Below are 57,671 nucleotides of genomic sequence, written 5' to 3'. Positions count from 1 at the left end.
CGTACGCCACGGCTGCCGCCGGTCGAGAAGCTGCCCCACACGCGCTTGCGCGCCAAGTTCTGCCCCGGCGTCGGATATTCGGTGCTGACCCTGGACCAGTCGGCGTCCAGCTCTTCGGCCACCAGCTGCGCCAGCCCGGTCAGCGTGCCCTGGCCCATTTCGGAACGGGCGATGCGGATCACGATGCTGTCGTCCGGCCTGACCACCACCCAGGCATTGACCTCGGGCGCGGCGCCGCCCTCCTGCGCCTGGGCCTCGAACGGAATATGGAAGGCCACCACCAGGCCGCCCATGGCGGCGGCCGAACCCTTGAGGAAAGCGCGCCGCGACAGCGGCAGGCCGGCGCTCATGCCTGGCTCCCCGGCAGGTGCTCGATATCCAGCCCGGCCGACTTGGGATCGGCCCCGCGCGCCACCACCTTGATGGCGGCGCGCACCCGGTTATAGGTGCCGCAGCGGCAGATATTGGTCATGGCCGTGTCGATGTCGGCGTCGCTGGCTTTCGGCTTTTCCTTGAGCAGGGCGGCGGCGGCCATGATCATGCCGGACTGGCAGAAGCCGCACTGCGGCACGTCCAGCGCCACCCAGGCCTTCTGCAGCGGATGGGAACCATCCCTGGACAGGCCCTCGATGGTGGTGATCTTCTGCTGCGCCGTCACGGTGGACAGCGGCCGCACGCAGCTGCGCGTGGCTTCGCCGTCGATATGCACGGTGCAGGCGCCGCACTGCGCCACGCCGCAGCCGTACTTGGTGCCCGTCAGTCCCAGCTGCTCGCGCAGCACCCACAGCAGTGGCGTGTCGTCCTCCGCCTCGAATTCCCGCACCACGCCGTTGACGTTCAACTTGGCCATGCCGCCTCCCCAGGTTATCGACCGCAGGTGATACTACACCCGCCACCGGGACTTTGCACCTGGTATTCAGCGGCCCTGCAGCGCCGCCAGCACGCGGGCGATATCGGCCCGGTAGAACGCCGTGCGCGGCTGGTAGGGCCGGGCGCAGGGGACGGCCAGGGTGGCGCCATCCTTCAACCCCAGAAGCACTTCGTGGCGCGCCGTGCAGGCCGCCGCCATGGCCTGGCCGGTGGCGGCGTGGCCAAACACCGGCAAGCCCTCGATGCTGCGCACGTCGATGTCGCGCACGAAGGTCTTGCAGGCCTTCATCCCGTCCAGCAGCACGCCGTCCGCCATGGGCGTGGTGCCGCTGCGGCCGCCGCAGTCATCCTTCATCAGCTGGACCAGGGCGCGCAGCACCATGGCGTCGCGCTGGGCCTGGGTAGGCGGCTGCGGCGTGGCCAGGCCGGTGGCGGCAAACAGGGCTTCCCACTGTCGCTCCATGGGACCTTCATTGCCCAGCAGGGCCGGGATCCAGCGTGGATGGCAGTCCGTGGCGGGGCCGCATTCCATGGCCTGGGCGAAGTCCGGTTTGGCGCCGCCGCGCAGGTCGCGGTAGAAGGCGTTCAGGCGCGCCACCGCACCATCCTGGGTCCGGCCCTGGCGCGCCGCCAGCGCGTAGGCGTAGACAGCCAGCCCGCAGCGGTATTCCAGCCGGTTGCCGGCGATAACCCTGGGCGACAGCGCGCGCCAGCTTTGTCCGTCGGCGTACAGCACGCAATCGGTGAGAGCGCGGTCCAGGTCCTCGGCCGCCTGGGCCGGCGTCAGCCAGCCATTGTGCAGGGACGCCATCCAGCGCAGGAATTCGCCGCCGCCCTCGTGGATCAGGCGCGCGTCCGGATAGGCATCGGCGGCGTCGCGCAGCTGGAAGCGGTGGCTGTATTCATGCGAGACCAGCAGCGCCAGTTCGCGCCGTTCGGCCGGTCCCGGCGCGGCCGGCCAGTTGTACAGCGACAGGCGCAGGACGTCGCTGGCGTCGCCGCCTATGGTGGGGCCGCCGGGCGCCTCGGCCCACACGGCGGCCACCGCCGGCGCCTTGTAGACGGCGTCCGGCATGGCCAGTCGCAGGTAGTCCACGGTGCCGGCCGCCACTTCCCTGATCTGTGCGACGGCGGCGGACGGCAGGCGCGGATCGAACCAGGCCAGCGGCTGGCCCGGCTGCCACGCCAGCGGCGCCTGCAGCAGCAGGGCCGCGCTGTCCGCGCTGGCGGCCGTGGCGTGACCGCGCACGGCGGCGCCGTCGGCCACCACACCGGGCGCCGCAAAGCGGTAGGTGGCGGGGCCGCAGCTGTCCGCCAGCGCGTAGTTGGACAGGTGGGCGTACAAGCCCTGCCCGAGCGGGAAGGCGGCCGGGTAACCGGGCTGGCGCACCTGCGCCGGCACCCGGAAGCGCAGCGCGGGGCACTGGGCCGGGCCGCGCTCCAGGCGGTCGGCGCCGGCGCTGCCGCAGCCGGGGTCCAGCGCCTGCCAGCCGGCGCGGGTCTCGCGGCCATCCCTGCCATTCTTGAGGAAATCCACTTGCGCACACTGTGGGGGCAGGCGGTAGGACACTTCCAGCGCATCGGGTCCTGCCAGCGTCAGTTGCACGTCCACCCCGGCCTGGTCCGGCGCGGCCAAGGCGCCCAGCGGCCACAAGGCCGCCAGCAGTCTTAAGTAATTTTTCATGTCCCAAGGATATCACCAAGTGATAACATTATTTTCTTTACAATCACGAGAGACCTTATGCGCCCGCTTCCCCTGCTGCTGCTTGCCCTTGCCGCCCACGCCGTGGCCGCGGAACCCGCCTACACCGGTCCGGCCGACTGCCGCATTGCCGATCCGCGTCCGGCCGCCGGGCGTAGCGCCAGCTGGAACGGCGCCTGCAAGGATGGCTATGCGGACGGCCCCGGCGCGCTGCAATGGACGCTGAACGGCAAGGACACGGAACGCTACGAAGGCCCGCTGCAGCGCGGCCTGCCGAATGGCGACGGGGTCTACCAGCGCGCCGACGGCAGCCTGGCCCAGGGCGACTACAAGGATGGGCAGCTGGATGGCAAGGGCATCATCGTGCGGCCCAATGGCGACAAGCTGGTGGGCAGCTTCCAGCAGGGCCGGGTCACGGGCCAGGTCAAGTTCTACAGCCACAATGGCGACGTCTACGAAGGCGGCTGGAACGCCGGTCCGGATGGCGTCGGCACGATACGCTATGCCCTGGGCGGCAGCTACAGCGGCCACTGGCGCAACGGCAAGCCGTGGGGCGAAGGCGCCATCACCTATTCCAATGGCCAGGTGCTCAAGGGCCAGTTCGCCGGCAGCTTCCAGCTGGGCGGGCCGGCGCTGGAGGGCAAGCCGCAGCCGGGCAACTACGACATCAAGGAAGACAGCCCCCGCACCGGCAGCAACCTGCGCAGCGACGCCGCCCGGGGCTACCAGGTGCCGCCCGATAAATCCTATGCCGACCTGACGCCTGAACAGCAGCAGCTGGTCAGGCAGCCCTACGCCATCCTGCAGGCCGGCGACGCGCCGCCCTATCCGGTGGGCGGCATGGTGGAGCTGTCGCGCGCGCTGTCGCGCCTGGGCGGCCAGATGCGCGGACGCGGCATGCTGCAGGCCCAGGTCTGGGTCGACGAAAACGGCGCGCCGCAGCGCACCGCCATCCTGGAAGCGCCCGACAAGGAGTTCGGCGACATGGTGGCCAGGGTGCTGTTGCTGGTCAAGTATACGCCGGGCCGCTGCGCCGGCCAGCCCTGCGCCATGGCGGTGCCGTTCAAGTACATGTTCACCCTCAGCCCATGAGCTGGCAATGCAGCGGCGCCGTGACGGTACCGTAAAACTACGAGGGCACGGCGTATCGGTGAGCTTTTGATGTGCATCAAAGTTTTTGCTGAGCAGCATCAATACACTTCTTTCCGTTACTTAGACGAAAGAGAAGGAAGTGAAAATGAAGAAGCCTGTTGCAGCCATCCTGTTTGCCTCCCTGGGTTTGATCGCGGGCCACGCGGCCGCCGAGGAATCGCCGTGGCTGGTGCGTGCGCGCGCTGTGCATCTGGATCCGGCCGACAAGTCTGATCCCGTGGGCGGCGCCGGCGCCTCCGACCGCATCGGCGTGAGCAGCAAGACCATCCCCGAAGTCGACATCTCGTATTTCTTCACCCCGAACTTCGCGGCCGAGCTGATCCTGACCTATCCGCAGAAGCACGACGTGAGCCTGGACGGCGCCAAGATCGGCACCTTCAAGCACCTGCCGCCCACGCTGCTGGCCCAGTACCATTTCGTGTCGAACTCGCCGCTCACGCCCTACCTGGGCGCCGGTGTGAACTACACCAACATCTCCGATGTGAACCTGCTGGGCGGTAAGGGCGGACTGGAACACAAGAGCTGGGGCCTGGCCGTGCAGGCCGGCGTCGACTACAAGATCGACGAGCACTGGTCGCTCAACTTCGACGTGAAGAAAGTGCAGATCCGCAGCGACGTGTATATCAGCGGCGCCAAGGCCAGCGCGGTCAAGGTGGATCCGCTGCTGGTGGGCGTGGGCGTCGGCTACCGCTTCTAAGAACCCGTTTAAAAATGACCATGGCGTCGTTACGGCTCCTCGCCGTGCTGGCGCACTGTCTTCGTAGCCGCGCCTAGCCCTGCTCATTTTTGGAACGGGTTCTAATGGAGGCGCAGGTCGCGCTGCAGTTCCAGCGCGACCTGGCGCCGGCGCGCGGGCGGCGCCAGCCGTCCCAGCGCCAACCGGCGGCCGCCGGCTTCCAGCGCGATCAGGTCGCGCTGGCGGCGCGGCGGCGTGACGCGGGTGCGGCGTGCATCGAGCTCGATGCGGGTGACCCGCTCGGCCGAGCAGCGCTCCACCAGCAAACGGCCGCCGGCCAGCTCGATGCGCTCATGGTCGGTGGCGTGGCGCGCGTGATACACGAAGGCCGCCGCCACCGCCGCCATCTCCAGCGCCGTAAAGAACAGGATCTGCCACACCCCGGCCACGATGAAACCGGTGGCCACGCCGAACGAGGCCAGGCACAGCACGCCGTAGGCGGCCACGAACTGGCGCGGCGTCAGCGCGCACTGGCGGCGCAGCAGCCATTCCCGCCTGCTTTCCGAGCTATCGCGTGGCATGTCATCCTCCCGCCGCCATTATTTCACGATTCCCGCCTGCCGCTATAATGCGGGCATACCGGCCACCGATGGATGCCTCATGCGCAAGTCCCTGATACTCCTGCTGCCCCTGCTGCTGACCGCCTGCGTGGACGATTCCGCCAGCTATTACGCGGACGGCAAGGGCGGCCAGCACAGCCTGACGGTGCGGCGCGTGCAGCCGTATTTCTGGAAGGATGAAGTGGAAGTGCAGCTGACCATGGCGCGCCAGCCGGAATGCCAGCGTCGGGTGGACCTGCAGCTGTCCGGCGCGGACGAGGTCGAAATCGAGCTGTACGCCAAGGGCGACAACATGTGGGTGCTGCGCTCCGGCCAGGAAGCGTGGGCGGCCGACACCCAGACCTGTGTGCTGTACACCGACATCAAGACCGACCCGGGCGAACTGGTCGGCATGTACCACGTGGACGGCGACCAGCTGATCTTCGAAGCGGCCGTGGCCGTGGGACCGGACGGCAAACCGCTGCCGCAGTAACCCCGGTAACCCCGGTAACCCCGGGGTCAGATCTGACATTAGTACATGAGTCTGCCTTCAGGCTAGCTCATGATCAGGCCAGCTCATGTCTGAACGAGACCTGACCCCGCAGTTTGAAGCGGGCGACCAGCCGCGCCAGCGCCGCCGCCTGTTCCTGCAAGCTGGCGGCCGCTGCCGCTGCCTGCTCCACCAGCGCGGCGTTTTGCTGGGTGGCCGCGTCCATCTCGCTGATGGCCTGGTTGACGTGGCCTATGCCCGTGCTCTGCTCGCCCGACGCGGCCGCGATCGCCGCCATCAGCCGCGTCACCCGCTCCACGCTGGCCACCACCTGCTCCATGGTCGCGCCGGCCGTGGCGGCCAGCCCGCTGCCCTGTTCTATGGTCTGCACCGAGCTGCCGATCAAACCCTTGATCTCGTGCGCGGCCGCCGCCGAGCGCTGCGCCAGCGCCCTCACTTCGGACGCCACCACCGCGAAGCCGCGCCCCTGTTCTCCCGCCCGCGCCGCTTCCACCGCCGCGTTCAGCGCCAGGATATTGGTCTGGAAAGCGATGCCGTCGATCACGGTAATAATCTCCACGATGCGCCTGGACGCATCCTGGATGCCATCCATGGTGCGCACCAGCTGCGTCACCGCCAAGCCGCCGTCGCGCGCCACGGCCGCCGCCTCCTGCACCAGGCGGTTGGCCTGGCTGGCATTACCGGCGTTCTGCTGCACCGTGGTGGTCAGCTGCTCCATCGCGGCCGCCGTCTGCTGCAGGGCGCTGGCCTGGGACTCGGTGCGCGCCGACAGATCCAGGTTGCCGCTGGCGATCTGGCTCGAAGCGCTGGCGATGGTCTCGGCGCTGGCGCGGATCTGGCCTATGGTCCGGGCCAGCTGCTCCTGCATGGCGCGCATGCCGTGCAGGATGCTGTCCTTGTCGCTCTCGCGCAGCAGGATCGCCCCATCCAGCTCCCCCCCGGCAATACGTTCCGCCACCTGTCCCACGTAGACGGGATCGCCGCCTATCGAAGCGCGCACGCTGCGGTTGACGGCGCCCACCACCACCCACAGCCCGGCGCACAGCAGCGCCAGCACCGCCAGCGACTGGTACAGCGTGGCGTGGAAATCGGCCTCGATGTCGTCCAGGTACACCCCGGTGGTCAGGGCCCAGCCCCAGGGCGCATAGGCTACGACCCGGCTCAGCTTGGGCACCGGTTCGCTGCCGCCGGGCCGCGTCCACCAGTAGCGCACATAGCCTGCTCCTTCCGGCGTGCGGCTGGCGGCATAAATGTCCCGGTACAGATAGCGTCCTTTCGCATCCTGGACATCAGCCATGTCCTTGCCATCGTTTTCCGGCTTGAACGGGTTCATCAGCGACACCGTTCCGGCCGTGACGGTGATGTAGCCATCCTTGCCGTAGCGCAGATTGCGTATCATGGCCAGCGCCTGGCGCTGGGCCTCATCCCGGCCCAGCAGGCCGGCGGCGGCGCGCTCGCCGTACTGCTGGACGATGCTGAGGCCAGCGTCATCGATATGGCGCAGGTCCGTGCTGCGCTCCTCGATGCGGATGGCGCGCGTCTCGAAGGCGTCAAGGATGACAATCGCGGTGATGCACAACAGGCTGCAGATCAGAGGTACCCACAGCTTCTGCTGAAAAGACAGTTTGTTCACGGAGAGCTCCCTATAGTCATGCAAGCGAGATTACCGTCGGTGCCGGCGTCCAACCGGGCTTGATGTGCACAAAAAACAACATTTATAGTCATGCCAACAAAAGAAACGGACGCGGCGATCTGCATCGCTGGCGTCCGTGTGATGTGGCGGTGGGCGGGCAGGGTCCCGCCGGTAATCAGTGCTGCTGGGCGGCGCCGGATTTGGCGGCCAGTTGGGCGTCCACCTTGGCGGCCTTGGCGCGGTTCCAGCCGGTCACGTAGTCGGCCTCGCTGGTGTCCAGGGTGCCGGCGGCGCGGGCAGCCACCACTTCGGCGCGCACTTGCGCGCGGGTCAGGCCGGCAGTTTGGACCACGGGCGGATTGAGGGTGGCTTCGGTCTGGTCCAGGGCGCCGGCGGCGCGCGCCTGCTGCACTTCGGCCTGCACCTCGGCGCGGGTTTTGACGGGTTCGGCCAACGCGGCGCCAGCGGCCAGCAGCATGGCGGCGGAGGCGATGAGGGTCTGGATGGTTTTCATGATGAACTCCTGATGGCTAATTGGATGAGTCCATCTTAATATCAACAATACCGATAAAAAAGCGCAATATTCCGGACAAAATGATCTGATTTTCGGATGAGTCATGGTGGACGGCAACTGTGTCAGAATAATGTCTTTGCGCAACCCCGCTCCCCGATGAAATCTCTGCTGTTACCCGCCCTCCTGGCATGCGCGGCCGCCCATGGCGCCGAGAACATCTCGCCTGCGCGCCTGCTCGACCACATCAAGGTATTGGCGTCAGACGAGTACGAGGGCCGGGCCCCGGCCACCAAGGGCGAGAGCATGACGGTCGAGTACCTGACCACCCAGCTGCGCCAGCTCGGCCTGGAGCCGGGCAATCCGGACGGCAGCTATGTGCAGGCGGTGCCGCTGCTGGGCATCTCCAGCCATCCGACCCTGGCCTGGCACGCGGGCGGCGCCAGCACGACGCTGCGCTATGGCGACGACTACGTGGCCTGGACCGGGCAGCCGGAAAAACAGATCGAGCTGAAAAAGTCGGAGCTGGTGTTCGTCGGCTACGGCGTGCGCGCACCGGAATTCCAGTGGGACGATTTCAAGGGCGTGGACCTGCGCGGCAAGACCCTGGTCATGCTGGTCAACGATCCGCCGGTGCCGGACCCGAAAAAGCGCGGCCAACTGCACCCGGCCGTCTTCGGCGGCAAGGCCATGAGCTATTACGGGCGCTGGAGCTACAAGTTCGAGATCGCCGCCAAACTGGGCGCGGCCGGCGCGCTGATCATCCACGACACCAAGCCGGCCGGCTATCCCTGGGACGTGGTGCGCGGCACCTGGAGCCGCGAGAATTTCACCCTGCGCGACCAGGGTTCCAACCCGTCCTATCCCAGGGTGGCGGGCTGGCTGCGCCAGGACAGCGCGCAGCAGCTGTTCAAGGCCGCCGGCCAGGACCTGGAGATGCTGAAGAAGGCCGCGCAATCGCGCGACTTCAAGCCGGTGGCGCTGGGCGCCCAGCTGGACGTGCAGATGCTCAACGCCTGGCGCGACCAGCCTTCGCACAATGTGGTGGCGAAGATCACCGGCGCCGATCCGCAGCTCAAGGACGAATATGTGATCTACAGCGCGCACTGGGACCACTTCGGCGTGGACGACAGCCTGCCCGGCCCGCGCAGCCAGCAGATCTTCCACGGCGCGCGCGACAACGCCTCGGGCGTGGCGGCGCTGCTGGAGATCGCGCGCGCCTACAAGGCCCTGCCGGCGCCGCCCAGGCGCAGCATCGTGTTCCTGCTGACCACGGCGCAGGAGCGCGGCCAGCTGGGCGCGCAGTACTACACGCGCCATCCCCTGTATCCGCTGGCGCGCACGCTGGTGGACATCAACATCGACGGCATGAATGTATGGGGCCGCACGCGCGACGTGGCGCAGTCGGGCCTGGGCTTGTCCGGCGTGGACGAGGTGGCGGCGGCGGCGGCCCGGCAGCAGCGCCGCGTGGTGCATGCGGACGGCACGGGCGAATTCACCAGCTTCCAGCGCGGCGACCAGCTGGAATTCGCCAAGGTGGGCGTGCCTGCCCTGTACCTGCGCAGCGGCGCGGACTTCATCGGCAAGCCGGCCGGCTATGGCGGGGCCACACTGGGCGCCTACACCCGGCTGCAGTACCACACGGTGGCCGACACCGTGCAGCCCGATTGGGACTTGCGCGGCGCGGCCGAGGATGCGGCGCTGCTGTTCCAGGCCGGCTACCAGATCGCCCAGGGCAAGGCCGGACCGGCGTGGAAGCCCGGCAGCGAATACAAGGGCGCGCGCTGATGGCGGGCGAGTTTGCAGAGCATGCCGTGCGTGCCGAATCGCCGCTGTCGGCCGACGCCGCGCTGCTGATGGAGGAACTGTCGGCCACCCTGGCGCGCATTACCGGCGACAGCGGCCAGTCCTCCTTCGATGCGCAGGATGTGACGGGCCCAGGCGCCTGCTTCGCCATCGCCCGCGATGCGGAGGGCGCGGCGCTGGGCTGCGGCGCGCTGCGTCCCCTGCAGGCAGGGGTGGCCGAGATCAAGCGCATGTACGCCCGCCCGGGCACGCGCGGCGTGGGCAGCGCGGTGCTGGCCTTCCTGGAGCAGGAAGCGCGCCGCCTGGGCTACCGCGCCGTCTGGCTCTCGACCCGCCGCGTGAATAGCGCCGCCGTCGCCTTCTACCACAAGCGCGGCTACCAGGTCACGCAAGGCTACGGCAAATACCTCGGCAACCCGGTCTCGGTCTGCCTTGCCAAGGCATTGGATTGAGGAGGACAGCCTTGGAGCTCCTGCGTCTCACCGCCTTGTTCGCCATCACGGCAATTGCCGAAATCGTGGGCTGCTATTTGCCATGGCTGGTGATCAAACAGGGTAGGCCGCTGTGGCTGCTGGCGCCGGCGGCCCTGTCGCTGGCGCTGTTTGCCTGGCTGCTCACGCTGCATCCGGCCGCCGCCGGCCGTACCTATGCGGCCTATGGCGGCATGTATATCGCGGTCGCCTTGCTGTGGCTGCGTTTTGTGGACGGCGTCGCGCTGACGCGCTGGGATGCGGCCGGGGCCGCCCTGGCGCTGGCCGGCATGGCGCTGATCGCCTTGCAGCCGCGCTGACTCAGCGCGTCCCCGGATGCGCGGCCAGGCCGATGTTGTGCTCGGCCGCGGCGTCGAACTCGTTAACTCTTCACGCTACAACCGCGCTTGTTCAGGTAGTTCATCGAATAGCAATAGCCGTTCCGGTGCGCTTGCGCGCGTTGCGCACGGCTGGGCGCGGCGCTGGTGCGGCGGCGGTCGATTCGCGCAGCACCAGTTCGCTGGGGAATTCGATCTTGTCCTGGTAGCCGCCGGTGCCGGACACGCGCATCAGCAGCTCGCGCACGGCCGCCTCGCTGATGGCGCCCAGCGGCTGGCGCACCGTGGTCAGGCCCGGCTTGACCTGGGCCGCCGAAGCGATATCGTCGAAGCCCACCACCGACACGTCCTGCGGCATGCGCAGGTTGTGGGCGCGCACGGCGTCCATCGCGCCCATGGCCATTTCATCGTTGGCGGCGAAGATGGCGGTGGGAGCGTCGGCCTGCAGCAGCAAGGCGTGGGCCGCCTCGTAGCCGGAGCTGCGGCCGAAATCGCCCTGCGCCACCAGCTGCGGATCGGGCGCGATGCCGGCCGCGCGCAGGGCGTCCTGGTAGCCCTGCTGGCGCTCGCGGCTTTGTCCCGTGTAGGGCGAGCCGGCAATGAAGGCGATGCGGGTATGGCCCAGCTGCAGCAGGTGGCGGGTGGCGGCGGCGGCGCCGTCCACGTTGCCGCCGCGGACCACGGGCAGGCTGGTGTTGTCGCGGCAGTAGTTGACCAGCACCACGGGCAGCTTGCTTTGCTCCAGCAGCTTGATGTGGCTGTCGCTGATGCGCGGCAGTATCAGCAGCAGGCCGTCGCACAGGCCGTGCAGCATATTGTTGAGGCCCTTGTGCTGGCCGTTTTCCGGTTCGCTGATGGAGTTGTAGATGATAAGGTCCATGTTCAGCTTGCGCACCGCCTCGCTGGCGGCGCCGATGATCTCGTTGATCACCGACGATTGCAAATCGTTGACCATGATGCCGATGACGTTGGTGCGGCTGCCCTTCATCATCTTGGCCGACAGATTGGGCGAGTAGCCCAGTTCGGCGGCGATGGCCAAGACCTTGGCGCGGGTTTTCTTGGCCACGGCCACCTCGCCGTTCAGCGCGCGCGACACCGTCATGACGGAGACGCCGGCCTTCTCGGCCACGGTGATCAGGGTTACCTGCTTGGTTTTCATGGGAGTCCTTGTCTGCCGCTCTCTTAGCACGTAGACATATGTTGCACGATGTTAGCTGAAGCGTCATTTTCGTTAACGTTACCATTACCCGGAAATGATGACCAAGCTTGTCTGCGAATTTGTGGATGAGGTGCACATTTTGCAGCGGACCGGTTGCGCGACGCGCGGCGCCTACAGCCCGGCAAGAAAGACTTTGGCCATTTGCTGTACTTCAAAACGGGGCATGCCCAGCTGCGCCGCCCGTTCCTGCCATCCCCGGACCACGTCCGCCACTTGTTTCTCGATCGTATCGGCCTGTTTGCGGGTGAGACGATAGAAGTCTTGCGCAGTGTCGCGCACGGCTTTCAGGCTGGGAACGGCCACATTGCCGTCCAGGGTTAAGGCGTGCTCCTGCTTGTACGGATTGGGATTCATGTCAAACGCGGGGGCAAGGCGCCAGCCAGTCTTGTCCCGCAGGCAGCCGTGGTTACGCAGATGGTCATCCCGATTCCCTACCAGGACGTTAAACACGACCCTGCGGTAGAGTTGATCCAGGTCGCTGTTAATGTGGTTACGGCTCCCCTGATCGGAGATGAGTTCGACCAGGTCGATGTAGCTTGCACCGCCCTGCCCGTCCTGGCGTTCGAGCAGCGTCATGGCCGAAACAAACATGCGGCGGCTCTCATGGACGCGGTCAAAGCGCTCCACGCAGAACGTGCGGTGCCCATCGCCGAACTTCTCCAGCCGGGCATCAGGCACCCAGATACCTGCGTCCCGCGCCATCTGGTGCACCATGAATTCCCAGCCGCCCACGTCATATCGGTCTTCCTTCGAGGGAAACTTCGCGAACCACAGCTTTCCCGTCAGGTCGGTGAAGTTGGCCTTGGGGCGCGCGCCACCGAGGGATGTACCCGGCGCGATAAGCATGGACAACCAGCGCACATATTCCGGCAGTTTCTCGACCCCCGGCTCCTCCAGCTTGCGGCTGATGTCAGCAAGCTGTCCCAGGCTGGTGACGGGCGGCGCCGCTTTTTCGCGGTCGTCGAGAAAGTTGACGCCGTCTGTTTTGCGAAAGCGCAGTGCGCCCATGCGGGTGATATCGTGCACCCCGAGCAGAAAATCCACTTCGCGCAGTATTCTTATTGAACGGCCTTCACGGTCGGCTTCGGCGGCCTCACGCCGCTCCATCAGCATCCTTCCCCACCTGTCCGGTGCTGAATCGAGAAAAATGCCAAAGCCTGGTGCTCCGGCCTCAGGGTATTGCTCCCCGGAATGGAGGTCCAGGCGCGGGTCCAGCATGAACCTGCCAGGATGCTGCTCCCAGCTTGGAACGTATTGGAACGATGCCGGCAGGTCTTCCTTGCGCAGATTGCGGTGAAGTACGCCTACCTGTTCCTGAATACCGAGCTCAGCCGCGTCCAGGTAGACCAGATAGGTTTCCCGGTCCAGCAATGCTTTGGCCTTTTTCATCAATTGGTACACCGCTCATCCGCGAGGAGTTCGAACCAGAAGCTTCGCATCCTGGAGCTTGCGGCCGAGCTCGTCGTTGCTGGCGACCATCTCCAAATCCTTGTCCATGCCAAGAATACGTAGTGCTCGCAAGTAGGTGCCTATGGCAATGGAAGCATCCCCTTTTTCCATACGGTTCAAGGTGTCGCGGGATACATTCATCCGTTCGCAGAACAGCACCGTTGAAATGTCCCGACGCAAACGGGCTTCCCTCAGCCGCTGGCCCAAGGCTTTGAGCTGCCGGTCAATAGAGGGAAAAGGACGGGGGATTTTGGCTTTCATGTCCGATATGTTGGACATATTACCCTGGATTGTCAATCTAATCGGACACTACGTGTGTAGCGGGATTGCCGTCCGTCGAAAGACAGCGCACCATCTCAGGCGATGGCGGCGCGCAGGGCTACGGCCGCTGGACCTGTGCGGCCCTCAAGCGCGGCGGCAAGCTTGCGCAGCTGGGTGAGGTTGCGTTGCTGGCGCGCGTCCGGGGTGCGCTGGATGTCGGCCAGCACGGCCTCGGCCGCTTGGGCCAGGCGGGCCTCGTCGTGCGGGGCCAAGTCGGCCACGGCGGCCAGCCAGGTGGCGCCCCATTGCAGGCGGGTGGCGCTGCCCACCGCCGCTGCGGCGGCGCGCTGGTACCAGTCCAGCACGGCGGCGGTGTCGCCACGGCGCTTGGCTGCGGAGGCCAGGCTCAGCATGAAGTAATAGGGCGAGTGCGAGCGCGGCAGCTCGTCCAGGAGGACTTGTTCGGCCTGCGCGGCGAGGCCAGCGTCGTTCAGGGCGCTGACCACGGTGTTGACCAGACTATGGCGCTCGTACGGATCGGTGCAGGCAGCCAGCATCTCCCGCACGGCGGACTGCACCTGGGCGGCGAGGTCAGCGGCCGGTGCGCCGTAGCGGGCCATGCGCAGTTGCAGGCGCAGGGCCATCAGGCGATCGACCGGGCCCAGCCAGAAATCCTCCACCCAGGGCCGGGCCGCTTGCGCGACGGCGACGGCGGCTGGGGTCACGCCTTCGCCGGCATGGCGCAGCAGCGCGGCGCCGTGGTTGGTCAGCAGGTCCATGTTGGCGCGCGCGGTGGCGGGGTCGGCGCACACGGCCAGCAGGGCGTCGGCCACGCCGGGGACGGTGTTGCGGCCGGCCAGGACCTGGGCCAGCAGCGTGTAGCGGGCGGCGAGTCCGGCAGGCGCAGCGCCGGCCAGCGCCAGCAGGGTGGCGGCGGGATCGCGTCCGGCCAGCAGGCGCTGCTCGTCGGTATCCCAGGCATACCAGGCCAACAGTTGCCACTCGGCGGCGGCCAGGGCGCGGCTGCCGGACAAGGCGGCTTGCAGCGCGGCGGCCGCGCCGGAGCCGGCGCGCCACACGGCCAGGGCGTTATCGAAGGCGGCGGTGAATTGTTCGGCGTCCAGCTCACAGGGCAAGCGGGTAATCTCGGCGCCGTCCGGCGTGAACAGCACCAGGGTGGGATAGCTGCGCAAGCCCAATTGCGCGGCCAGGGCCTGTGCCCCGGCGGCGTCGCCATCGAGATGATAGGCCAGCACCTGCGCCGTGCGCGCGCCGAATTCGCTGTTGGCGAAGATTTCGGCCTTGAGCCGGTTGCACGGCGGGCACCAGAGCGCGCCCCAGTACAGGAACAGCGGGCGCCCGAGCGAGCGCGCCTGCGTGTATGCGGCGTCCAGGCTGCCGCCCAGCCATGCGATGGCCGCCATGCCGCTCAGTCGCGCGCCAGCGACAGGAACTCGGTGCGCATCGCCAGGTTGGGCTGCAGCTCGCCCAGCATGGCCGAGGTGACGGTTTCCTCGCCCGGGGTGCGGATGCCGCGGCTCTCCATGCACAGGTGGCGGCACTTGACGATCACGCCCACGGCCTTGGGTTCCAGTACTTCCAGCAGCGCATTGGCGATCTGCATGGTCATGCGCTCCTGCACCTGCAGGCGCTTGGCAAAGCAATCGACCAGGCGGGTCAGCTTGGACAGGCCGACGATCTTGCCGTTCGGGATGTAACCGATGGTGGCCTTGCCGAAGAACGGCGCCAGGTGGTGTTCGCAATGGCTGTAGACCGGGATGTTGCGCACGATGATGAATTCGTTGTACTGCTCGGCGCCATCCTCGAAGGCTTTCAGCAGCTCGACCGGGTTCTGCTGGTAGCCGGAAGTCCAGTGCTTCCAGGCCTTGGCCACGCGGTGCGGGGTTTCCAGCAGGCCGGGACGGTCAGGGTCCTCGCCTATGCTGGCGATCAGCCGGCGCCAGTCGTTTTCAGTGAATTCTTCGTGAGACATGTTGTAAGCCATCATTACGGGTGGCCGGACAGTATACACCTGTGTCTATACAGCGGTGTCTACAGCGGTGTCAGGTCTGCCATTGGTACATGAGCTCGCTTTGCAAGCGAGCTCATGTACCAATGGCAGACCTGACACCCGGTTTGATGGCAGACCTGACACCCGGTTTGAAAATACTGTGTGTTCACCGGGGCCGGTGGGCGTTGACCAGTTGGGCCGCGATCGAGACGCCCACCGGCAGCTCCGGCCATGCGTCGCCGGGACCGAACCAGCGCGCCTCGGCGATCTCGTTGTGGTCGATGCGGATCTCGCCGTCCAGGTAGTCGGCCGTGAAGGCGATCATCAGCGAATGCGGGAAGGGCCAGGACTGGCTGCCGAAGTACTGCAGGTTGTGCACCCGCAGCCCGACCTCCTCGTATACCTCGCGGTGCACCGCTTCCTCGATGGATTCGCCGGCCTCCAGGAAACCGGCCAGCGCCGTGTAGCGCTTGTAGGGCGACTGGGTGTGCAGGGCCAGCAGCACGGCGTCGCCCTTGCGCACCAGCACCATCATGGCCGGCGAGATGCGCGGATAGGCCGTCATGCCGCAGGCCGGGCACTGGTAGCAGCGCTCGCCCGCCTTGTGCACCATGGGCGTGGCGCATACGCCGCAGTAGCGGTGCGTGCGCGCCCATTCGGCCAGCTGCACGGCCCGGCTGGCAATGCCGAGGAAGCCGTCGTCCAGGGCGCCGAACAGGGAACGCAGCCCGTGCCAGGCGTAACCGTCCACTTCCCCCTGCTCGCTCCACGCCACCTGGTAATAACGCCCGTCCATCCGCCCCAGCGGATGGAGGCGTTCCGGTCCCAGGCCCAGTGCCGCCAGCTGCGCGGCGCCGGCCAGCGCCAGATCGCCGTTGCGCAAAAGCAACTGCCCTCGGTGGACGATAAAGCTGAGTGCTTCGTCATCATTATCGGGATTAATCAAGGGAGTGAATGCGGCGGGCGTATGTAACATATTTGTGATATCCGTAGGAAGGCCCTCAATGGCGGGCAGACATCATCTTACCGTGTTTCCGGCATATTCATTCCGGCATGAATCTTTCGCCATTTTTGCCCTTTTCGCACAACTACTTAGCGCAATCGACCGCCATGTCGCCTTATTAAGAATTGGCACACTTTTATCCCGTTTATTCTCAATCTGGACCGGTTTGACGGTACTATATATTTCCGCAAGGAGATTTTTTTCATGACTTCCATCGTACCCAGCCTGTCCACCGCCCAGATTGTGAACCTGTCGACCGTGCAGATCGCCGCGTTCACGACCGCCGATATCGCCCTGCTGACCACCTTGCAGGTCTCGGTGCTGTCGTCGACCCAGCTCGGTGCGCTGAGCAGCAGGCAGGTACGCGCCCTGTCCACCCAGGACGTGCAAGCCCTGGCCACCAGCCAGTTGGCCGGCGGCTTGGGCAGCGCCCAGGTGCAAGCCCTGTCCACGGCCCAGCTCAACAGCCTCACCAGCGACCAGCTGTCCGCCTTGGGCACCGCCCAGTTCGCCGCGCTGACGACGGCGCAGCTGGTGTCGCTGGGGACCGCCAAGGTGGCGGCATTGGGAACGGAAGACATCGCCGCCCTGTCCACCAACCAGGTCCGTTCGCTGGGCACCAGCCAGGTCGCGGCCCTGACCACGGCCCAGATCGTTGCCCTGGGCACGCAGCAGGCCGCCGCCCTGCAGACGCGCCAGGTCGCCGCGCTGGACAGCGAGCAGCTGGCCGCCTTCGAAACAGCCGACTTCGCCGCCCTGGGCACGGCCCAGCTGAACGCCATCGCCAGCGCCGGCCTGGCCCTGCTGGGCACGGCGCAGATCGCCGCCCTGACCACCGCCCAGGCCAGTTCGCTCAGCACCCGCCAGATCGCCGCCCTAGGCTCAAACCAGGTGACGGCCCTGGGCACGGACGGGATTGCGGCCCTGAAAGCGGCCCAGGCCGGCGCCCTGCGCGGCGACCAGCTGGCCGCCCTGGACACCAACCAGATCGTGGCCCTGACCACGGCCCAGCTGCAAGCCCTGTCGACCGCCGCTTTGGCCCAGCTGGGCAGCGCCCAGCTGGCCGCCATGGAAACGCGTGACCTGGCGGCCCTGAAAACGGCCCAGGTCGCCGCCCTGGCCAGCGACAGCTTCGGTGGCCTGGGCACGGCCCAGCTGCAAGCCCTGGCGACGGCCCAGATTGCCGCCCTGCGCGCCAGCCAGCTGGCGGCGCTGGACAGCGCCCAGATCATCGCCCTGACGACGGCCCAGGCCGCCGCCATCAGCACCGCCAATATCGCCCTGCTGTCCACCGCCCAGGTCGCCGCGCTGGAAACCGTGGACCTGGCCAACCTGAAAACGCAGCAGATCGCCGCCCTGACCGGCAGCCAGGTGGCGGCCTTGTCCAGCGACCAGGTCGCCGCCCTGAAAACCCAGCAGGCCGCCGCCCTGACGTCCGGCCAGCTGGCCTCGCTGGGCACGGCCCAGGTGGCCGCGCTGCAGACCGCCGACCTGGCCGCCATCCGCACCAGCCAGCTGGGCGGCCTGTCCACGGCCGCCATTGCCGTGCTGGGCAGCGAACAACTGAACGCCCTCACCACGGCCCAGCTGGTCGCGCTGGGCACGCGCGGCGTGGCCGCGCTGGACAGCAGCCAGATTGCCGCCCTGGGCACCCGCCAGGTGGCGTCCCTGAGCGCGGCCCAGCTGCAAGCCCTGGACACCGACCAGCTCAACGCCCTGGAAACGCTGGACTTCGCCAGCCTGAGGACGGCCCAGCTGGCCAGCCTGACGACGCGCCAGATCGCCGCGCTGGACACCGGCCTGATCGTGGCCCTGACCACCCAGCAGGCCGCCGCCCTGACGGTCGGCCAGCTCAGCGCCCTGACCACGGCCCAGCTGGCCGCCATGGAAACGGCCGACTTCGCCGCCCTGCGCACCTCGCAGCTGGGCGCGCTCGGCACCGGCGCCATTGCCGCCATGACCACCAACCAGGTGGCGGCCCTGAAAACGGCGCAGCTGGTGCAGATGACGCCGGGCCAGATCCAGACCTTCAGCACGGCCCAGCTGCAAGCCCTGGGCACCGGCCAGATCGCCTCGCTGACCAGCGCCCAGTTCAGCTGGCTGCTGACCAGCCAGCTGGCGGCCATCACCACGGCCGGCTTCGCGGCCCTGAAATCCAGCCAGCTCAACGCCCTGGACGCCAGCCAACTGGCCTCGCTCACCACCGACCAGATCGCGGCCCTGACCAGCAGCCAGGCTGCGTCGCTGAGCGCCGCCGCCCTGGGCGCGCTGACCACGCTACAGGTGGCGGCGCTGCAGACGGCCGACCTGGCGGCCTTGCGGACCAGCCAGATCGGCTACCTGGGTACCAACGCCATTGCCGCCCTGTCCACCGAACAAATCCAGGCCCTGAAAACGCAGCAAACCAGCGCGCTCAGCCTGGCGCAGCTGGCGGCCCTGGGCACGGCCGCCATCGCCGCCCTCAGCACCCAGCAGGCCGCCGGTCTCACGACCACGCAGATCGCCAACCTGGGTACGGCCCAGCTGGCCGCGCTGGAAACCGCCGACCTGGCGGCCTTGCGCACGGTCCAGGTCAACGCCCTGACCACGGCCCAGGCCGCGCTGCTGAGCGCGGACCAGATCGCCGCCCTGACCACCACCCAGGCCGCCAGCCTGGCCACCAGGCTGCTGGCGGCGCTGACCACGTCCCAAATCCAGGCGCTGGAAACGGCCGACTTGGCGGCGCTGAAGACGGCGCAGATCGCCGCGCTGGGCGCCGACGCCCTCAACGCGCTCGGCAGCAACCAGCTGGCCTCGCTCAGCACCACCCAGCTGGCGGCGCTGAGCAGCGCCCAGCTGCAAGCCCTGGCCACGGCCCAGGTCGCGGCCCTGAGCACCAAACAGGCCAGCAGCCTGACCACGGCCCAGGTCGCGCTGCTGAGCGCCGGCCAGCTGGCCGCCCTGGGCGCCGACACCCTGGCCCTGCTGCGCACGGCCCAGATCGCCGCACTCACCACCACCCAGCTGAACGGATTCAGCGCGGACATGCTGGCGGCCCTGTCCACCGCCCAGGCCGCCAGCCTGACGACGGCCCAGCTGGCCGCCTTCGGCAGCGCCCAGTTGGCCGCCCTGGAGACGGCGGACTTCGCCAGCCTGCGTACGGCCCAGCTGGCCGCGCTGGGCAGCACCGCCTTTGCCAGCCTGGACGCCGCCCACATCGCCGCCCTGACCTTGCAGCAAACCGCCAGCCTGCTGACCAGCCAGTTGGCGGCCCTGACCACTGCCCAGGTGCGGGCCCTGCAGACGGCTGACCTGGCTGCCCTGCGCACGGCCCAGATCGCCGTGCTGGGCGCCGACGCCCTCAACGCCCTGGACAATGACCAGCTGGCGGCGCTCAGCACCACCCAGCTGGCAGCCATCGGCAGCGCCCAGCTGCAAGCCCTGGCCACGGCCCAGGTCGCGGCCCTGAGCACCAAACAGGCCAGCAGCCTGACCACGGCCCAGGTCGCGCTGCTGAGCGCCGGCCAGCTGGCCGCCCTGGGCACCGACACCCTGGCCCTGCTGCGCACGGCCCAGATCGCGGCACTCACCACCACCCAGCTGAACGGATTCAGCGCGGACATGCTGGCGGCCCTCTCTACCGCCCAGGCCGCCAGCCTGACGACGGCCCAGCTGGCCGGATTCGGCAGCACGCAGCTGACGGCCCTGGAGACGGCGGACTTCGCCGCCCTGCGCACGGTCCAGCTGGCCGCGCTGGGCACGGCCGCCTTTGCCAGCCTGGACGCCGCCCACATCGCCGCCCTGACTTCGCAGCAAACCGCCAGCCTGCTGACCAGCCAGTTGGCGGCCCTGACCAGCACCCAGGTCCAGGCCCTGGAGACGGCCGACCTGGCCGCCCTGAAAACGGCCCAGCTCAACGTGCTGGACGGCAGCCTGCTGAACGCCCTGTCCACCGACCAGCTGCGCGCCCTGACGGCGGCCCAGCTGGCCTCGCTGGCGACGGCCCAGCTCGGTGCGCTGGACAGCGAGCACATCGCGGCCCTGGCCAGCGCCCAGGTGGCGGGCCTCACCACCACCCAGGTGGCCAGCCTGGGCACGTCCCAGGTGCGAGCCCTGGTGGCCGGCGAGATCGCGGCGCTGAAAACGGCCCAGCTCAACGCCCTGGGCAGCAGCCAGGTGGGCGCCCTGTCCACCGGCCAGATCCAGGCCCTGACCACGGCCCAGGTGGCGGCGCTCGGCACCCGCATCCTGGCCGCCTTGAGCTCCGACCAGGTGGCGGCGCTGGAGACGGCCGACTTCGCCGTGCTCAGCGTCAGCCAGCTGGCCGCGCTGGGCAGCGATGCCCTGTCGCGCCTGTCCACCGACCAGATCCAGGCCCTGTCCACGGCCCAGATCGCGAACCTGGGCACGGCACAGGTGGCCGGCCTCAACAGCGAGCAGCTGCGGGCGCTGACCACGCGCCAGATCGGTGCCCTGAGCACCGACGCCGTCGCCACCCTGAACAGTGACCAGATCGCCGTGCTGGAGCTGGTAGACTTCGCCGCCCTGAAAGCCACCCAGGTGGCGGTGCTGTCCACCGCCCAGATCGCCCTGCTGGGCACGGACCAGATCGCCGCCCTGAGCGCCGCCGTCACCGCCGCGCTGACCACGGCCCAGGTGGCCGCACTGGGCACCCAGCAAGTGCAGGCGCTGGGCACCGACGATGTGGCGGCCCTGAAGACGGCCCAGATCGCCGTCCTCGGCAGCGACCAGCTGGCGGCGCTGGACAGCGACCAATTCCAGGCCCTGGGCGCGGCCCAGCTCAATGCCCTGACCAGCAGCCAGCTGCAAAGCCTGTCCACCGGGCGAATCGCGCAGCTGACCACGCGCCAGGCCAGCCAGCTGGCCACGGCCCAGATCGCGCTGCTGACCAGCACCCAGCTGGCGGCGCTGGAACTGGAGGACCTGGCCGCGCTGAGCGCCACCCAGGTGGCGTCCATAGGCACGGCCCAGATCGGCTACTTGGGCACGGCCCAGATAGCCGCCCTGGCCACCCAGCAGGTGGCGGCGCTCACCTCGCGCCAGCTGGCCGCACTCGGCAGCAACCAGGTGCAGGCGCTGGAAACGGCGGACCTGGTGCTGCTGAAGACGGCCCAGCTGGCGGGGCTCTCCAGCGCCCAGGTGGCGGCGCTCACCGTGGACCAGGCCGCCTCGTTGACGACGGCGCAGTTGAACGCCCTGAACTCCAGCCAGATCGCGGCGCTGGGCACGGACCAGATCGTGGCCCTGACCACGGCCCAGGTGGCGGGCCTGGCGACGGCGCAAATCGCCAGCCTGTGCACGGCCCAGGTGGCCGCCATCGAGCTCGAGGACGTCGCCGTCCTGCGCAGCCAGCAGCTGGCGGCCTTGTCCACCGCCCAGTACGCGGCCCTGACCAGCGACCAGCTCAACGCCCTCACCAGCGCCCAGCTGGCCGGGCTGGGCGGCGCCATGCTGGCCGCCCTGAGCACGACCCAGATCCAGGCCCTGTCGCTGGCGCAAGTGGCGCAACTGAGCGCCAGCCAGTTGCCGCTGCTGAGCGGCGACCAGCTGGCCGCCTTCAGCACCGAACAATTCGCCGCGATTGCGACGGCGGCCCTGGGCGGCCTGACCGGCGCCCAGTTCGCCCTGCTGAGTACCGACCAGATCGTGGCGCTGACCACGGCCCAGGCGCGCGCGCTGGCGACGGCGCAAGTTGCCGCCCTGACCAGCGCCCAGGCCGGCGCCATGCAAACCGAGGATCTGGCCGCGCTCAGCACCGTGCAGCTGGCCGCCCTGGGCGCAGCCCAGCTGGCCGGGCTGGGCACGGATCAGCTGTCCAGCCTGGCGACGGCCCAGCTGTCCTCGCTGTCCACCGACCAGATCGCCGCGCTGGATACCCTGCAGATCGCCGGCCTGGTCACTGCCCAGGTGGCCTCGCTGGCGACGCGCCAGCTGGCCTCGCTGTCGGCCGAGCAAATCGCCGCCGTGGAAGCGGAAGACCTGGCGGTGCTGAGCACGCGCCAGCTCGGCGTCCTGAACAACGACCAGCTGGCGGCCCTGGGCAGTGACCAGCTCAACAGCCTGACCACGGCCCAGCTGGCTTCGCTGAGCACCACCCAGCTGGTCAACGGCCTGCAGGCGGCCCAGCTGGCGACGCTGGACACGGCCCACGTGGCGGCCCTGGCCACGCGCCAGGTCGCCAGTCTGTCCAACGACCAGCTGGCGGCGCTGGGCAGCGGCCAGCTCAACGCCCTCACCCTCACGCAGCTGGCCGCCCTGGGCACCAGCCAGCTCTACAACGGGCTGCAGGCGGCCCAGGTGGCGGCGCTGGACACGGCCCACATCGCGGCCCTGAGCACGGCCCAGGTGGCCTACGGCCTGAACGCGGACGCACTGGCCGCCCTCACCGCCGGCCAGATGCAGGCGCTCACCACCAGCCAGATCAAGGCCCTGCGCACGGCACAGGTGGCGGCCATTGCCGCCGGCCAGATCAGCGTGCTGTCCACCGACCAGGTGGCCACCCTGAGCACGGCCCAGACCGCCGCACTGTCGGTGGATGCGCTGACGGCCCTGTCCAACGACCAGCTGGCGGCGTTTGCCACCGGCGACATCGCGGCCCTGAATGCGGTGCAGATAGCGAGCCTGCTGAACAGCCAGCTGGCCAGCCTCAACACCTCCCAGGTGCAGGCATTGGGCAGCCTGCAGATTGGCGCCCTGACCGTGGACCAGATAACGGCCATGGGCACGGAACAGGTGGCGGCCCTGCGCACGGCCCAGGTCGGCTACCTGAACACCCTGCAGCTGTCCACCCTGTCCAACAGCCAGGTGCAGGCCTTCAGCACGGCCCAGGTGGCCGCCATCAAGCTGAGCCAGATCACCGCCTTCACGGTCGACCAGGTGGCCGCGCTGGCCACCAGCCAGCTGCAGGCCATCACCACGACCCAGCTGCAAGCCCTCAGCGCGACCCAGATCGGCGCCCTGACCGCGACCCAGGCCTCGGCCTTGAGCGTGACCCAGGTGGCGGCCCTGAAGAACACCCAGATGGCGGTGCTCAGCGTGGACCAGCTGGGCGCCCTGTCCACGGCGCAGCTGCTGGCCCTGTCCACCAGCCAGCTGGGCGCGCTCTCCGCCACCCAGATCGGCTACCTGTCGGCGACCCAGATCGCGGCCCTGTCCAGCGCCCAGATCGCCGGCCTCAAGGCCAGCCAGCTGCAAGGCTTCTCGGCCGAGCAGATCGCCGCCCTGACCACGGCCCAGATGCCGGCCCTGCCCACGGCCGGCATCGCGGCCCTGTCCACGCCGCAGATCCAGGCCCTGGAAACGGCCGACCTGGCCATGCTGAGCACGGCCCAGATCAGCGCCTTCACCAATGCCCAGGTGGCGGCCATGAGCACCGACCAGACCATGGCGCTGGACCCCAATTCCTCGCGCTACGCGACGCCGCTGGTGCTGGACCTGGACGGCAACGGCGTGCGCACCTTGAGCGTTGCCGCCAGCGTACAGTTCGATATCTACGGCAACGGCCAGGCGGTCCACACCGGCTGGGTCGATGCGCACGACGGCCTGCTGGCCCTGGACCGCGACGGTGATGGCGCCATCACCAGCGGCGCCGAGCTGTTCGGCAGCGCCACCACCCTGGCCGATGGCAGCAAGGCAGCCGACGGCTACGCCGCCCTGCGCGAGCTGGACAGCAATGGCGACGGCGCCATCACCAGCGCCGACGCCGCCTATGGCGCGCTGCGGGTGTGGGTGGATGGCAACAGCGACGGCGTCAGCCAGGGCGATGAACTCCATACCCTGGCCTCGCTGGGCATCACGTCCATCGCCACCCAGGCCCAGCAGGCTTCCGAGCTGCAAAACAGCAACCGCATCGGCCTGACTTCCAGCTACCAGACGGCAGACGGCGCCACCCACGCCAGCGCCGACGTCTGGTTCCTGACCAACAAGGTCAGCGCCCTGAGCCAGGCCATCGCCAGCTATGCGGAGACGGCCACGACAGCGGCTGCCACGCCGTCCGCCACGCTGCCGGCCACCGCATCTGCGGCAAGCGCGCAACAGTCGGCGCCGGGCCAGGCGAGGCCCGGACTGGCGGCCCCGGCCCAGGCGTTGGCAGATGCGCTCAAGCAAGGCCTGGAGCAGCAGCGCGCGCGCGGCCTGCAAGGCCTGTCGGCCAGCCTGGATGAACAGGCGCGCCACGGCCTGGGCGGCTCCCAGCCGTCCTGGTTCGCCGTGCCGCAGCGCTGACACCCGGCGCTGGACGTTTCAGCTCTGGAGCAGAGCGGATTTCACACTCTTGCTCCAGAGCCAAAAGTCTCCCCTCTCCAGGGGCATAGCGGGTATGATAGGGCCTGCCTCGTCGGACTCAGCGTTCCGCCGGCCGCCGACGGGCAGGACCGATACCAACCTACCTACGCCATGACCGCAAACGCCTCTGTCCCGTTCGTATCCGACAACCCCGCACTGACCAACATCCTGGCGCTGGCCGCACGCGGCGAGCTCACCATCACCGACCTGTTCGGGGCCGCCGCGGTACTGCAGGAAAGCGGGCAGAATCCGGCCGCCATCGCCCTGTACCGGGCCTGGATAGACGGCGCCAACTCGCCGCTGGTGTACGCGGCCTGCTTCAACCTGGCCGTGCTGCTGTCCAACCAGGGCGACGAGGCCGGCGCCGAACAGACCTACCGCAAGGCCATCGCCCTCAATCCCGGCTTTGTCGAGGCCCGCCTCAACCTGGGCACCCTGCTGGAGCGCACCAACCGCCCGGACGAGGCGCTGGACACCTGGCGCGCCATCCTGACCCCGGCGGTGCAGCCCGACGTGCGCACCAACCAGGCGCTGTACGTGCAAACCCTGAACAACCTGGGCCGGTTGCTGGAAATCCGCAAGCGCTACCCGGAAGCCGAGGAAATGCTGGCGCTCAGCCTGCGCGTCGATCCCAAGCAGGCCAACGTCATGACCCATTGGGTGCACCTGCGCCAGAAGCAGTGCGAGTGGCCGGTCTACAGCGGCCTGGAACACATCTCGCAAGCCACCATGATGGAAGGCACCTCGGCGCTGGCCATGCTGAGCGCCTCCGACGATCCGGCCCAGCAGCTGGCTGCCGCCAAGCGCTTCGTGGCCGAGAAGGTCAACGCCGCCGTGGCGCCGCTGACCGGGGCCTGGGGCTACGGCCATACGCGGCTGCGCATCGGCTACCTGTCGTCCGACTTCTGCTCGCACGCGGTGTCCATCCTGACCGCCGAGCTGTACGAGCTGCACGACCGCAGCAAGGTCGAGGTGTACGCCTTCAGCTGGAGCCGCGAGGACAATTCGCCCATCCGCGCGCGCGTGGTCAAGGCCATGGACCACTACATCCGCATCGACGCCATGAGCGACGAGCAGGCCGCGCGCTGCATCCGCGACCATGAAATCGACATCCTGATCGACCTGCATGGCCTGACCCTGGGCGCCCGTCCCAACATCATCGCCTACCGCCCGGCGCCGGTGCAGCTGACCTACCTGGGCTTCCCCGGCAGCACCGGCCTGCCCGGCATCGACTACGTGCTGTCCGACGAATTCCTGATCACGCCGGAGATGGAGCCGCACTTCAGCGAAAAGCCGCTGCACCTGCCGGACACCTTCCAGATCAACGACCGCCAGCGCGAGATCGGCCCCCGGCCCACGCGCGCCAGCCTGGGCCTGCCGGAAGATGCCTTTGTCTTCTGCTCGTTCAACAACAACTTCAAGTTCACGCCCGAGGTGTTCGGGGTCTGGATGCGCATCCTGCAGCGCGTGCCCGGCAGCGTACTGTGGCTGGTGGCCGACTACGAGGAAGTGCGCACCAACCTGCTGAACTTCGCCGAGCAGCACGGTGTGGCGCGCGAACGCCTGATCTTCGCCAACCGCGCCGCGCCGGCCGACTACCTGGCGCGCTACCAGGTGGCCGACCTGTTCCTGGACACCTATCCGTTCAACGCCGGCACCACCGCCAGCGACGCCCTGTGGGCCGGCCTGCCGCTCCTGACCTGCGCCGGCCACACCTTCGCCGCGCGCATGGCAGGCAGCCTGCTGCGCGCGGTGGACCTGCCGGAACTGGTCACCTTCAACTTCGCCGACTACGAGGAAAAGGCCGTGGCCCTGGCCAACGACCGCCCGCGCATCGCCGCCATGAAGCGCCAGCTGGTGGACAACCGCATGACCTGCGCCCTGTTCGACAGCCCGCGCTTCGTACGCAACCTGGAAGCCCTGCTGCAGAAGGTGGCCAAGCCGGCCGCGCCGCGCCTGGCGCCGCCGGCCCCGGCGCCGCTGGTGCGCCACGCCCAGCCGCAGCCGGCCGGCCAGGTGCCCATCGTCACCGTGTCCTACAACGCGCCCGACCTGATCGCGGCCCTGCTGTCCACCCTGCGCAAGTTCTACGGCAACCGGGTGTACATCATCGACGGTTCCAACCCGGACGTGTCGGAGAAGATACGCGCCATCGCCGAGGGTTACGACAACGTCGAATTCATCGCCTTCGGCTACAACATCCACCACGGCCCCGGCCTGTCCTGGGCCATCAACAACCTGGGCCTGACCGGCCAGGTGCTGTTCCTCGATTCCGACGTGGAAATCGTCAACGGCGGCTTCATCGAATCCATGCAGGCCCACCTCAAGCCCGGCATGTACGGCGTGGGCGGCATACAGCTGGTCAACGAGCAGGGCTACGACCGTCCCGAGGACGGCCCGGTGCGCTACCTGCATCCGGCCTGCATGCTGACCAATATCGAGGTGGTGCGCCAGTGGCCGCTGCCAATCAAGCACGGCGCCCCGCTGGTGCAGACCATGCTGGCCATCCACCGCGCCGGCGCCCATGACCTGATCGGCAATATCGACTGGGTCAAGAACGACTTCGGCAAGAACCCGCAGCGCATCCACATCAAGCACGACTGGCAGGGCACGGTGATACGCACCGGCGGCTACCACTACGACCTGCCCACCGCCACCATCCAGATCAACCAGGACTTGCTGGCCTTCGTGCCGGTGGAGGCGCAAAAGCTGGTGGAGCTGGGCTGCCACGACGGCGCCTTCGCCAAGGCCTACCGCCAGCGCAACCCGATCTGCAACTACACCGGGGTGGAACGCAACCTGGCGCCGGCCCATGCGGCGCGGCCGCACTGCGACTTCGTGTTCGACATCGACATCGAGGAAGCCGGCCCGCAATTCTGGTCGCACGTGGCCGGCGCCGACTGCTGGATCATGGGCGAGGTGCTGGAATACGTGCGCGACCCGTGGGCCCTGCTGTCGCGCGTGCGCGCCAACATGAAGCGCGGCGGCCGCATCGTCATGGCCATCAAGAACTTCCAGCACTGGAGCATGCAGGCGCGCCTGAACGCGGGCGACATGCGCTACACCGGCATGCTGGAACGCGACCAGGTGCGGGTCTACACCCGTGGCGCCATGCTGGAAATGCTGACCCAGGCCGGCTTCCAGATCAGCGGCGGCAGCGCCCGCATCCCGGACGAACCGGCGCGTGAAAAATACCTGCCCTCCCTGCGCCTGATGGCCCAGGCCAGCGGCATCGACCCCGACGTGGCGGTGGAGGACGCGCTGCCGCTGCAGTACGTGATCGTCGCCGTGGCCGGCTAACCCTGGAGTTCCGCATGAGCCTGCCCAAAGTCAGCATCGTCATCCCCTCGTACAAGGCCAGCCACTTCGAGATGTGCCTGAAGTCGGCCATCGGCCAGACCTACCTGAACACCGAGATCCTGGTCAGCGACAACTGCCCCACCGATGACATCCGCGACATCTGCGCCCGCTATCCGGGCGTGATCTACCAGCGCAACAGCGTGATCCGCGAGGACAACGTGCTGTCGGCCTTCTATTCCGGCAAGGGCCACCTGATCAAGCCGCTGTTCGACGACGACATCCTGCACCCCTTCTGCGTGGAGCGCATGGTGGCCGTGATGAACATGGACCCCAAGGTGCAGCTGGTGTTCTCGGCCTCGCAGGTGATCAATTCCGACAACGAGCGCACCGAAACCCGCCGCCCCTACGAAGCCAGCGGCAGCATGCCGGGGCGCGACATGCACCGCTCGATGGCGCTGGGCATGCGCAACTTCGTGGGTGAGTTCACCACCATCATGTTCCGCCGCGAGCAGCTGTGGAACATAGGCTGGAAGGACCTGTTCCGCATCGGCAGCCACGACTTCACCAAGGGCCTGGCCGATGTGGCCGCGTATTGCAACCTGGTGGGGGACGGCAATGCCTTCTACATCGACGAGGAACTGAGCTACTTCCGCCGCGACCAGCGCCTGCAGTCCAACTCCAACATCAATTCCAATCCCAACTTCGGCAACTGCTTCTCGGACTACATCGATCTGCTCAAGGTGACCCATGAAATCGGCCTGATCACGCGCGCCGAGCTGCTGGAGCAGGCGCCCCAGGTGGAAGCCGTCACCATCCGGCTGGGCGGGGTGTTCGAGCAGATGGCGCCATCGCGCCAGCGTTACATAGACTATATCTCGGCTTTACCGCCCCAGTAAGGAGTGTCCATGTCCACCCTGGAAGACTGCCGCCTGATCGACCTGCCCAAGCACCACGACCCGCGCGGCAACCTGTCCGTGATCGAGGGCGGCATCCATGTACCCTTCGATATCAAGCGCGTCTACTACCTGTACGACGTGCCGGGCGGCTCCTCGCGCGCCGGCCACGGCCACATCGAGCTGCAGCAGCTGTTCATCGCCATGTCCGGCAGCTTCGACGTCATTGTCGACGACGGCAGGAACCGCAAGAAGGTGTCGCTCAACCGTTCCTACTACGGCCTGTACGTGCCGGGCATGATGTGGCGCGAGGTGGAAAATTTCTCCTCGGGCGCCGTGTGCCTGGTGCTGGCCTCCACCCTGTACGACCCCAAGGACTACTACCACGACTACGACGACTTTGTCGCCGCCGCCGCCCAGCATAGAAAGTAAGACCATGAGCATCCCCTTTCTCGACCTGAAATCCGTCAACCTGCGCCAGGCCGAGGAGCTGCAGGCCGCCTTCCAGCGCGTGCTGGACTCGGGCTGGTACATCCTGGGCGGCGAGACGGCCGCCTTCGAGGCCAGCTTCGCGGCCTACAGCGGCGCCGCGCACGGCATCGGCGTGGCCAACGGCCTGGACGCCATCTTCCTGGCCCTGAAAGGCTATGGCATCGGCCCCGGCGACGAAGTCATCGTACCGTCCAACACCTTCATCGCCACCTGGCTGGCGGTCAGCCACTGCGGCGCCACGCCGGTGCCGGTGGAGCCGGTGGAAGCCACCTACAACATTGATCCCGCGCTGATCGAGGCGGCCATCACGCCGCGCACGCGCGCCATCATCGCAGTCCACCTGTACGGCCAGCCGGCCGACATGGAAGGCATCAACGCGGTGGCCCGCCAGCATGGCCTGAAGGTGATCGAGGATGCGGCCCAGGCCCACGGCGCGCGCTGCCATGGCGGCGTGACCGGCCAGTTGGGCGACGCCGCCGCCTTCAGCTTCTACCCGGGCAAGAACCTGGGCGCCCTGGGCGACGGCGGCGCCGTCACCACCAACGACGCGGCCCTGGCCGAGACCATACGCACCTACCGCAACTACGGCTCCAAGGTGAAGTACTACAACGAGGTGGAGGGGTATAACTCCCGTCTGGACGAGCTGCAGGCGGCCCTGCTGAGCGTCAAGCTCAAGACCTTGGATGCGGACAACGTCCACCGGCGCGCCATTGCCGCCGTCTACCAGCGCGAACTGGCCGGCATTCCCGGCCTGGTGCTGCCGGTGGTGCCGGCGTGGGCCGAACCGGTGTGGCACTTGTACGTGGTGCGCCATGCGCGCCGCGACGAACTGGCCAAAGCGCTGGCGGCGCAGGGCATAGGCACCATCGTGCACTACCCGGTGCCGCCGCATCTGCAGCCGGCCTACGCCCACATGGGCTACCAGGAAGGCGACTTCCCCATTGCCGAAGCCATCCACCGCGAGGTGCTGAGCCTGCCGATGGGCCCGACCCTGACGGAAGCAGAGGCGGTGCAGGTGGCGGCCGCCGTGCGCGCCTTCGCCACCGCTTGAGGGCGCGGCCATGATACATCCCAGCGCCATCGTCTCGCCGCGCGCGCGGCTGGGCGAGAACGTCAGCATAGGCCCGTTCACCATCGTGCACGACAACGTGGAGATAGGCGCGGGCAGCGTGATCGACGGCTATTGCGAGATCGGCTATCCGACCCCGCTGGCCGAGGGCCGCCCGCTGGTGCTGGGCGCGGGTTCGCGCATCCGTTCCCATTCCGTGTTCTACGAAGGATCGACCTTCGGCGAGCGGCTGGTCACCGGCCACCGCGTGGTGGTGCGCGAAAAGACCACGGCCGGCGTGGCTTTCCAGATCGGCACCATGAACGATATCCAGGGCGATTGCAGCATCGGCGACTACGTGCGCTGCCAATCGAATGTCTTCATCGGCAAGGCCGCCAAGGTCGGCAACTTCGTCTGGCTGCTGCCCTACACGGTGCTGACCAACGACCCGCACCCGCCCAGCAACCTGCTGGTCGGCGTGGAGATCGAGGATTACGTGGCGGTTGCCGCCATGTCGGTGATACTGCCGGGCGTGAAGCTGGGCACGCGCTCGCTGGTGGCGGCGCACAGCAAGGTGCACCGCGACGTGGAGCCGGACACCGTGGTGGCCGGCAATCCGGCGCGCTTCCTGTGCCACGCCAGCAAGATCAAGCTCAAGGACGGCACGGGGGCCCCGGCCTATCCCTGGACCACCCACTTCCGGCGCGGCTATCCGGCCGAGGTCACGGCGGGCTGGGACTTGCCGCCCGGCGCAGATCCCGCTCCGGCAACCTGACGCCGCCGCCGCCATGTCCCAGCAGCTCAATGCCGCACTGGCGGCAGGCAACCTGGCCGAGGCGGCGACCCTGGCGTTTGCCGAGGCAGGCCTGGGCGTGCTGCCGGTGACGGAACTGGTGGGCACCGCCGGCCTGCTGGGCGCGCAGGGCAAGGCGGAACAGGCCATCGCCCTGTACCGCCTGTGGATAGAACGCAGCGACCATCCGCTACGCTACGCGGCCTGGTACAACATGGCCGTGCTGCAGATGCAGAACGGCGCCGAGCGCGAGGCCGAGCAGGGCTACCGGCGCGCGCTGGAACTCCATCCCAATTTTTTGCCGGCCATGCTGGGCCTGGGCCTGCTGCAGGAACGCCGGCGCCAGCCCGAGGCCGCGCTGGCCACCTGGCGCGCCGCCCTGGCCCACCTGGCCACCCTGGACCCGAAAGAAGCCGACAGCAACCCGCTGCAGGTACAGCTGCTGAACCACCTGGCGCGCGTGTGCGAAAGCCAGCAGCACGGCGCCGAGGCCGAGCAAGCCTATACCCGCAGCCTGCAGCTGGCGCCGCAGCAGACCGAGGTGGCCGCCGCCTGGATCGCGCTGCGCCAGCGCCTGTGCGCCTGGCCCGTGCTGGACGGCCCTGGCCACCTCACAATGCCAGGCTTGGACCAAGGCGCCGTGCCCGGTCAGGATCGGACGGCCCCGCCCGGCGTGAATCCAGGCACAGCGCCAGTCCTGGAGCACGGCGCCGTGCCGGGACTGGACCAGGCCGCCCTGCTGGCGCTGGCGGCGCCCCACACCTTGTTGCAGCTTGCCGACGATCCGCCCCTGCACCTGGCGGCCGCGCGGCGCCCCGGCGCCCACCTGCCGGCCGGCATCCCGGCCATGGCGGCGGCGGACGGCTATGTGCACCGCCGCCTGCGGATAGGCTACCTGTACGGCGCCGGCGGCGCGCACGACATGTCGCGCCAGGCCGCCGAGCTGCTGCGCCTGCACAGCCGCAAGGTGGCCGATGCCTATGCCTTCTGCTGGAGCGAGCCGGGCGCGCCCGGACTGGGCCTGGGCCTGGACGGGCTGCGCGGCGCGCGCGGCCTGGAACGCCACGTGCCGCTGGCCGGCATGAGCGACCTGCTGGCGGCGCGCGCCATCCGCTCGCACGAGATCGACATCCTGGTCGACCTGCACGGCGCCGCGCCCGGCGCGCGCGGCGCCATCCTGGCCCACCGTCCGGCGCCGGTGCAAATCTCCTGGCCCAGCCTGCCCGCCAGCGGCGGCACGCCGCAGGCCGACTACCTGATCGCCGATCCGCACTGGCTGCCGCCGCCACTGCTGCCGCACATCGCCGAGCAGCCGCTGTACCTGTCCGGCTCCAGCCGCCAGCCGCTGCGCCAGCGCAGCGTACCGGCGCCGCCCAGCCGCACCCGCTGCGGCCTGCCGCAAACGGCCTTTGTCTATTGCGCCTTCAGCACGGCCTACAGCGCGCCGCAGTTCGCGCTGTGGATGCGCATCCTGCTGCGCGTGCCAGGCAGCGTGCTGTGGCTGCTGGCCGACAGCGAAACCCAGCGCGACCACCTGCGCCTGGCCGCGCTGCGCCATGGCGTGGCAGCCGAGCGCCTGCACTTCGCTACGGTAGCCGGTGCTGCGGCCAGCCTGCTGGGGCGCGCCCGCAACGCCGACCTTTGCCTGGACACGTGGCCGGCCAACAGCGAGCATGCCGCCGGCCTGCTGGAGGCCGGACTGCCGCTGCTGACGCGCGCCGGCGCCAGCCTCGCTGCGCGCACCAGCGCCAGCCTGCTGCAGGCGGCCGGGCTGCCGGAACTGGTGGCCGGCGACGCCCAGGCCTACGAGGACGCCGCCGTGCGGCTGGCGCAGCAGCCGGATGAACTGGCGGCCCTGCGCGCGCAGCTGGAGCTGCGCCGCGGCAGCGGCGCCCTGTTCGATGCGGCCGCGCTGGTGCGCGAGCTGGAACTGCTGTACCGGCGCGTGGCGCGCGGCCGCCTGGAAGCCCACCGGCCCGGTGCCCGCCCAGCCGCCGCGGCCGGCCTGCCGCTGGCCAGCATCCTGGTCCCGGCCACGCATACGGACGGCCTGGACGCCACCCTGCGCGCCGCCCTGGCCCAGGGCTATGCGCGCTACGAAGTAGTGCTGCTGGACGCCAGTCCGGACGGCTGCCTGCACCTCGCCCAGCCTTACCTGGAGCGGCATGCGCGGCTGCGCTATGTGCGCGCCGCCGGCCTTGGCATGCTGGACAGCCTGGACCACTGCCTGGCCCTGTCGCTGGGCCAGTACATCACCATTGCCGCGCCGGGCGAAATACCGGCGCCGCAACAGCTGCAGCGCATGCTGGAACTGGTCCGCCAGCATCCCTCGGCCGGCCTGGTGGCCAGCTGGCGCCCGCTGCCTGGCATGCCACAACCCCTGTTCGGCGCCGACACCGTGGTCGCGGGGAATGCCCTGGCTGAGCTGCTGCTGTCCGGCGGCCACCCGGCCGCCGCCGCCTTGGGCCAGCCGGGCGCCGTGCTGCTGCCGCGCGCCGCCCTCGGCCCCGGCTTCGGCCACTACCGGGGCCGGCGCTACCGCGCCCTGCCGCTGCTGGCCACGCTGCTGGCCGCCCTGGAGGACCGCCACTGCATCTATGTGCACGACACGCTCTCGTCCGGCGCCGCGCCATGGCAGGCCGATCCGGTGGAACACGGACTGGAAAGCCTGCAGCTGTTGTACGCCGCCCACGGCGGCCCCTGTTTCCAGGACGACGAGCCGCGCTACCGCCAGGTGCTGGCCGCGCGCCTGATGGCCTACACCGGCCTGCTGGCGGCCGGCCACGCGGAACTGGCGTCCCGGGCCGCGCCACGGCTGGAAGACATCCATCTGGCCATACGCCAGGGCTACCAGCAGCTACTCTCCTGAGCGTAGCCGCCGCATCAAAGCACGCCCGCCGTTGCAGCACACTTTCTGATCAGAAATCCTCGATACGGCTGGCTGAGGCCCCAAACAGCCCCTGCTTTTCGTTTAAAATAGTTTTGCTGTGACCGACAATAGCGTCCGGACACAAGCACAAACGATACGGGGATAGCATGAAGGCAGTCATATTGGCAGGCGGTCTGGGCACCAGGCTCAGCGAGGAAACCACCGTCAAGCCCAAACCCATGGTGGAAATCGGCGGCAAGCCGGTCCTGTGGCATATCCTCAAGACCTATTCCACGCACGGCATCAACGACTTCGTGATCTGCTGCGGCTACCGTGGCTACGTGATCAAGGAATTCTTTGCCAACTACTTCCTGCACACATCCGACGTCACCTTCGACATGCGCAACAACGCCATGGAAGTGCACCAGCGCTACGCCGAACCGTGGAAGGTGACCCTGATCGACACCGGCGCCGAGACCATGACCGGCGGCCGCTTGAAGCGCGTGCGCCAGTACGTGGAACAGGACGAGGCCTTCTGCTTCACCTACGGCGACGGCCTGGGCAACGTGGACATCACGGCCAGCATCGCCTTCCACCGCGCGCATGGCAAGCTGGCCACCATGACGGCGGTGCAGCCGCCCGGCCGCTTCGGCGCCATCGACATCGACGGCACCCGCATCTCCAGTTTCAAGGAAAAGCCGCAAGGCGACGGCGCCTGGATCAACGGCGGCTACTTCGTGCTGTCGCCCAAGGTGATCGACTACCTGGAAGGCGACCGCACCATCTGGGAACAGGAACCCATGGAACGCCTGGCGCGCGAGGGCGAAATGCAAGCCTTCCACCACCGTGGCTTCTGGCAGCCCATGGACACCTTGCGCGACCGTGTCCTGCTGGAAGACCTGTGGAATAGCGGCAAGGCGCCGTGGAAACTGTGGCCATGAGCCCGGAGTTCTGGCGCGGCAAACGGGTATTTCTGACCGGTCACACCGGTTTCAAGGGAAGCTGGCTGAGCCTGTGGCTGCAGCAGCTGGGCGCGCAGGTGACCGGCTACGCGCTGGCGCCGCCATCGCGTCCCAGCCTGTTCGAAACGGCCGGCGTGGCGGCCGGCATGACCCATATCGAAGGCGACATCCGCGACGCCGCCGACCTGCTGCGCGCGGTGCAGCAGGCCAGGCCCGAGATCGTCATCCATATGGCGGCCCAGGCCCTGGTGCGCTATTCCTACGCCCATCCGGTCGAGACCTACAGCACCAACGTGATGGGCCTGGTGCACCTGTTCGAGGCGGTGCGCTCCACCCCGGGCATCAAGGCCGTGGTCAACGTCACCTCCGACAAATGCTATGAGAACCGCGAATGGCCCTGGGGCTACCGCGAAAACGAAGCCATGGGCGGCTACGACCCTTACAGCAACAGCAAGGGCTGCGCCGAGCTCATCACCTCGGCCTACCGCAGTTCCTATTTCAATCCGGAACGCTATGACCAGCATGGCGTGGCGCTGGGCTCGGGGCGCGCCGGCAATGTGATAGGCGGCGGCGACTGGGCCGAGGACCGGCTGATCCCGGACATGATGCGCGCCATCGCGGCCGGCCAGCCGGTGCGCATCCGCAGTCCGCACGCGATCCGGCCCTGGCAGCACGTGCTGGAACCGCTGTCCGGCTACCTGACCCTGGCCGAGCGCTTGTACAAGGATGGCGCCGCCTTTGCCGAGGGCTACAACTTCGGCCCGCACGACATCGACGCCCGCCCGGTGCAGTGGATCATCAGCCGCTTGTGCGAGAGCTGGGGCGCCGGCGCCTCATGGGAGCTGGACGGTGCACCGCAACCGCACGAAGCGACGTATCTCAAGCTGGACTGCTCCAAGGCGCGCGCGCGCCTGGGCTGGCAGCCGCGCTGGCCGCTGGGACTGACCCTGGACCACATCGTGGCCTGGCACCAGGCCCACGCACGCGGCGCCGACATGCGCGCGCTGACGCTGGCGCAAATCAACAACTATCAAGAAACTGCAACCGATCTTGCAACCGGTATTGCAACCGGTATTGCAACCATTTAGGGCTGGAATCATGAGTGAAGCACAAAGCAAGGAACAACTCCGCGAGCAAATCATCAAGCTGGTGGGCCAGTATGGCGCGCTGGCCAGCCAGCCGCGTCCCTTCGAACCCGGCGTGACCGTGATCCCGCCGGCCGGCAAGGTGGTGGGCGCGCCGGAAATGGAACTGATGGTGGATGCCTCGCTGGACGCCTGGCTGACCACCGGCCGTTTCAACGACCAGTTCGAGGCCAAACTGGCCAAGCTGATCGGCGTGCAGCACCTGATCACCGTCAATAGCGGCTCGTCGGCCAACCTGGTGGCCTTCAACACCCTGACCTCGCCCAAGCTGGGGCCGCGCGCCATCCAGCCCGGCGACGAGGTGATCGGCGTGGCGGCCGGCTTCCCCACCACCGTCAATCCCATCCTGCAATTCGGCGCCGTGCCGGTATTCGTGGACGTGGAACTGGGCACCTACAACATCGACGTGACCAAGCTGGAAGCGGCCATCTCGCCCAGGACCAAGGCCATCATGCTGGCCCACACCCTGGGCAACCCGTACAACCTGGACGTGATCACCGCCATCTGCAAGAAATACAATCTGTGGCTGATCGAGGATTGCTGCGACGCGCTGGGCTCCACCTACCACGGCAAGATGGTGGGCACCTTTGGCGACATCGGCACCATGTCCTTCTACCCGGCCCACCACATCACCATGGGCGAAGGCGGCGCCGTGTTCACCAACAGCCCGGAACTGAAGATGATCGCCGAATCGTTCCGCGACTGGGGCCGCGACTGCTATTGCCCACCCGGCAAGGACAACACCTGCGGCAAGCGCTTCTGCTGGAAACTGGGCACGCTGCCGGAAGGCTACGACCACAAGTACACCTACAGCCACCTGGGCTACAACCTCAAGATCACCGACATGCAGGCGGCCTGCGGCCTCGCCCAGATCGAGCGCGCACCCGGCTTCATCCAGGCCCGCAAGGACAACTTCGCCTACCTCAAGGAGCGCCTGCAAAGCTGCGCCGAATTCCTGATACTGCCGGAAGCCACCGAGCATTCCGATCCGTCCTGGTTCGGCTTCCCGCTGACCCTGAAACCGGAAGCCAACGCCAGCCGGGTCGACCTGCTGACCTACCTGGACCAGCACAAGATAGGCACCCGGTTGCTGTTCGCCGGCAACCTGACGCGCCAGCCCTACATGGTGGGCCGCAACTACCGCGTTTCCGGCGAGCTGACCAACACCGACCGCGTCATGAACGACACCTTCTGGATAGGCGTGTTCCCGGGCCTGACGCGCGAGATGCTGGACTATGCGGCCACCAAGCTGGAAGAGTTCTTCGGCGTTGGTTTCTAGCAGCGGCAGGACGGGTTTTTGCTGCGGCCGAATGATCCTTTGTGGTAACATCGGGTATTGAACTGGAGAAACATGCTCGTTCACGAATTCCCCGCTGACAAACCCCAAACAAGAGGGCCTTCCCCTGTCAGCTCAGCCGATCGGCGCACCCCGCGCGCCGCTATGCTGGCGTCCTTGTCCACGCCGCCAGCGCCGCCAGGCCAGGCGCCGTTGGCCGCTTTAATCTGAGAGAGATATAAACATGAGTGCAATTTCGCAACGCGATCGTGACCTGTTCGAGAACCTGTTCGTCCTGGAACTGGCCAACAATCACTGGGGCAAGCTGGAGCGGGGCCTGAAGATCATCAACGATCACGCCCGCGTGGTGCGCTACAACAACGTGAAAGCGGCCATCAAGCTGCAATTCCGCGATGTCGATGAATTCATCCATCCGGAATTCAAGAACGAATCCTCGATCCGCTACATCAAGAAGACCCAGGACACCAAGCTCAGCAAGGCCGACTTCACCCGCATGGTCGATGAAATCCGCCACCTGGGCTGCATCCCCATGGCCACCCCGTTCGACGAAGCCTCGGTGGACCTGTGCGTGGAATTCGACATGCCCATCATCAAGATCGCCAGCTCGGACATGAACGACTGGGTGCTGATCGAGAAGATCGCCTCGACCCGCCGCCCCACCATCGTGTCCACCGGCGGCGCTTCCGAGAAGGACCTGGACGACCTGGTGCGCTTCTACGAGAAACGCGACATTCCGCTGTCGATCAACCACTGCGTGTCGCTGTACCCGTCCGAGGACAGCGAACTGGAACTGGACCAGATCGACTACCTGCGCGCACGCTACCCCAACCACGTGATCGGCCTGTCCACCCACGAGTACCACGACTGGCACTCGTCCATGCTGATTTCCTACGCCAAGGGCGTACGCACCTGGGAACGCCACATCGACATCGACTACGAAGGCGTGCCCGTGTCGTCCTACTGCTCGCTGCCGGAAAACTGCGACACCTGGTTCAAGGCCCTGAAGAAAGCCGCTGAAATGTGCGGCGGCCGCAGCCTGTCCAAGCGTACCATCTCCAAGAAAGAGACCGAGTACCTGAACGCCCTGGTGCGCGGCGTGTACGCCAAGCGCGACCTGGAGCCCGGCTATGTGTTCACCAAGGACAGCCTGGAAAAGGACTTCTACCTGGCTATCCCGCTGCAGAAAGGCCAGCTGTCCTGCCGCGAGGTGATGAACGGCGAGAAGCTGACCACCCCGCTGGCCGCCAACCAGCCGCTCAGCATCGACAACATCGACGGTCCCTATGCCGAAAACCCCGGCATGAAGGAACTGATCCTCAACCGCGGACTGTAAGCCATGCGCATCGCGGAGCAAGTAGCCCATTGGCTGGCGCGCCACGGCGTCGAGCAAGCCTTCACTGTCACCGGGGGCGGCGCCATGTTCCTCAACCAGGCCATCGGCGGCCACGAGGAACTGCGCTGCAGCTTCTTGCACCACGAGCAAGCCTGCGCCATGGCGGCCGAGGGCTATGCGCGCGTGGCCGGCAAGCCGGCCGTGGTGATGCTGACCACCGGACCGGGGGCCATCAACGCCTTCAACGGGGTGTTCGGCGCCTACACCGATTCGGTGCCCATGATCGTGCTGTCGGGCCAGGTCAAGCGTGAAACCTGCCGCGATTTCCGCGAGGTGGGCGCCCTGCGCCAGCTGGGCGACCAGGAAGGGCCGACCATCGCCATGGCCCAGCACATCTGCAAGTACACCCGCCTGATACGCGAGCCGGCCGACCTGGTATGGGCCCTGCCCGAGGCTTACCGCCAGGCCGTCAGCGGCCGTCCCGGTCCGGTCTGGCTCGACATCCCGCTGGACGTGCAATCGTCCACCGAACTGCTGGACATCCCGGCCCCGTTCGACGCCGGCAGCGCAGCGCAAGACCCGGCCGCCGCGGCCGCCCTGCTGGCCGACGCCGACGCCGTGCTGGAACGCCTGCGGCAATCGCAGCGGCCGCTGATCCTGGGCGGCACCGGGGTGCGCCTGGCGGGCGCGGTCGAGGCCCTGCTGGCCTGGGCCGAGCGCAACGGCATCCCGCTGGCGACCGCCTGGACCCATGACCTGATCGCCTCCGACCATCCGCTGTTTGCCGGCCGTCCCGGCACCATCGGCACCCGCGCCGGCAATTTCTGCCTGCAGAACGCCGACTTCGTGCTGGTGCTGGGCTCGCGCCTGAACATCCGCCAGACCAGCTACAACTGGGACAGCTTCGCCAACGGCGCCTACGTGGCCCAGGTGGACATCGATCCGCTCGAGCTGCGCAAGCCCATGGTGGTGCCGGACCTGGCCATCACGGCCGACGTGGCGCAATTCGTGGCGGCCCTGCAAAGCCGCCAGGACGCGGGCGCCACCCTGCCCTCCTACCGCCCCTGGGCCGCATGGTGCCGCGCCATCGGCGCCCGATACCGGGTGGCCGACGAGCACCGCCAGCTGCCCGGCGCGCCGCTCAATCCCTACCTGGTGGTGGAACGCATCTTCGCCCAGGCCCGGCCGGACGACATCTTCGTCAGCGGCAACGCCTCGGCCTGCATCCTGCCGTTCCAGATCGGCGCCCTGCAGGCCGGCCAGCGCCTGTTCAGCAACTCCGGCTCGGCCTCGATGGGCTACGACCTGCCGGCCGCGCTGGGCGCCGCCATTGCCGCGCCGTCCAGGCGCGTGATCTGCTTTGCCGGCGACGGCAGCCTGCAGATGAACATCCAGGAACTGCAAAGCCTTAAGACGCTGGGCCTGAACCTGGTCATCATCGTGCTCAACAACGAGGGCTACCTGTCGATCCGCCAGACCCACGAGAACTTCTTCGGCAGGGTGATCGGCGCCAATCCGGCATCCGGGGTCGACTTCCCGCCGTTCGAGGCGGTGGCGCGCGCCTACGGCATTGCCGCCGCCACCATCGACAGCGAGGCCCAGCTGCCGGCACTGGACGCGCTGCTGGCCGCCGACGGCCCGCAGCTGATCGATATCCGGGTCGATCCGCAACAGGAATTCACGCCGCGCATCAAGTCGCGGGTCGACCAGGACGGCAAGTTCCTGACCCCGGCCCTGGACGACATGTTCCCCTTCCTCGACCCGCAGATCGTGCAGCAGGTGCGCCAGTCGGCGCTGGACCTGGACCACAAGGAGCAGCCATGAACCCAGCCACCCCCGCCGACCTGGCCGCCTGGGACGCCTTCGCACAGCTGTGCGCGCAGGTTTCCGGCAGCGCGCTGCCGCGGCTGGACCCGCAACGTCCGGTATGGATCTTCGGCGCCGGCGGCTTCGGCCGCGCCCTCGGCGCCGTGCTGCGCGAGCAGGGCTTCCAGCTGGCCGGCTTTGTCGAGACCAGTCCCTCGCGCGACAACGTGGACGGCGTGCCGCTGCGCAGCTGGCAGCAATTGAGCGCGCAGGACCGCGAAGCCCAGCTGGCCCTGGGCATCTTCAACCGCGGCATGCCGTATGACGGCCTGGTGGCGCTGGCGCGCGGCGCCGGCTTTGCCGAGGTGCTGATGCCGTGGCACAGCTACGCCCAGTTCGAGCAGCAGCTGGGCTGGCGCTATTGGCTCAGCAATCCGCACGCCATCGCCGCCGCCCTGCCGCAGATCGAGGCCACCTGGCGCAGCCTGGCCGACAGCGCCAGCCGCCAGTGCCTGCTGGACCTGCTCAGCTTCCGGCTCGGCCACCGCCTGGCCTACGGCGGCTTCCGCCACGACGACCTCCAGTACTACAACGATATCACCCTGCCCGGCCTGCGCGGGCGGCCCGTGTCCTACATCGACGGCGGCGCCTACAATGGCGACACCTTCATCGAGGCCGCCGCCCACCTGGAGCTGGGCCAGGCCTGGCTGTTCGAGCCGGACGCCGACAACTACCGTACCATGGTGGACAAGGTGCGCGCCAGCGGCAAGGAGGCCATCTGCCTGCCGTGCGCCCTGTCCGACCAGTACGGCATCCTCAGCTTCGAGCCGGGCGGCGAGGCCGCCACCATCGTCGAAGGCGGTTCGCAGCGCATCGTGACCCTGGCCCTGGACCAGCTGCTGCCCAGCCAGCGCATCGATTTCCTCAAGCTCGACGTGGAGGGCGCCGAAGCGGCCGCGCTGCGCGGCGCGCGCCAGCTGATCGAGCGCAGCCGTCCGGTGCTGGCCATGTCGCTGTACCACCTCCCGCGCGACCCGTGGGAGCTGCCGGCCCAGCTGCGCGAGATGTGCCCCGGCTACCGCTACTACCTGCGCCAGCATTACTACAACAGCTTCGACAGCGTACTGTATGCCATTCCCGATGCACGCTGACAGCCGGCCGGCCGGCCGCACGGTGATCTTCGACCTGGACGGCACCCTGATCGATTCCGCGCCCAGCATCCTGGCCGGCTTCGAACAGGCCCTGCGCCGCGAGGGCATCGCGCCGGCGCAGCCGCTGTCGCCGGCCCTGATCGGGCCGCCGCTGGCGGCCACCCTGGCCCTGCTCAGCGGCAGCAGCGACCCGGCCTTGCTGGCCGCCCTGGCCGGCCACTTCAAGCAGTACTACGACAGCGAGGGCTACCGCCTGAGCACGGTGTATCCCGGCGTGCCGGAGATGCTGGCGCGCCTGCACGGCGACGGCGTGGCGCTGCACCTGGCCACCAACAAGCGCCACCTGGCGGCGCGCCAAATCCTCGATTACCTGGGCTGGCTGCCGCTGTTCCGCTCGGTGTACGCGCTCGACATGGTGCAGCCGGCCCACGCCGGCAAGGACGCCATGCTGGCCGCCCAGCTGGCGGCCGAGGGCATCGCCGGCGCCGTCACCGCCTATGTCGGCGACCGCGACGAGGACCGCGTGGCGGCCGAGGCCAACGGCCTGGAATTCATCGGCGTGCGCTGGGGCTATGGCCAGTTCGGCGCGGACGCCGGCCATGCCGTGCTGGACCAGGCCGCCCAGCTCCCGGCCCTGCTGGCGGCGCGCTGAGCATGGCAACCCTGCTGGTGATCGGCGGCAGCGGCTTTTTCGGCAAGTCCGTGCTCGACCTGTTCCAGCGTGGCGGGCTGGCGCCCTGGGGCATCACCCATGTGATCGCGATGGCGCGCCGCGCCAGCGCACTGCGCGTGAGCGCCCCCGGCTTGCTGTCCAGCCAGGTGACCCTGCTGGACGACGACATTGCCAGCACCACCAGCCTGCCGGCCGCCGACTACGTGATCCACGCCGCCGCCTCGACCGACGCCCGCAACTACCAGCAACAGCCGGAACAGGAAAAACGCAACATCCAGGCCGGCACCCTCAATTACTGCCGGCTGGCGCCGCTCTACCACCGCGGCAGCCGCATCGTGTACGCCAGCTCCGGCGCGGTGTACGGCCAGCAGCCACCGGAACTGGAGCGGCTGGACGAGGATGACGACCCGGGCGCACCGGCCGCGCCGTCCAAACGCGATTACGCGCTGGCCAAGCGCGACGCCGAGGCCGCCATCGTGGCGCTCGGCGCGGCCGGACTGCAGGTCAGCATCGCACGCTGTTTCGCCTTTGTCGGACCGTGGCTGCCGCGCGACCAGCATTTTGCCATCGGCAATTTCATCGGCGACGCCCTGGCCGGCCGGCCGATCACGGTGCAGGCCCGGCACGCCGTCTACCGCAGCTACCTGTATGCCGACGACCTGGTCGAATGGCTGATGGCGCTGGCCAGCCAGGCCAGCCCGGCCTGCCCGGTCTGCAATGTCGGCTCGGAGCAGCCGGTGCTGATGGGCGAGCTGGCGCAGCTGGTGGCGCGCGCCGCCGGCCAGCAGGCCGCCGTCCCGGCCATCGACAACCCCATGGTCGATCGCTACATCCCGTCCACGGCGCGGATACGCGCGCTGGCCGGGGTACGCATGCGCTACGATCTGGAGCATGCCGTTGCGACCACCCTGGCGCGCCTGCGCGCCTCCCCTGACTAGGCTTACCATGGATACCACCCGCCCCCTGCTGTCGATTTGCATCCCGACCTATAACCGGGCCGACTTCCTGCAGCAAACCCTGGCCAGCATCACGTCCCAGGCCGCTTTCCGCGACAGTACCGAGATTGAAATCGTGATCTCGGACAATTGCTCGCCCGATCACACGGCGTCGGTGGCCCAGCCCTACGCCGACGCCTGGCCCGGGCGTATCATCTACCACCGGCATGAACAGCCCACCGCCATGGCCGAGCTCAATTTCGAGTTCGCTCTGCGCCTGGGCAGCGGCGAATTCCTCAAGCTGCACAACGATAACCTGACCATACGCGATGGCTCGCTGACGGAAATCCTCAAGGTGGTGCGCGCCACCCAGGCGGAAAAGCCGGTGCTGTTCTTCACCAACGGCAATATGCGGCGCAACGACGCCATCGAGGTGCTGGCCAATATCGACCAGTTCGTGCGCCGCGTCTCGTATTTCGCCACCTGGATAGGCGGCTTCGGCGTGTGGCGCGACGAGCTGCCCTACATCACCGACTTCTCGCGCGCGGCGCCGCTGCGCCTGGTGCAGACCGACGTGCTGCTGCGCCTGATGTCGGCCGGCAAGCGCTGCATTGCCCTGTACGACATTTACTTCGCCGGGCTGGACGTGGGCAACAAGGGCGGCTACAACATCGCCGAGGTGTTTGGCCAGAACTACCTGCAGCTGCTCAAGATGTACAGGAAGGAAGGCGGCATCAGCGACGAGGCCTTCGAGGCCGAGAAAAAATTCCTGCTGATGTCGCACATCATTCCCTACTACTTCGACACCAGCAACAGCTTCCACAAGACCGGCTTCTTCCCCTACCTGAAGGATTACGCCCAGGACGACTACTTCTACGAAGCTGTCGACAAGATACTGCAGAAAGCCGCCACGGTGCCGGTGACCGCGCCGGGGCCGCTCCCGGCCGCGGCCGACCCGCGCACGGAATACCAGCAGCAGCTGGCCGCGGCCTGGCGCGAGCGCAATGGCCACAACGAGATCAGCCTGACGGCCGCCCACGGCCGCATCGATTTCGAGAAAATGAGCGCCGGGCGCCGCAGCTACGGCGGCCTGACCCTGTGGATGTTCGGCAGCGGCGACGAGGGCTTGCACATCGGCCACTTCGTCTCCATTGCCGATGATTGCAAGTTCCTGTTGGGCGGCAACCACCGCACCGATACCCTGTCCACCTTCCCGTTCCAGGCCAAGTATTTCGGTACCGCCGAGGCCGGCAGCAAGGGCCCCATCATCATCGGCGACGATGTCTGGATAGGCTACAACTGCACCGTGCTGTCCGGCGTCACCATCGGCCAGGGCGCCGTGGTGGCGGCCGGCAGCCTGGTCACCAAGGATGTGCCGCCCTACGCCATCGTGGGCGGCAACCCGGCGCGCCTGATCAAGTACCGCTTCGCGCCGGACGTCATCGCCGAGCTGCTCAGGCTGGACTACGGCCGCGTCACGGACGAGGCCATCCTGCGCAACCGCGAACTGCTCAGCCAGCCGCTTACCGCCGAGGCCGCCGCTGTGGCCGTCGCCCGCCTGCACGGCGAGGCATAACCCGATTACACCGTCATGAGAACCGCCGATTACCTGTTCCCGCGCGACCTGGAGGTCACGCCCGTCAAGCTGGGCAAAGTGCTGTTCATCGGCTCCTGCCTGTCCGAATTCTATGCCCAGCAATTCCAGCGCCTGCAGCCCGGCCTGGAAGTCGAGCATGTGATGTTCAACAATGCCTATGTGCTGCCGGCGCGCGACGACATCGCCAGCTTCGACGTGCAGTACATCCAGCTGCCGCTGCGCAGCGTGCTGTCGGACGGCATCATCCGCCACCACGGCGGCGCCGCCATCGACTGGCTGGCCGTGGGCAAGGCCAATATCGACGCCATGCTGGCCCAGGCCCTGGCCTACACCAGACACGGCATCCTGACCGTGGTGTCCAACTTCGTGGTCCCGCAGGGCAAGCTGGGGCCCAGTCTGTACGACCAGGATTCCGGCATCGACTACACCCGCGTCATCGCCGAGCTGAACTTCCACCTGGCCGACGCGCTCAAGCCCTACCAGAACGTGTATCTGGCGGACGTGAACATGATAGCCAGCACCATGGGCAAGAAGTTCTTCCTGGACGACACGGTCTACTTTTTCACCCACAACGTGGCGATCAGCCTGGACGATTTCCTCGTATCCGAGGGTGAGCACTCGCTGCCCGCGCCCAACCGGCTGGACGGCGCCATGCACCTGGTGCAGCGCTACGATTCGCGCGCCGACGAATACTACGAGGCGGTGTACCGCCAGGTGATCGCCATCTACCGCACGGTGCGCCAGATCGACCAGGTCAAGCTGGTCATCTTCGACCTCGACAACACCCTGTGGCGCGGCCAGATCGGCGAGCACTACGAGCCCGGCTCGGAATGGCCCAAGCTGCACGGCTGGCCCACCGGGGTGTGGGACGCCGTCAACCAGCTGCGCCGGCGCGGCATCGTGTGCTCGCTGGCCTCCAAGAACGACGAAGCCACGGTCATCCAGAAATGGCGCTGGGCCATGCCGCTGGGCATGGTGAACTATGAAGACTTCCTGGTCCCCAAGATCAACTGGGAACCCAAGGCGCAGAACATTGCCCAGATCATGGAGGCGCTGTCGCTGACGGCCATCTCCACCGTGTTCGTGGACGACAACCCGGTCGAGCGCGACTCGGTGGCGGCGGCCCTGCCCGGCATCCGCGTGATCGGCCATGATCCGTATTCCATCAAGCGCCTGCTGACCTGGGCGCCGGAAACCCAGATCGCCCGCCTGAGCGCCGAATCGGCCCAGCGCGAAGCCTCGCTGCAGAACAAGGTCAAGCGCGATGAGCAGCGCGCCGCCATGCCGCGCGCCGAATTCCTGGCCAGCCTGGGCACCGAGGTCGAGCTGACCGAGATCGGCAGCACCGACCATCCCTCGTTCTACCGCGTATCCGAGCTGGTCAACAAGACCAACCAGTTCAACACCACCGGCGCACGCCGGGCGCTGGACGACTACCACCACCACTGGAGCCAGGGCGGGCGCGTGTTCGCCTTCACGGTCAAGGACAAGTACAGCGACTACGGGCTGGTGGGGGTACTGTTCTCGCTGTCGAACTGCATCACGCAGTATGTGATGAGCTGCCGGGTGCTGGGCATGGAAATCGAGATTGCCGTGCTGCGCGCCGTCACCCAGCGCCTGCAGGCCGATTTGCCGGAAGCGGCCGTGTCCGGGCTGGTGCTGCACACGGAAAAAAACACCCCGTCGCGCAGCGTGTTTGCCGACACCGGCTACAGCGCGACCGGCAACCCGCAATTCTTCATGGTGACCACGCCGCTGCCGGAGACGGCAGGCGTCCACGTGCAGATACGCTGGGTGTAAACCGGGCAAGGGCGCGCGGCGGCGCCCGATTATGTGCAATTATATTAAGAATTATAAATTATAATTCCGAATATAATTCCTTATAAAGGAGCGGCCATGAGCGCTGTGCCTTTTACCTTCGCCCGTCCCTTGCTGGCGGACCAGTATTGCGACGCCCTCCAGGGCCTAGGTCTGATCGACGTGCGTTCAGGCCTGTTTCTGGCGGCTCCCAGGCGCACCGGCAAGAGTACCTTCCTGCGCACCGATTTGCTGCCCGCATTCGCCCGAAGAAATTGGGTGAGCGTCTATGTGGACTTGTGGACCGACCGTGCGGCCGATCCCGGCCGTGTCATCGCGGCTGCCATCAAGGGCGTCCTGGCCCAACACGCAGGCGCCATCGCCAAGCTGGCGAAGAAGTCCGGGCTGGAAAAAGTGAACCTGTTCGGGGCGCTCAGCGTCAACGTGAACGCGCTTGACCTGCCCGCCACCGTGACACTGGCCGATGCATTGGAAGCGCTGCATATCGCCACCAGGATGCCGGTTGCCATCGTCATCGACGAAGCCCAGGACGTACTCTCCACCCAGCAGGGCATGGACGCCATGTTCGCGCTCAAGGCAGCGCGCGATCACCTCAACCCGGGCGGCGCCGCGCCACAAAAACTGTTCCTGGTCTTTACCGGATCCAACCAGGACAAGCTGGCCCGTATGGTGCAGAAAAAATCGGAACCGTTCTACGGTTGCGACATCACGAAATTTCCCCTGCTCGGCAAAGCGTATTCCGACGCTTATACGACGTACACCAATGCCCGGCTCGCGCCGGACAACCAGTTCAGCCCGGACGCCATGTGGGATGCATTTCAGCTGGTCGGCCAGCGTCCGGAAAAGCTGCGCACCCTGGTGGGAAAAGTCGCGCTCGAGGGGAGCGCCAATGCGCTGTCCGAGGCGCTCAAGTCGGAGGCGGAACTGTTGCGCAAGGAAATCTGGCAAGAGATGGAAAGCCAGTTCAACAGCCTGACGATGACCCAGCAGGCAGTGCTGGTCCACCTCATCAGGCAAGGCAAGAAATACGAGCCATTCACGGCGGAGTCACTGGCCGCTTACTCGGCCGCGGCCGGCAAAACCGTGAAGCCGCATGATGCGCAAGCCGCGCTGGAGGCGCTGCGCAAAGCCGGCCTGGTGTGGAAAGCCGTCCAGGGCGACTATGCCCTGGAAGACGATGCAATGGCAGCCTGGTACCAGACCCTGGCTAGGCCGGAGAACGCAGCAGGCGGGCGATGATGGCGCCATACAGCCGTTCCGCGATCTGCGCCATGCCCCAGTCCTTGGGATGGGCTTCCACGCCCTGGTGCCCGTAGGTGGGCTGCAGGCGGTCGGTGTTGGCAGGGTGGGTGAACAGGTCGCCGATGAACACGTACTCGGCGCCGTACAGCTGGCACACGCGCTCGATCACGTAATCCTTGGCCGGCGACTGCCACCAGGTGGAGATGCAGAACACGTGCGGGCTGGCCAGCCGCGCCGCATGCACCAGGCGCTGCAGGTTCTGGGCAAAGGCATTGAGCTGCTCCTGGTTGCCGATGTTGTCGCCCAGCTGGATGACCACCAGCGGCGGCTTGCGCTCCCAGACCTCGGCCAGCGAGGCCAGGTGGCCGTCGGCCACCGCCAGCTCGGATTCAAACGGGTAGAAATTGCGGATATAGGCTTGCTGCGGCGTCAGCCGCAGCTGCGCTAGCAGCCGGTGCGCATAGTCGTGGCCGGTGGCGCTGGCCGCCATGCCGTGGCTGTGCGGCCAGCCGATGTTGGCGGTCGGCTCGTGCCAGGTCAGGCTGTTGCCGATGAAGGCCACCTTGAGATCGGCCGCCACGGCCGGCAGCCCGTGTTCCTTGAAGGCGTTGTCGGCGTAATACGGGATGGCCGAACGGTCCCCGTCCTGCTGGCTCATGGTTCGCGGATGGATTCGTTCATGGCCTTGGTCAGCGGCCACAGCAGGTAGGACATCACGGTGCGGTGCCCCACCACCACCTCGGCCGCCACCGTCATGCCGGGCGTGAGCTGCTGGCCGTCCATGTTCTTGAGCTTCTGCCCCGTGAACGAGACCCGGGCCAGGAAGTAGGCGTCGGTCCCCTGCCCCGGCTGGCTGTTCTCGCGCTTGAAGGAGTCCGAGCTGATGGTGCGGATTTTCCCGTCCAGCATGCCGTGCTTCTGGAACTGGAAGGCGTCCACCTTCAGGTGCGCGACGTCGCCCACCTTGATGAACCCGATGTCCAGCGAATCGACCTGCACCTCGGCCTCCAGCTCGGCGCCCAGCGGCACCAGGGTGAACATGGCTTCCGCCTCGCGTGCGATGGAGCCCACCGACAGCTTGGCCACTTCCAGCACGATGCCGTCGGCCGGGGCGGTCAGCTGCACCAGCTGGTGGCGCTTGTCGGCCTTGGTCAGCTGCTCGGCGATGCCTTCGCGGTCGCGGGTGGCGGCCAGCAAGTCTTCCATGGCCTTCTGGCGCCAGCTCTTGGTGAAGGCGGCGCGCTCGGCCTCGGCCGAGGCCAGCTCGCTCTGCATCTCGATGGCCTTGTTCTTCTGCATGATCATGTCGCGCTCGACTTCCAGGCGGCGGTCGCGCGCTTCCAGCAAATGCATCTTGGCGCCGAACTGCTCGGCCATCAGCTGCTCCTGCATGGCTTCCACTTCGCGCAGCGATTTCACGCGCTGCGCCAGTATCACCTGGTCGCGGGCATTGGTTTCCAGGCTGGCTTTCAGGCGCGCGATGTTCTGGTCCATCTTGGTCTTCTGCGCCTCGTAGTTGGCCTGGCGCTCGCTGTACAGCTGCGATTGCAGGGCGGCGTCGCCGGCGCCCGTGGGCGCCGTGCTGCCGGAGGTAGTGCCGGGCGTGCGCTGGCCGGACAGCTCGGCGCGCAGGCCGGCGGCCTGGGTGTCCAGGCTTTGCAGGCGGGTGCGCAGCTGGGCTTCATCGGCCTGGGTGAAGGTCGGGTCCAGCGTGGCCAGCACCTGGCCTTTTTTCACGATCTGGCCCGGCCGCACCACGATGCTCTGGATGATGGAGGTCTCCAGCGGCTGCACCACGATGTTGGGCAGCGGATTGACCAGCTTGCCGTGGGCCACCACGATCTTCTCCACCGGCGACAGGCAAGCCCACACGATGAAGGTGACAAAGGCGGCCAGCATCACGTGCAGGGTGATGCGCACCGAGCGCGGCAGCGGACCGCGTTCGATGGCGTCGGCGTCCGGCAGGAAGTCGATCTCGGTCTGGTCCTTGCGGCGCGGCTTCAGGGCTGAACTCACAGGTGGCTTGTTTGCTGGTTCCATAAATGCTGGTAAGTGTCGCTACGGGTGAGCAGTTCGGAATGGCGGCCGGCATCGACCAGGCGGCCCTGCTGCATCACGAGGATGGTGTCGGCGTTGACCAGGGTGGACAGGCGGTGCGAGATCATCACCACGGTGCGCCCGATCGCGATGCGCGACAGGTTGTTGATGAAGATGGCCTCGCTTTCCGGGTCCAGCGCGCTGGCCGCTTCGTCCAGGATCAGGATGCGCGGCTTGGCCACCAGGGTGCGGGCAATGGACAGGCGCTGCTTCTGGCCGCCGGACAGGTTGGAGGCGTTTTCCTCCAGCACCGTGTCGTAGCCCTGCGGCAGGCGCTCGATGAATTCGTCGGCGCCGGCGGCCTGGGCCGCCGCCACCAGTTCCTCGAAGGTGGCGTCCGGCTTGGTGACGGACAGGTTTTCGCGCACGGTGCCGCGGAACAGGAAATTCTCCTGCAGCACCACGCCGATCTGGCGCCGCAGATGCGACAGCTCGATCTCGCGCGCATCGATGCCGTCGAAGCGGACGATGCCCTCCTGCACCGGATAGAGGCCCTGGATCAGCTTGGTCAGGGTGGTCTTGCCGGAACCGCTGCGGCCCACGATGCCCACCACCGTGCCCTGCTGGATAGTGAAGCTGGCCTTGTTCAGGGCCATGGCCTGGGCGCCCGGATAGCGGAAGGTGACGTCGTCGAAGCGGATCTCGCCCTGCAGGATGGGACGCAGGCCGTTGGCGCCGGCGCGGCCCTCGGGGGCCCGGTTCATCACCTCGCCCAGCATCTTCACGGACAGCGCGGTTTCCTGGTATTCGTTGACCAGGCCGACAATGGAAATCAGGGGACCGGTGACGCGCCCCGACAGCATCTGGAAGGCGATCAGGGCGCCCACCGACAGGGTCTGGTCGAACACGTCCTGCGCGCCCACCACGATCAGGGTCACGGGCAGCATCTTGCCCAGGAAGTCGGTGACGGCATTGCCGGCAATGGAAATCTGGCCGACCCGGAAGTGCATGGTGATGGCCTCGGCCGAGCGCTGGTCCCAGATGCGGCGCTGGCTCGGTTCGATCGCCAGCGCCTTCACGGTGCGCATGCCGTGGATGGTCTCGACCAGCATGGCCTGGCGCTGGCCCTCGGCCGCGTACAGGGCGTTCAGGCGGCGCTGGAAGGTCGGCACCATGGCCATCACGACGCCGCCGATCAGGGCGGCAAACACCAGCACGATCAGGGCCAGCTTGAAGGAATAGGCAAACAGGATGGGGATGAAGACCACCAGCGAAATCAGGTCCAGCGCGGTGAAGAACAGGCGGCCGGTGAGGAAGTTGCGTATCTTTTCCAGCTGCTGCATGTGGCGCGTGATGACGCCGGCCGTGGTGGTCTCGAAGTAGTCGATCGGCAGGCTGAGCAGGTGGCCGAAGGTGCGCCGGGTCAGGCGCATGTCGACCTTGTTGCTGGCCGCCAGGGTCAGGGTCTGGCGCAGGAAGCCGAAGATGGCGTCGAAGGCCAGGGCCAGCACGATGCCCACCGCCAGCACCCACAGGGTGGTGATGCTCTGGTGGGTCAGCACCTTGTCGATCACCAGCTGGAAGAAGATGGGCGAAGCCAGCGCCAGCAGCTGCATGGCGATGGCGGCAATGAAGATGTCGCGGAAGGCGGCTTTTTGCTTGAGCAGTTCTGGGATGAACCAGCGCAGGCCGAACGGCTGGTTGGGGTCGCTCAGCTTGTGCTGGCGCTTGACGAACACCACCTCGCCCTGCCAGCGCGATTCGAAATCGGCGCGCGACACCAGCACCACGCTGGCGTTGGCGTGGGTGGGGTTGAGGATGGCCACCTGGCCGTCGCCGCCGCTGGGGTCCTCGCGCATGCCGACCACGATCACGCTGTTGCCATCCACCAGGCGCGCCATCAGGGGGAACACGCCGTTCTGGGCCTGCAGGCGCGCCCAGTCCAGCCGGGCGATCCTGGCTTTCATGCCGATATCGGCGCAGATGCGCAGCAGCAGCCCGTCGCCCGGTTCCTCGGCGCGCAGGGCATAGTCGTCAATCAGGCGTTCAGGATTGATTTGCAGTCCATGGTGCTGCGCGATGGCAGTCAGGCACTGTATGGCGGTGTGGGGATATTTATCGTGCATTGGCCTGGATGGTGAAAAAACTTGCGTCAGCGCACTGCTGCACACGCTTCGGATTCTAACTCAGCCTCTGGCTTTCCGGCGCTAATTATCGAGCCCGTGTGCACTCGAACAGCACCGCGTTTGCCCCGCTGTTACAGGCTTTACGCAGTCCGGCGGACGGAAAAAAAACGGCAAGACAACAGTCTTGCCGTTCTGTCCAAACGGCGCCGCGCGGGCGGCGCCTGCCTGTTATTTCGCCGCCAGGATGCCGTGGCTGCCGGCGTTCTGCAGCGCCTTCAGCCGCAGCGCTTCCTCGCTGCCGGTGGCCGCCGTTTGCGCGGCCGCCAGCCTGGTGGCGCTGTCGTACTGGCTCAGCGTGCTGGCCAGCGCCGCCACCGTGGCGTTCACCGAGCTGGCGCCGCTGTCGGCTGGCGCCTCCAGCTTGGCGCCCACGGTATCGGCCGCATCAGTGGCGCTGAAGCTGGTGATCGCCTGGCTCAGGCTGCTCACCGAACTGCCCAGCGTGGCGCTGCCGGAAGCTGCACTACTCATCTGGAACCAGACGTCGGCCGCCGTATGGCTGCTGCCGTCCGCCGTCTCGTAGGTCGAGGTGATGCCGACGATATTGCCGTTGTTCAGCGAGGCATCCTGCTTGGCGTCCAGGTTCAGCTTGGTGATGCCCAGCTGCTCCAGGGTCTTGAGCTCGTCGGCCTGGCTGACGCCGTCCGCATTGCCATCCACCCACACGCGCAGGTCGCCGAAGGCGCTATCCTTGGCGTCGATCACGCCGTTGCCGTTGGTGTCCAGCTCGGCGAGGGCCTGGTAGCCGGTGCTGGCCTTCTGGCCGTTGGCCAGGGTGGTGCCGGAACCGAACAGCTCGCTACCGTCGTTGATCAAGCCGTCATGGTTGCGGTCCAGGGCCAGCAAGCCATCGTTGCCGGACACCCAGCCCACGGTGGACTTGCTGCCGTTGGCCAGCAGGTCGAACTGCACCCCGGCCGCCAGGTTCAGCGTGTTGATGCCGTTGTTGTCCAGGTCCAGCACGATAGGCGTACCCAGCGGCGACGGCAAGGCCGCGATCTGGTCGGTGGTCAGGCCCGGCACCTGGGCGCTGGTGATGGCGCAGATCTGGGCGCTGGTCATGGAGTGGATCTGGTCCGTGGTCAGCGAGGAGATCTGGGCCGTGGACAGCGCGGCAATGGCCGAGGTCTTCAGGGCCACCAGGTCGGCAGTCTCGATGGCGCGCAGCTGGTCGGTGCTCAGGGCCTGGATCTGGGCCGAGCCCAGCACCGCTACCTGGCCGGTCGACAGGCCGACCAGCTGGTCGGTGGTCAGCGCGGCGATCTGGGCCGTCTTCAGGGCCGCCACAGCCGAAGTCTTCAGCGCGGCCACGTCTTCCGTGTTCAGGGCCGCGATGGCGCCGGTGGACAGGGCCGCCACTTGCGACGAGCTCAGCACTGCCACCTGGCTGGAGCCCAGCGCGACCGCCTGGTCGGTGGTCAGGCCGCTGGACAGGCCGGCCGTGCTCAGGGCGGCGATCTGGGCCGTGGTCAGGTTGGCCACCTGGTCGGTGGTCAGGGCAGCCACCTGCGCCGTGCGCAGGGCAGCGATGGCGCTGGTCTTCAAGCCCACGATGTCGGCGGTCTCGATGGCGGCCACCGAGTTGGTCGACAGCACACCGAACTGCGCCGTGCTCAGGGCGTTCAGCTGGCTGGAGGACAGGGCCACCACCTGGTCGGTGGTCAGGCCGTTGGCCAGGTTGTTGGTCGACAGGGCGGCGAACTGGGCGGTGCCCAGGACGCCGATCTGGTCGGTGGTCAGCACCGACACCTGCAGGGTGGACAGGGCGGCGATGGCGCCGGTCCTGAGCGCGACGATATCGGCGGTCTCGATGGCGGACACCTGGGCGCTGGACAAGGCCAGGACCTGGGCGCTGCCCAGCACGTTCACCTGGCCGGTCGACAGGGCCACGATCTGGTCGGTGGTGAGGGCCTGCACTTGCGAGGTCTTCAGGGCGGCAATGGCCGAGGTCCTGAGCGCGGCCACGTCTTCCGTGTTGAGCGCCGCCAGGTTGACGGTGGACAGCGCCGCCACCTGGGCCGAGCCCAGCGCACCGGCCTGGGTCGAGGACAGGGCCACGGCCTGGTCGCTGGTCAGCGCGGCGATATTGGCCGTGGTGACGGCGGCGATCTGGGCCGTGGTCAGGTTGGACAGCTGGTCCGTGGTCAGGGCCGCCAGCTGCGCCGTCTTGAGCGAGGCGATGATGCTGGTCTTGAGGCCGACGATGTCCGCCGTTTCGATCGCGGCAATCGAGTTGGTCGACAGCGCATTGAACTGGGCGGTGCTGAGGGCGCCGAACTGGGCCGAGGTCATGGCCACGATCTGGTCGGTGGTCAGGCCATTGGCCAGGTTGTTGGTGGACAGGGCGCCCACTTGCGCGGTGCCCATGACGCCGATCTGGTCGGTGGTCAGCACCGACACCTGCAGGGTGGACAGGGCGGCGATGGCGCCGGTCCTGAGGGCCCCGATGTCGGCGGTCTCGATGGCCGACACCTGGGCGCTGGACAGGGCCACGATCTGGGCGCTGTTAAGGACATTCACCTGGCCGGACGACAGGGCCACGATCTGGTCGGTGGTCAGGGCCTGCACCTGGCTGGTCTTGAGCGCGGCAATGGCCGAGGTCTTGAGGGCGGCCAGGTCTTCCGTCTGCAGCGCCGCCACGTCGTTGGTGGACAGGGCCGCCACCTGGGCCGAGCTCAGGGCGCCGGCCTGGGTCGAGGACAGGGCCACCACCTGGTCGGTGGTCAGCGAAGCGATGTTGGCCGTGGTGATGGCGACCACCTGCGCCGTGCTCAGGTTGGACAGCTGGTCGGTGGTCAGCGCGGCCAGCTGGGAGCTGCGCAGCGAAGCGATGATGCTGGTGCGCAGGCCGACGATGTCCGCCGTTTCAATGGCGGCGATGTCGTTGGTGCTCAGCGCATTGAACTGGGCCGTGCTGAGGGCGCCGAACTGGCTGGACGACATGGCCACGATCTGGTCGGTGGTCAGGCCGTTGGCCAGGTTGTTGGTCGACAGCGCGCCCACTTGGGCGGTGCCCAGGGCGGCCACCTGGTCGGTGGTCAGCACCGACAGCTGCAGGGTGGACAGGGCGGCAATGGCGGCCGTCTTCAGGGCGACGATGTCGGCGGTCTCGATGGCGGACACCTGGGCGCTGGACAGGGCCACGATCTGGGCGCTGTTAAGGACATTCACCTGGCCGGACGACAGGGCCACGATCTGGTCGGTGCTCAGGGCCTGCACCTGGCTGGTCTTGAGCGCGGCGATGGCCGAGGTCTTGAGGGCGGCCAGGTCTTCCGTCTGCAGGGCCGCCACGTCGTTGGTGGACAGCGCCGCGACCTGGGCCGAGCTGAGGGCGCCGGCCTGGGTCGAGGACAGGGCCACCACCTGGTCGGTGGTCAGGGCCGCGATATTGGCCGTGGTGACGGCGGCAATCTGGGCCGTGGTCAGGTTGGACAGCTGGTCCGTGGTCAGCGCCGCCAGTTGCGCCGTCTTCAGCGAGGCAATGATGCTGGTACGCAGGCCCACGATGTCGGCCGTCTCGATGGCGGCGATCGAGTTGGTCGACAGCGCATTGAACTGGGCCGTGCCCAGGGCGCCGAACTGGGCCGAGGTCATGGCGACGATCTGGTCGGTGGTCAGGCCGTTGGCCAGGTTGTTAGTGGACAGGGCGCCCACTTGCGCGGTGCCCAGGGCGCCGACCTGGTCGGTGGTCAGCACCGACACCTGCAGGGTGGACAGGGCGGCAATGGCAGCCGTCTTCAGGGCGCCGATATCGGCGGTCTCGATGGCGGACACCTGGGCGCTGGACAGGGCCGCGACCTGGGCGCTGTTAAGGACATTCACCTGGCCGGACGACAGGGCCACGATCTGGTCGGTGCTCAAGGCCTGCACCTGGGCAGTGCGCAACGCGGCGACGGCCGAGGTCTTCAGCGCGGCCAGGTCCTCGGTCTGCAGGGCGGCCACGTCGTCGGTGGACAAGGCTGCCACCTGCGCCGAGCCCAGGGCGCCAGCCTGGGTCGAGGACAGGGCCACCACCTGGTCGGTGGTCAGGGCCGCGATATTGGCCGTGGTGACGGCGGCGATCTGCGCCGTGGTCAAATTGGACAGCTGGTCGGTGGTCAGCGCCGCCAGCTGCGCCGTTTTCAGCGAGGCGATGATGCTGGTCTTCAGGCCGATGATGTCGGCGGTTTCAATGGCGGCGATATCGTTGGTGCTCAGGGCGCCGAACTGGGCGGTGCTGAGGGCGCCAAACTGGTTGGACGACATGGCCACGATCTGGTCCGTGGTCAGGCCGCTGGCCAGGTTGGCGGTGGTCATGGCGGCCACCTGGGCCGTGCCCAGGACGCTCACCTGGTCGGTGGTCAGCACCGACACCTGCAGGGTGGACAGGGCGGCAATCGCGCCGGTCTTGAGCGCGACGATGTCAGCGGTCTCGATGGCGGACACCTGGGCGCTGGACAGGGCCGCGACCTGGGCGCTACCCAGCACATTCACCTGGCCGGACGACAGGGCCACGATCTGGTCGGTGCTCAGGGCCTGCACCTGCGAGGTTTTCAGGGCGGCGATGGCCGAGGTCTTGAGGGCGGCCAGGTCTTCCGTCTGCAGGGCGGCCACGTCGTTGGTGGACAGCGCCGCCACCTGGGCCGAGCTCAGGGCGCCTGCCTGGAGCGAGGACAGGGCCACCACCTGGTCGGTGGTCAGGGCCGCGATATTGGCCGTGGTGACGGCGGCAATCTGGGCCGTGGTCAGGTTGGACAGCTGGTCGGTGGTCAGCGCGGCCAGCTGGGCCGTCTTCAGCGAGGCGATGATGCTGGTCTTGAGGCCGACGATGTCGGCGGTCTCGATGGCGGCAATGTCATTGGTGCTCAGGGCGTTGAACTGGGCGCTGCCCAAGGCGCCGAACTGGGCCGAGCTCATGGCCACGATCTGGTCCGTGGTCAGGCCGTTGGCCAGGTTGTTGGTCGACATGGCGGCAAACTGGGCCGTGCCCAGGGCGCTCACCTGGTCGGTGGTCAGCACCGACACCTGCAGGGTGGACAGGGCGGCAATGGCGGCCGTCTTCAGCGCCACGATGTCGGCCGTCTCGATGGCGGACACCTGGGCGCTGGACAGGGCGGCCACCTGGGCGCTGCCCAGCACGGCCACCTGGGCCGAGGACAGGGCCACCACCTGGTCGGTGGTCAGGGCCTGCACCTGGCCGGTCTTGAGGGCGGCAATGGCCGAAGTCTTGAGGGCCGCCACGTCTTCCGTGTTCAGGGCCGCCACGCCGTCGGTGGACAGGGCCGCCACCTGGGCCGAGCTCAGCACGCCGGCCTGGGTCGAGGTCAGGGCCACCACCTGGTCGGTGGACAGGGCGGCGATGTTGGCGCTCGTGACGGCGCCGATCTGGGCCGTGGTCAGGTTGGACAGCTGGTCCGTGGTCAGCGCCGCCAGCTGGGCCGTCTTCAGCGAGGCGATGATGCTGGTCTTGAGGCCGACGATATCGGCGGTCTCGATGGCGGCAATGTCATTGGTGCTCAGGGCGCCGAACTGGGCGGTGCTCAGGGCGCCGAACTGGGCCGAGCTCATGGCCACGATCTGGTCCGTGGTCAGGCCGTTGGCCAGGTTGTTGGTCGACATGG

Annotated in this window: 40 protein-coding genes (1 of these 40 running past the window's edge); 24 read left to right on the top strand and 16 right to left on the bottom strand. The window is 67.7% G+C overall.

Features of this window, described 5'->3' with window-relative positions; translation table 11 throughout:
* The 3 genes from ACLB1G_RS25725 to ACLB1G_RS25715 form a co-directional block, all read right to left on the bottom strand.
* A protein-coding gene (locus ACLB1G_RS25725) for a xanthine dehydrogenase family protein molybdopterin-binding subunit (protein WP_491630115.1) crosses the window boundary here: on the bottom strand, positions 1-350 show its beginning. 1,825 nt of this gene lie to the left of the window's left edge; only the first 350 of its 2,175 coding nucleotides appear in the window; the start codon lies at positions 348-350; the stop codon falls past the left edge of the window.
* Entirely contained in the window at positions 347-850 is a 504-nt protein-coding gene (locus tag ACLB1G_RS25720) for a (2Fe-2S)-binding protein (RefSeq protein WP_491630114.1), read from the bottom strand. Before ACLB1G_RS25720 ends, ACLB1G_RS25725 begins: the two co-directional genes overlap by 4 nt.
* Positions 851-916: 66 nt before the next feature.
* A complete protein-coding gene (locus ACLB1G_RS25715; protein WP_491630113.1) occupies positions 917-2,554 on the bottom strand; it encodes a hypothetical protein in 1,638 nt (545 codons plus the stop codon).
* A gap of 57 nt (positions 2,555-2,611) precedes the next feature.
* Here ACLB1G_RS25715 and ACLB1G_RS25710 point away from each other — a divergent pair, with 57 nt between their 5' ends.
* Together ACLB1G_RS25710 and ACLB1G_RS25705 are read left to right on the top strand one after the other, a co-directional pair.
* Positions 2,612-3,664: an MORN repeat-containing protein gene (locus ACLB1G_RS25710; protein ID WP_491630112.1), complete on the top strand. Its 1,053-nt coding sequence runs from the start codon at positions 2,612-2,614 to the stop codon at positions 3,662-3,664.
* A 145-nt stretch (positions 3,665-3,809) separates the two neighbouring features.
* On the top strand, positions 3,810-4,421 hold the full coding sequence (locus tag ACLB1G_RS25705) for an OmpW/AlkL family protein (protein ID WP_491630111.1): 612 nt from the start codon (positions 3,810-3,812) through the stop codon (positions 4,419-4,421).
* A 101-nt stretch (positions 4,422-4,522) separates the two neighbouring features.
* Here ACLB1G_RS25705 and ACLB1G_RS25700 read toward each other — a convergent pair whose 3' ends face one another.
* Positions 4,523-4,981, bottom strand: coding sequence for a DUF2244 domain-containing protein (locus ACLB1G_RS25700; RefSeq protein WP_491630110.1), 459 nt, complete (start codon positions 4,979-4,981; stop codon positions 4,523-4,525).
* A 79-nt stretch (positions 4,982-5,060) separates the two neighbouring features.
* On the opposite strand from ACLB1G_RS25700, the gene ACLB1G_RS25695 reads away from it, so the two are divergent.
* A complete protein-coding gene (locus ACLB1G_RS25695) occupies positions 5,061-5,492 on the top strand; it encodes a hypothetical protein (protein WP_491630109.1) in 432 nt (143 codons plus the stop codon).
* Between the two features lie 73 nt (positions 5,493-5,565).
* Here the strand turns inward: ACLB1G_RS25695 and ACLB1G_RS25690 are convergent, their stop codons facing one another.
* Both ACLB1G_RS25690 and ACLB1G_RS25685 read right to left on the bottom strand, forming a co-directional pair.
* Complete coding sequence (locus ACLB1G_RS25690; protein WP_491630108.1) at positions 5,566-7,143, bottom strand: methyl-accepting chemotaxis protein; 1,578 nt, start codon at positions 7,141-7,143, stop codon at positions 5,566-5,568.
* Positions 7,144-7,318: 175 nt separating this feature from the next.
* Entirely contained in the window at positions 7,319-7,657 is a 339-nt protein-coding gene (locus ACLB1G_RS25685) for a DUF4148 domain-containing protein (protein WP_491630107.1), read from the bottom strand.
* A gap of 156 nt (positions 7,658-7,813) precedes the next feature.
* Between ACLB1G_RS25685 and ACLB1G_RS25680 the strand changes: the two genes are divergently transcribed.
* The 3 genes from ACLB1G_RS25680 to ACLB1G_RS25670 are packed head-to-tail and all read left to right on the top strand — an operon-like array spanning position 7,814 to position 10,250.
* Positions 7,814-9,442, top strand: coding sequence for a M28 family peptidase (locus tag ACLB1G_RS25680; protein ID WP_491630106.1), 1,629 nt, complete (start codon positions 7,814-7,816; stop codon positions 9,440-9,442).
* A 26-nt stretch (positions 9,443-9,468) separates the two neighbouring features.
* Positions 9,469-9,912, top strand: a complete 444-nt coding sequence (locus tag ACLB1G_RS25675; protein WP_491630105.1) for a GNAT family N-acetyltransferase — start codon at positions 9,469-9,471, stop codon at positions 9,910-9,912.
* 11 nt (positions 9,913-9,923) lie between these two features.
* Positions 9,924-10,250: a YnfA family protein gene (locus ACLB1G_RS25670; RefSeq protein WP_491630104.1), complete on the top strand. Its 327-nt coding sequence runs from the start codon at positions 9,924-9,926 to the stop codon at positions 10,248-10,250.
* A 100-nt stretch (positions 10,251-10,350) separates the two neighbouring features.
* Here ACLB1G_RS25670 and ACLB1G_RS25665 read toward each other — a convergent pair whose 3' ends face one another.
* From ACLB1G_RS25665 to nudC, 6 genes are all read right to left on the bottom strand, one after another.
* Positions 10,351-11,427: a LacI family DNA-binding transcriptional regulator gene (locus ACLB1G_RS25665; RefSeq protein ID WP_491630103.1), complete on the bottom strand. Its 1,077-nt coding sequence runs from the start codon at positions 11,425-11,427 to the stop codon at positions 10,351-10,353.
* 171 nt (positions 11,428-11,598) lie between these two features.
* Positions 11,599-12,876: a type II toxin-antitoxin system HipA family toxin gene (locus ACLB1G_RS25660; protein WP_491630102.1), complete on the bottom strand. Its 1,278-nt coding sequence runs from the start codon at positions 12,874-12,876 to the stop codon at positions 11,599-11,601.
* A 15-nt stretch (positions 12,877-12,891) separates the two neighbouring features.
* The gene (locus tag ACLB1G_RS25655; RefSeq protein ID WP_491630101.1) at positions 12,892-13,197 is read right to left on the bottom strand and encodes a helix-turn-helix domain-containing protein; all 306 of its coding nucleotides are present in this window, start codon (positions 13,195-13,197) and stop codon (positions 12,892-12,894) included.
* Between the two features lie 95 nt (positions 13,198-13,292).
* The gene (locus ACLB1G_RS25650; protein ID WP_491630100.1) at positions 13,293-14,621 is read right to left on the bottom strand and encodes a thioredoxin family protein; all 1,329 of its coding nucleotides are present in this window, start codon (positions 14,619-14,621) and stop codon (positions 13,293-13,295) included.
* A gap of 5 nt (positions 14,622-14,626) precedes the next feature.
* Entirely contained in the window at positions 14,627-15,190 is a 564-nt protein-coding gene (gene folE / locus ACLB1G_RS25645) for a GTP cyclohydrolase I FolE (protein ID WP_491630099.1), read from the bottom strand.
* A 184-nt stretch (positions 15,191-15,374) separates the two neighbouring features.
* Positions 15,375-16,184: an NAD(+) diphosphatase gene (gene nudC / locus ACLB1G_RS25640; RefSeq protein WP_491630098.1), complete on the bottom strand. Its 810-nt coding sequence runs from the start codon at positions 16,182-16,184 to the stop codon at positions 15,375-15,377.
* A gap of 231 nt (positions 16,185-16,415) precedes the next feature.
* Between nudC and ACLB1G_RS25635 the strand changes: the two genes are divergently transcribed.
* From ACLB1G_RS25635 to ACLB1G_RS25550, 18 genes are all read left to right on the top strand, one after another.
* A complete protein-coding gene (locus ACLB1G_RS25635) occupies positions 16,416-24,434 on the top strand; it encodes an SPM autocatalytic domain-containing protein (protein WP_491630097.1) in 8,019 nt (2,672 codons plus the stop codon).
* Positions 24,435-24,605: 171 nt separating this feature from the next.
* On the top strand, positions 24,606-27,794 hold the full coding sequence (locus ACLB1G_RS25630; RefSeq protein WP_491630096.1) for an O-linked N-acetylglucosamine transferase family protein: 3,189 nt from the start codon (positions 24,606-24,608) through the stop codon (positions 27,792-27,794).
* A 14-nt stretch (positions 27,795-27,808) separates the two neighbouring features.
* The gene (locus ACLB1G_RS25625; RefSeq protein WP_491630095.1) at positions 27,809-28,690 is read left to right on the top strand and encodes a glycosyltransferase family 2 protein; all 882 of its coding nucleotides are present in this window, start codon (positions 27,809-27,811) and stop codon (positions 28,688-28,690) included.
* A 9-nt stretch (positions 28,691-28,699) separates the two neighbouring features.
* Positions 28,700-29,119, top strand: coding sequence for a sugar 3,4-ketoisomerase (locus tag ACLB1G_RS25620; protein WP_491630094.1), 420 nt, complete (start codon positions 28,700-28,702; stop codon positions 29,117-29,119).
* A gap of 4 nt (positions 29,120-29,123) precedes the next feature.
* Positions 29,124-30,230 carry a DegT/DnrJ/EryC1/StrS family aminotransferase gene (locus tag ACLB1G_RS25615; protein ID WP_491630093.1) on the top strand — a complete coding sequence of 369 codons (1,107 nt, stop codon included), beginning with the start codon at positions 29,124-29,126 and terminating at the stop codon, positions 30,228-30,230.
* Between the two features lie 10 nt (positions 30,231-30,240).
* Positions 30,241-31,002, top strand: a complete 762-nt coding sequence (locus ACLB1G_RS25610) for an acyltransferase (RefSeq protein ID WP_491630092.1) — start codon at positions 30,241-30,243, stop codon at positions 31,000-31,002.
* A 13-nt stretch (positions 31,003-31,015) separates the two neighbouring features.
* The gene (locus tag ACLB1G_RS25605; protein WP_491630091.1) at positions 31,016-33,889 is read left to right on the top strand and encodes an O-linked N-acetylglucosamine transferase family protein; all 2,874 of its coding nucleotides are present in this window, start codon (positions 31,016-31,018) and stop codon (positions 33,887-33,889) included.
* A 167-nt stretch (positions 33,890-34,056) separates the two neighbouring features.
* Positions 34,057-34,830 carry a glucose-1-phosphate cytidylyltransferase gene (gene rfbF, locus ACLB1G_RS25600; protein ID WP_491630090.1) on the top strand — a complete coding sequence of 258 codons (774 nt, stop codon included), beginning with the start codon at positions 34,057-34,059 and terminating at the stop codon, positions 34,828-34,830.
* Positions 34,827-35,939 (top strand): CDP-glucose 4,6-dehydratase, encoded by a 1,113-nt coding sequence (gene rfbG / locus ACLB1G_RS25595; protein ID WP_491630089.1) that lies wholly within the window; start codon positions 34,827-34,829, stop codon positions 35,937-35,939. The genes rfbF and rfbG overlap by 4 nt, the downstream gene beginning before the upstream one ends.
* Positions 35,940-35,949: 10 nt before the next feature.
* Positions 35,950-37,275 (top strand): lipopolysaccharide biosynthesis protein RfbH, encoded by a 1,326-nt coding sequence (gene rfbH, locus ACLB1G_RS25590; protein WP_491630088.1) that lies wholly within the window; start codon positions 35,950-35,952, stop codon positions 37,273-37,275.
* 241 nt (positions 37,276-37,516) lie between these two features.
* Positions 37,517-38,626 carry an N-acetylneuraminate synthase family protein gene (locus ACLB1G_RS25585; protein WP_491630087.1) on the top strand — a complete coding sequence of 370 codons (1,110 nt, stop codon included), beginning with the start codon at positions 37,517-37,519 and terminating at the stop codon, positions 38,624-38,626.
* 3 nt (positions 38,627-38,629) lie between these two features.
* The gene (locus ACLB1G_RS25580) at positions 38,630-40,450 is read left to right on the top strand and encodes a thiamine pyrophosphate-binding protein (RefSeq protein ID WP_491630086.1); all 1,821 of its coding nucleotides are present in this window, start codon (positions 38,630-38,632) and stop codon (positions 40,448-40,450) included.
* Positions 40,447-41,583 (top strand): FkbM family methyltransferase, encoded by a 1,137-nt coding sequence (locus ACLB1G_RS25575; RefSeq protein WP_491630085.1) that lies wholly within the window; start codon positions 40,447-40,449, stop codon positions 41,581-41,583. Before ACLB1G_RS25580 ends, ACLB1G_RS25575 begins: the two co-directional genes overlap by 4 nt.
* Positions 41,573-42,235 carry an HAD family hydrolase gene (locus ACLB1G_RS25570; RefSeq protein ID WP_491630084.1) on the top strand — a complete coding sequence of 221 codons (663 nt, stop codon included), beginning with the start codon at positions 41,573-41,575 and terminating at the stop codon, positions 42,233-42,235. Before ACLB1G_RS25575 ends, ACLB1G_RS25570 begins: the two co-directional genes overlap by 11 nt.
* Positions 42,236-42,237: 2 nt before the next feature.
* Positions 42,238-43,194 (top strand): NAD-dependent epimerase/dehydratase family protein, encoded by a 957-nt coding sequence (locus tag ACLB1G_RS25565; protein ID WP_491630083.1) that lies wholly within the window; start codon positions 42,238-42,240, stop codon positions 43,192-43,194.
* A 7-nt stretch (positions 43,195-43,201) separates the two neighbouring features.
* Positions 43,202-44,767 carry a glycosyltransferase gene (locus tag ACLB1G_RS25560; RefSeq protein ID WP_491630082.1) on the top strand — a complete coding sequence of 522 codons (1,566 nt, stop codon included), beginning with the start codon at positions 43,202-43,204 and terminating at the stop codon, positions 44,765-44,767.
* A 15-nt stretch (positions 44,768-44,782) separates the two neighbouring features.
* Positions 44,783-46,588 carry an HAD-IIIC family phosphatase gene (locus ACLB1G_RS25555; protein ID WP_491630081.1) on the top strand — a complete coding sequence of 602 codons (1,806 nt, stop codon included), beginning with the start codon at positions 44,783-44,785 and terminating at the stop codon, positions 46,586-46,588.
* Positions 46,589-46,684: 96 nt separating this feature from the next.
* A complete protein-coding gene (locus ACLB1G_RS25550) occupies positions 46,685-47,845 on the top strand; it encodes an ATP-binding protein (RefSeq protein WP_491630080.1) in 1,161 nt (386 codons plus the stop codon).
* Here the strand turns inward: ACLB1G_RS25550 and ACLB1G_RS25545 are convergent.
* From ACLB1G_RS25545 to ACLB1G_RS25530, 4 genes are all read right to left on the bottom strand, one after another.
* Positions 47,814-48,506 (bottom strand): SGNH/GDSL hydrolase family protein, encoded by a 693-nt coding sequence (locus ACLB1G_RS25545; protein ID WP_491630079.1) that lies wholly within the window; start codon positions 48,504-48,506, stop codon positions 47,814-47,816. The two genes, ACLB1G_RS25550 and ACLB1G_RS25545, sit on opposite strands and share 32 nt — an antisense overlap.
* Positions 48,503-49,864: an HlyD family type I secretion periplasmic adaptor subunit gene (locus ACLB1G_RS25540; RefSeq protein ID WP_491630078.1), complete on the bottom strand. Its 1,362-nt coding sequence runs from the start codon at positions 49,862-49,864 to the stop codon at positions 48,503-48,505. The genes ACLB1G_RS25545 and ACLB1G_RS25540 overlap by 4 nt, the downstream gene beginning before the upstream one ends.
* The gene (locus ACLB1G_RS25535) at positions 49,861-52,011 is read right to left on the bottom strand and encodes a peptidase domain-containing ABC transporter (protein ID WP_491630077.1); all 2,151 of its coding nucleotides are present in this window, start codon (positions 52,009-52,011) and stop codon (positions 49,861-49,863) included. The genes ACLB1G_RS25540 and ACLB1G_RS25535 overlap by 4 nt, the downstream gene beginning before the upstream one ends.
* A 228-nt stretch (positions 52,012-52,239) precedes the next feature.
* Positions 52,240-57,671, bottom strand: a 5,432-nt coding sequence (locus ACLB1G_RS25530; protein ID WP_491630076.1) for a beta strand repeat-containing protein, incomplete at its 5' end; no start/stop codon positions are given.

This window comes from Duganella kummerowiae, assembly GCF_053572355.1.
This window is presented reverse-complemented; position numbering and strand designations above follow the sequence as displayed.

What these genes read in the sequence shown, in the direction of transcription:
- ACLB1G_RS25720 (WP_491630114.1), bottom strand. Translation starts at nt 850, where the DNA reads ATGGCCAAGTTGAACGTCAACGGCGTGGTGCGGGAATTCGAGGCGGAG.
- ACLB1G_RS25715 (WP_491630113.1), bottom strand. Translation starts at nt 2,554, where the DNA reads ATGAAAAATTACTTAAGACTGCTGGCGGCCTTGTGGCCGCTGGGCGCC.
- ACLB1G_RS25710 (WP_491630112.1), top strand. Translation starts at nt 2,612, where the DNA reads ATGCGCCCGCTTCCCCTGCTGCTGCTTGCCCTTGCCGCCCACGCCGTG.
- ACLB1G_RS25705 (WP_491630111.1), top strand. Translation starts at nt 3,810, where the DNA reads ATGAAGAAGCCTGTTGCAGCCATCCTGTTTGCCTCCCTGGGTTTGATC.
- ACLB1G_RS25700 (WP_491630110.1), bottom strand. Translation starts at nt 4,981, where the DNA reads ATGCCACGCGATAGCTCGGAAAGCAGGCGGGAATGGCTGCTGCGCCGC.
- ACLB1G_RS25695 (WP_491630109.1), top strand. Translation starts at nt 5,061, where the DNA reads ATGCGCAAGTCCCTGATACTCCTGCTGCCCCTGCTGCTGACCGCCTGC.
- ACLB1G_RS25685 (WP_491630107.1), bottom strand. Translation starts at nt 7,657, where the DNA reads ATGAAAACCATCCAGACCCTCATCGCCTCCGCCGCCATGCTGCTGGCC.
- ACLB1G_RS25680 (WP_491630106.1), top strand. Translation starts at nt 7,814, where the DNA reads ATGAAATCTCTGCTGTTACCCGCCCTCCTGGCATGCGCGGCCGCCCAT.
- ACLB1G_RS25665 (WP_491630103.1), bottom strand. Translation starts at nt 11,427, where the DNA reads ATGAAAACCAAGCAGGTAACCCTGATCACCGTGGCCGAGAAGGCCGGC.
- ACLB1G_RS25660 (WP_491630102.1), bottom strand. Translation starts at nt 12,876, where the DNA reads ATGAAAAAGGCCAAAGCATTGCTGGACCGGGAAACCTATCTGGTCTAC.
- ACLB1G_RS25655 (WP_491630101.1), bottom strand. Translation starts at nt 13,197, where the DNA reads ATGAAAGCCAAAATCCCCCGTCCTTTTCCCTCTATTGACCGGCAGCTC.
- ACLB1G_RS25650 (WP_491630100.1), bottom strand. Translation starts at nt 14,621, where the DNA reads ATGGCGGCCATCGCATGGCTGGGCGGCAGCCTGGACGCCGCATACACG.
- folE (WP_491630099.1), bottom strand. Translation starts at nt 15,190, where the DNA reads ATGTCTCACGAAGAATTCACTGAAAACGACTGGCGCCGGCTGATCGCC.
- nudC (WP_491630098.1), bottom strand. Translation starts at nt 16,184, where the DNA reads ATGTTACATACGCCCGCCGCATTCACTCCCTTGATTAATCCCGATAAT.
- ACLB1G_RS25635 (WP_491630097.1), top strand. Translation starts at nt 16,416, where the DNA reads ATGACTTCCATCGTACCCAGCCTGTCCACCGCCCAGATTGTGAACCTG.
- ACLB1G_RS25630 (WP_491630096.1), top strand. Translation starts at nt 24,606, where the DNA reads ATGACCGCAAACGCCTCTGTCCCGTTCGTATCCGACAACCCCGCACTG.
- ACLB1G_RS25625 (WP_491630095.1), top strand. Translation starts at nt 27,809, where the DNA reads ATGAGCCTGCCCAAAGTCAGCATCGTCATCCCCTCGTACAAGGCCAGC.
- ACLB1G_RS25620 (WP_491630094.1), top strand. Translation starts at nt 28,700, where the DNA reads ATGTCCACCCTGGAAGACTGCCGCCTGATCGACCTGCCCAAGCACCAC.
- ACLB1G_RS25615 (WP_491630093.1), top strand. Translation starts at nt 29,124, where the DNA reads ATGAGCATCCCCTTTCTCGACCTGAAATCCGTCAACCTGCGCCAGGCC.
- ACLB1G_RS25610 (WP_491630092.1), top strand. Translation starts at nt 30,241, where the DNA reads ATGATACATCCCAGCGCCATCGTCTCGCCGCGCGCGCGGCTGGGCGAG.
- ACLB1G_RS25605 (WP_491630091.1), top strand. Translation starts at nt 31,016, where the DNA reads ATGTCCCAGCAGCTCAATGCCGCACTGGCGGCAGGCAACCTGGCCGAG.
- rfbF (WP_491630090.1), top strand. Translation starts at nt 34,057, where the DNA reads ATGAAGGCAGTCATATTGGCAGGCGGTCTGGGCACCAGGCTCAGCGAG.
- rfbG (WP_491630089.1), top strand. Translation starts at nt 34,827, where the DNA reads ATGAGCCCGGAGTTCTGGCGCGGCAAACGGGTATTTCTGACCGGTCAC.
- rfbH (WP_491630088.1), top strand. Translation starts at nt 35,950, where the DNA reads ATGAGTGAAGCACAAAGCAAGGAACAACTCCGCGAGCAAATCATCAAG.
- ACLB1G_RS25585 (WP_491630087.1), top strand. Translation starts at nt 37,517, where the DNA reads ATGAGTGCAATTTCGCAACGCGATCGTGACCTGTTCGAGAACCTGTTC.
- ACLB1G_RS25580 (WP_491630086.1), top strand. Translation starts at nt 38,630, where the DNA reads ATGCGCATCGCGGAGCAAGTAGCCCATTGGCTGGCGCGCCACGGCGTC.
- ACLB1G_RS25575 (WP_491630085.1), top strand. Translation starts at nt 40,447, where the DNA reads ATGAACCCAGCCACCCCCGCCGACCTGGCCGCCTGGGACGCCTTCGCA.
- ACLB1G_RS25570 (WP_491630084.1), top strand. Translation starts at nt 41,573, where the DNA reads ATGCACGCTGACAGCCGGCCGGCCGGCCGCACGGTGATCTTCGACCTG.
- ACLB1G_RS25565 (WP_491630083.1), top strand. Translation starts at nt 42,238, where the DNA reads ATGGCAACCCTGCTGGTGATCGGCGGCAGCGGCTTTTTCGGCAAGTCC.
- ACLB1G_RS25560 (WP_491630082.1), top strand. Translation starts at nt 43,202, where the DNA reads ATGGATACCACCCGCCCCCTGCTGTCGATTTGCATCCCGACCTATAAC.
- ACLB1G_RS25555 (WP_491630081.1), top strand. Translation starts at nt 44,783, where the DNA reads ATGAGAACCGCCGATTACCTGTTCCCGCGCGACCTGGAGGTCACGCCC.
- ACLB1G_RS25550 (WP_491630080.1), top strand. Translation starts at nt 46,685, where the DNA reads ATGAGCGCTGTGCCTTTTACCTTCGCCCGTCCCTTGCTGGCGGACCAG.
- ACLB1G_RS25545 (WP_491630079.1), bottom strand. Translation starts at nt 48,506, where the DNA reads ATGAGCCAGCAGGACGGGGACCGTTCGGCCATCCCGTATTACGCCGAC.
- ACLB1G_RS25535 (WP_491630077.1), bottom strand. Translation starts at nt 52,011, where the DNA reads ATGCACGATAAATATCCCCACACCGCCATACAGTGCCTGACTGCCATC.